Here is a 56,771-nt window from a genome sequence, read left to right as displayed (position 1 = left end):
TGGGCGTGGTTGAGCGCCTCGACCGTCTGCGGCATGACGCCGTCGTCGGCGGCCACGACCAGGACGACGATGTCGGTGACCTTCGCGCCACGGGCACGCATCGCGGTGAACGACTCGTGACCCGGGGTGTCGATGAAGGTGACCGGGCGCTCGTTGCCCTCGAGCTCGGTGACGATCTGGTAGGCGCCGATGTGCTGGGTGATGCCACCGGCCTCCTTGCCCGCCACGTTGGCGTGCCGGAGCGCGTCCAGGAGCTTGGTCTTCCCGTGGTCGACGTGACCCATGACGGTCACGACCGGCGGACGGATGCCCCAGTCGTCCTCGTCGTCGCTCTCCTCGTCACCGAAGGTGAGGTCGAAGGTGTCGAGGAGCTCGCGGTCCTCGTCCTCCGGGCTGACGACCTGGATGACCCAGCCGATCTCGGCACCCAGCAGCTGCAGGGTGTCGTCGTTGACCGACTGCGTCGCGGTGATCATCTCGCCCAGGTGGAACAGGGCGGTGACCAGCGCGGCCGGCTCGGCGTTGATCCGCTCGGCCAGGTCGGTCAGCGAAGCGCCACGCGGCAGCCGGACGGTCTGCCCGTTGCCCCGGGGCAGCGAGACGCCGCCCATGCTCGGCGCCGCCATGGAGTCGAACTCCTGACGCCGCTGCTTCTTGCTCTTGCGCCCACGGACCGGACCGCGACCACCCGGACGCCCGAAGGCACCTGCGGTACCGGCACCCGAGCCGCCACGGCCACGACCACGGCCACCGCCGCCACCACCGGGACGGAAACCGCCACCGGCCGGTGCACCACCGGGACCACCGGGGCCGCCGCCACCGGGACGGAAGCCACCGCCACCGCCACCGCCGGGACCACCCGGACGGCCACGACCACCGGCACCGCCGGGGCCACCGGGGCCACCGGCGCGACCGCCACCGGCCGGCCGCGGCGGCATCATGCCGGGGCTCGGACGCTGCGGCATCATGCCGGGGTTGGGACGGGGTCCACCCGGACCGGCGGCAGGACGGGGCCCGCCAGGACCGGACGCGGGACGCGGGCCACCGGCGCCGGCACCCGGACGGGGGCCACCCGGAGCCGGACGCGGTCCACCGGGACCGGTCTGGCCGGGCGCACCGCCACCCGGACGCGGACCGGCGGCTGCCGGACGCGGGGCGCTGCTGAAGGGGTTGTTGCCCGGCCGGGGGGCCGGACGGGGGCCGGGCCGCGGGCCGGGAGCGGCCGGACGCGGGGCACCCGGAGTCGCTCCACCGGCGGCCGGGCCGCCGGTCGGTGCACCACCCGCGGGACGCGGACCCGGGGCAACCGGACGGGCGTCCGGCTGGGCCGGGGCGGCCGGAGCCTGCTGGTCCGGGGCGCTGGCAGCGGGCTGCTGCGCAGCCGGTGCCTCGGCCGCCGGCTGCTGCGGCGCCGGCCGGGGGCCGGGACGCGGGCCGGGGGCAGCCGGACGGGACGGCGACGGAGCCGGCACGTCAGCCCGGGCCGCAGGGACCTGCGGGGCAGGTGCCTGCGGCGCAGCCGGAGCCGGGGTCGGTGCTGCGGGGGCCGGAGCCGCCGGGGCAGCCGCAACGGGCGGGGCCGGTCGAGGGCCGGGTGCGCCGGGACGGGGACCCGGGCGGGCGCCGGAGGCGTTGCCGCCACCGGAGCTCGGGGCGCCGTCGCCGGGGAAGGCCTCACGCAGCCGTCGGGCCACCGGGGCCTCGACGGTGGACGAGGCGGACTTCACGAACTCGCCCTGCTCCTTGAGCTTGGCGAGCACTGTCTTGCTGTCGATACCGAGCTCTTTCGCGAGCTCGTGTACGCGGGCCTTGCCTGGCACGGGTCTCCTCTGGTGAGGCCGGCGGCTGGCCCGCTCGACCTCTGATTCAGTGGTGCATGGTCATCGTGGCGACTTCACGGGTTGCTCATCCGAGGTCGTCCTGCTCTCGACTGTGGACCGGCCGGGTGCCGGTCCGACTGGATCGCGCTCAGTGCTGGGTGCTCACTGCCTGGTGCTCGGTGCTGTCCGCCCGGGACCGGCCCCGTGGCGGGTCAGCTGACCTGCCGGAGGACGTGCGCCTCGAGCGAGCCGGTCTCCAGCGGCGTGCTGCTGCGCAGCGCGCGCGGGAAGGCCCGGCGCCGAACTGCTGCCTGCAGGCACTCCGCGGTGGGGTGCAGTGACGCACCCCGGCCGGGGAGCCGTCGCCGCGGGTCAGGGGTGAGCCCCCCGCCGCGGACGACGACACGCAACAGCTCGGTGACCGGTGCGCGTCGCCGGCACCCCACACAGGTGCGGACCGGCGTCGACGAATCGGCCATCACGGAGTCTAGCGCGCCGTGGACCCGGGATGTTCCGCGCGCCGCACGGGCGGCCGGTGACCACCCTGCGGACCACGGACACCGGGCCGACCGGCCTGTGCTCCCGGACGCAGCGGAGCCCGCCCGACCCCCGGGGAGACCGGGGCACCGCCGTCGGTGGACTCGGCGTCACTGCGGATGTCGATGCGGCACCCGGTGAGCCGGGCGGCCAGCCGGGCGTTCTGCCCCTCCTTGCCGATCGCGAGCGACAGCTGGTAGTCGGGCACGACCACCTGGACGGCCCGGGCGGCCGCGTCGACCACCCGTGCGCTGGTGACCCGCGCGGGCGACAACGCTGAGGCGACGAAGCTCGCCTCGTCGTCGGACCAGTCGACGATGTCGATCTTCTCGCCGTGCAGGTCGCTCATCACGTTGCGGACCCGCTGGCCCATCGGGCCGATGCAGGCGCCCTTGGCGTTGAGCCCGGGGACGCTGGTGCGGACGGCGATCTTCGACCGGTGCCCGGCCTCCCGGGCCACCGCCACGATCTCCACGCTGCCGTCGGCGACCTCGGGCACCTCCAACGCGAAGAGCTTGCGCACCAGGTTGGGGTGGGTGCGGGACAGCGTCACCTGCGGACCGCGGAACGTGCGGGCGACCGAGACGACGTAGGCCTTCAGCCGGCTGCCGTGGCGGTAGTCCTCGCCGGGCACCTGCTCGGGCGCCGGGAGGGTGGCCTCCACCTTGCCGATGTCGACCAGCACCATGCCCTGGGTGTTGCGGCGGTCGTGCGCCTGCACGATGCCGCTGACGATGTCGCCCTCCTTGCCGGCGTACTCACCGAACGTCTGCTCGTGCTCGGCGTCCCGCAGCCGCTGGATGATCACCTGCTTGGCGGTGCTGGCCGCGATCCGGCCGAAGTCGGAGGGGGTGTCGTCCCACTCGTGCACGACCTCACCGTCCGGGCCCAGCTCCTGCGCCAGGACGGCGACCTCACCGCTCTTGCGGTCGATCTGCACGCGCACGTGCTTGGCAGCCCCGTCCGCGTGCCGGTAGGCGGTGACCAGGGCGGTCTCGATCGCCTGCAGCACCGTGTCCGCGGGGATGCCCTTCTCCCGCTCGACCGCCTTGAGTGCCGTCACGTCGATGTTCACTTGTTGCCTCCTCGTCGCGGCCGGGGGTCCCGCGGCGCGCGGCGCGGGGCCGGTCGCCCGGTCCTCCCGCTCGCGTCGGTCGCGTCGTCCCCGGCCGGGTCCTGCTCGTGGTGGTGCTCGGCACCCGCGGGCACCTCGTCGTCGGTCTCGTCGTCGTCCTGGTGCGCCTCGTCGTCCCGGTGCTCGTCGTCGTGCTCGTCCTCGTCGTGCTCGTCCTCGTCGTGCTCGTCGCCGGTGCCGTCGCCGAGGTGGACCAGCGCGGCGTCGCGGTGCCCGGCCGGCCGGGTGAACTCGACCTGCACCCGGGCCTCGCCCAGCTCAGCCCAGCGCACGGTGCGCTCGCCGACCGCCTTGCGGACCTGGCCCTTCTTGGTGCCGCCCTTCTCCACGGCCAGCACGACCCCGTCGTCGTCGACCCGGAGCACCCGCCCGGTCAGCTCCTCCCGGCCGGAGTCGGGGCCGACGGCGACGCTGACCAGCCGGCCGACGTTGCGACGCCAGTGCCGCGGCAGGGTGAGCGGGCGGTCGACGCCGGGGCTGGTGACCTCCAGGACGTACGGCGAGCGCCCCAGCGCCTCGTCCTGCGCGTCGAACACCTCCGACAGCGCGCGGCTGAGCTCGGCGACGTCGTCCAAGCTCACCCCGGCGTCCCGGTCGATCACGACCCGCACCACAGAGCGCTGGCCTGCCGGGCGGACGACGAGCTCCTCCAGGTCGTAGCCGGCGGCGGTGACCACGGGCTCGACCCAGCCGGTCAGCTTGGCGGTCACCACGTCCGCGGTGCCGGCACCTCGGGTGGACACCGACTGCCTCCTGTTGTCTGGGAACCGCGACGTGACCACCGGAGGTGGACCCGGTGCCGACCGGTCGGACCCGACGGGCCACCGGCGTGCTGCGCGTGAACCGTCAGGCTACCGCCCGTACCGCCGGCACCACCGGTCCCGCAGCTGCCGACCGCCGCGCCGGTGCGTACGGCGAGGACCGCTCCCCGGGACTGTCAGGATGGACGACGATGTCCGGACTCCTCCCCGCTCCCCCGGCCGCCGGCACCTTCACCCGCCGCAGCCTGCTGGTCGCCACCCTCGCCGGCACCGCACTGGTCGCCATCGGCTGCACCGGCAGCCCCGGCGACGTGACCGACGCGGTCACGCCGGCTCAGGTCGACCAGCTGGCCGCCCAGGTCCGGGTGCAGGAGGCCGTGGTCACCGCCTACGACCAGGCGGTGAGCAGCGCCCCCGAGCTCGCCGCGTCGCTGACCCCGCTCGCCGCGCAGGCGCTCGCGCAGCTGGACCGGCTCCGGGCGGCCGCCCCAGGGGACCCCGGCACGACCGCCGCGTCGACCAGCGGGGTGGCCGCACCGACCGACCCGACCGAGGCGCGGGCCTGGCTGCGGAACCTCGTCGGCACTGCGGCCGCCACCCACGCCGCGGCCTGCCCGGACTTCACGGGAGGCCGCGCGGCGCTCCTCGGCAGCATCGCGGCGGGCCTCCGGGGGCAGGAGACGGTGCTGGCATGAGCGCTGCACCGGAGCTCACCGCCGGGAGACGGGACGACGATGGCTGACGGCACCCGCTCACCTTCCGCGTCGCCCACCGCGGCGGAGGACGCCGCACTGCAGGAGGCGCTGGCCGCAGCACACGTGGCGATCTGGGGCTACGGGGTCGTCGGTGCGGCACTCCCGCCGGAGTCCCGGGACCTCGTCGTCGCGTGCGAGCTGGCGTACCTGGACCTCCGCGACGAGCTGCTCGCCCTGCTCAGCGGACGGCAGGTCGAGCCGGTCGACGACGAACCGGGGTACACGCTGCCCTTCCCGGTGCTGTCCGCGGTGGACGCCGCCGCGCTGGCGGTGACGCTGGAGGAGGGGTCGTCCGCAGCCTGGACGTGGGTGCTGGACCAGGCGACCGAGCGCAGCACCCGCGAGCTCGGCGTGGCGGCACTGGGCGCCGCCGAGCTCCGGGCGGTCGGCTGGCGTGTCCGGGCCGGCCGCACCCCACCCACCACTGCGTTCCCCGGCCTGCCGGAGGCCTAGCCGCCGAGGGCGGCCAGGAAGGCGTCGGCGACCGGGACGGCGACGCTGCTGGACTGCCCCGCCTCGACCAGGACGGCGAAGGCGATGTCGCCCTGCGGTCCACCGAGCTGGTAGCCCATGAACCACCCGTGTGCGTCCAGCGGGGTGTTCGTGCCGTACTCCGCGGTACCGGTCTTCCCGTACACCTCGCCGCGGTCGGCCAGCTCGGCGGCCGTCCCGCCGACCACCACCTGGCGCATCATCGGCCGCAGCGCGTCGAGGACGGCCGGGGCGGGCCCGACGGGGGCCGCCCCGGCAGGCTCGTCGCCGACGACCTCCACGGGCACGGCGGGGGTGCCGCCGGCGATGCCGGCGGCGACCAGGGCGAGCTGGGCCGGGCTCATCAGCACCTGGCCCTGGCCGATCGCGTCGGCGGCCTCGGTGGTGCCGGTGCTCGCGGCCGGCACCTCCCCGCTGAAGACGTCGACCGGCAGCTGCCAGTCGGTGCCCACCCCGTAGGACGCGGCCGCGTCGGCGAGCGCCCCGTCGGGGAGGGTGAGGGCCTGCTGGATGAAGGTGGTGTTGCAAGACCGGGCGAACGCCTCGGTCATCGGCACCGTCCCGAGGTCGAACTGGTCCTCGTTCTCGAACTCCCGGCCCTCCACCGTGGTCGTGGCCGGGCAGGGCACGAGCGTGTCCGGGGCGACCGTGCCGGCCGCCAGGAGCGCCGTCGCCGTGATCGTCTTCATGGCCGAGCCGGGTGGGAACTGCCCGGCCAGGGCGTTGACCGGGTTGGCCGCCTCGTTGGAGCTGACCGCCAGGAGCTCCCCGGTGCCCGGCCGGACCGCCACCAGGTGGGTGGCGAGCGGCTGGGTGGCCACGGCGGCGTCGGCGGCGTTCTGGACCGCCGGCAGCAGCGGGGTCTGGACGGGGGTGCCGGGCACGGGCTCGACGGTCCCCACCACCCGTCCGGGGTCCTCGAGGGCCTCGTCGGTGCTGACCACCCGGACGGTGAACCCGGGCGTGCCGGCCAGCTGCTCCTGGCGGGCCCGCTGCAGGCCGGAGAGGCCCAGCCGGTCCCCGGCGGCGTAGCGCTGCTCGCCGTCGGCGTCGACGGCGCCCTCCAGCACCTCGGCGGTGGCCTCCCCGACCCGACCCAGCAGCGCGAGCCCGAACCGGGACGTGGGCGCCAGCAGCCGGGTGCTGGTCGGGAACACCGCGCCGGGCAGGTCGTAGACCTGGGCGCGGATCGCCTCGAAGTCCGGCCGGCGCAGGGTGATCACCGGGACGAACTGCCCGGCCGGTGCCGCCTGCACGTCCGCGGTGATCTCCTCCGCCGGGATCCCGGTCGCCGCGGCCAGCCCGGCGGCCAGCGCCGGCAGGTCGGTGACCTGACCGGTGTCCACCCCCACGTCGACCACCTCGGTCTCGGCGAACAGCGGCGCGCCGGTGCCGTCGGTGATCGGAGCGCGGTCCGGCAGCGACCGGGCGAGCTCCAGGTGCTGGCCGTCGGCCAGCTCCGGGTGGACGACGGCCGGCGAGGCGACGACCTCCCAGCGGTCCTCGCCGTCCTGCTCGCCCTCCTGAAGCTCCAGGGTGGCGTCGTAGGTCCAGTCCGGTGCCGCGGCGAGGTCCCAGGTGGCCTGCCAGGCGACGGTCGCCGCGCCGTCCTCGACCTGCACCTCGCCCAGCTCGGTGGTCAGGGTCGCGTCGGGCAGGTCCTCGGCGGTCTGCTCGAGCAGGGCCCCGGTCACCTCGGGGTCGGTGGTGCGGTCGGCGGCCACGTCCGCCCGGCCGGCGGCCCAGTCGTCGAGGAACGCCTGGGCGGCGTCCCGGACGTCGTCGGAGGGGTCCCTGGAGCACCCGGCCAGCAACGGGGCGAGCACCAGCACCGCGGCGCCTCCGGCCATCGCCCCCCGGCGGGTCGCCCTGCGCCTGCTGCTGGACCCGTGTCGGCTGCGCACGGCCCCACCCTGGCAGAAGACCGCGGCCGATCCGGAACTCCGCGCCGCACCAGCCCCAGGGCCCACAGGCCGTCTAGAACAGGACGGACGCGTACGTGCCGACCTGCTGGAAGCCGACCCGCTCGTAGGCGGCACGGGCGGCCCGGTTGTAGTCGTTGACGTAGAGGCTCACCACCGGGGCGATCGCGGTGCGGGCCTGCTCGACCACGGCCGCGGTGCCCCGCTGACCGATGCCCTGCCCGCGGTGCTGCGGGGAGACCCACACCCCCTGCACCTGGCACGCGTCCCGGGAGACGGCGCCGATGTCGGCCTTGAAGAGCACCTCACCGCGCTCGATCCACGCGAACGAGTGGCCCGCGCGGACCATCTCCGCCACCCGGGCGCGGTAGCCGGCACCGCCGTCGACGCGGGTGGGGCTGACCCCCACCTCCTCGGTGAACATGGCGACCGCGGCCGGCAGCAGGGTGTCCAGCTCCTCGGGACGTACCGGGCGCACCTGCGGCTCGGCCGCGACCTCCGGGGGGCCGGAGATGGCCAGCAGCGGCTGGCGGGCGCGCACCTCCCGCGCCGGGCCCCAGTAGGGCGCCAGCAGCTCCCACAGCGGCAGCACGGCCGCCGCTGGGCCGACCACGGTCGAGCACCGTCGCCCGGCCCGCCGGGCCCGGTCGGCGAACGCGGCCGCCGCCGCCTGTTCGGCACCGGGCCGGGCCAACGGGATCAGGTTCGCGCCGGCCAGGCAGACCGCGTCGAGCCGGCGCCCGGCGTACAGGCCCCACAGCGGCGCGCCCAGGGACGCCGTCGCGGTGCCGTGGGTCTCGATCCGCCCGGCGAGCATGCAGGCGCCGACCGGGTCGGTGGCCAGCAGCTCCCGGACGGCGCCCTCGTCACCTGCGTCCAGGACACGTGCGGGGGACGACGAGCGCAGCACGCGGACCACTGTCCTCGGTCGACCGGTGCGGGCCGGGTCAGGAGACGGAGACGACCGGCGGACCGGACGGGGTGCCGTCGGCCGTCTGCGCCTCGGCGATGCGCATGGCCTCCTCGATCAGGGTCTCCACGATCATCGACTCGGGCACGGTCTTGACGACCTCGCCCTTGACGAAGATCTGCCCCTTGCCGTTGCCGGAGGCGACGCCCAGGTCGGCCTCGCGGGCCTCCCCCGGGCCGTTCACCACGCAGCCCATGACGGCGACCCGCAGCGGCACCTCCATGCCCTCCAGGCCTGCGGTGACCTCGTCGGCGAGCTTGTAGACGTCGACCTGGGCCCGGCCGCACGAGGGGCAGCTGACGATCTCCAGGCCGCGCTGGCGCAGGTTCAGCGACTCCAGGATCTGGTTGCCGACCTTGACCTCCTCCGCCGGCGGGGCGGAGAGGGAGACCCGGATCGTGTCGCCGATGCCCTGGGACAGCAGCGCACCGAAGGCGACCGCGGACTTGATGGTCCCCTGGAAGGCGGGGCCGGCCTCGGTCACGCCGAGGTGCAGCGGGTAGTCACACTGGGCGGCCAGCAGCTCGTAGGCGCGGACCATGATCACCGGGTCGTTGTGCTTGACCGAGATCTTGATGTCGCGGAAGTCGTGCTCCTCGAACAGCGAGCACTCCCACAGCGCCGACTCGACGAGCGCCTCCGGGGTGGCCTTGCCGTACTTGGCCAGCAGCCGCTTGTCCAGCGAGCCGGCGTTCACCCCGATCCGGATCGGGGTGCCGGCGTCCTTGGCCGCCCGGGCGATCTCGCCGACCTTGTCGTCGAACTTCTTGATGTTGCCGGGGTTCACCCGCACGGCGGCGCACCCGGCGTCGATCGCCGCGAACACGTACCGCGGCTGGAAGTGGATGTCGGCGATCACCGGGATCTGCGACTTCCGCGCGATGATCGACAGCGCCTCGGCGTCGTCGGTGTCGGGCACCGCCACGCGCACGATCTGGCAGCCCGACGCCGTCAGCTCGGCGATCTGCTGCAGGGTCGCGTTGATGTCGGCGGTCTTGGTGGTGCACATCGACTGGACGCTGACCGGGGAGTCACTGCCCACCCCGACGCCGCCGACGTCCAGCTGTCGGGTCCTGCGTCGGGGGGCGAGGACGGGAGGGGGCGCAGCCGGCATGCCGAGACTGACGGGGATCGCCATGACCTCAGTATCTACCGCCGGCGACGGCACCGCCGGTGACCCCGCTGTGACGTCGGTGCGACCGCTCAGCTCAGCGTGATCGGGTTGACCAGGTCGGCGATGACGAGCAGCCCGGACAGCAGGATGAACAGCCCCGCCACGACATAGGCGACCGGCATCAGCCGGGCGATGTCGAACGGGCCGGGATCGGGCCGTCCGCGCAGCCGCGCCACGGTCGAGCGGGCCTTCTCGTACAGCGCGCCGGCGACGTGACCGCCGTCCAGGGGGTACAGCGGCACCAGGTTGAACAGGAAGAGCACCAGGTTGACGCTGGCCAGCAGCGAGACGAAGAAGCTGAGCTTGTCCACGTTGCTGAACTCCGGCAGGGCGAAGGCCTCCCCGGAGAGCCGGCTCACCCCGACCAGGCCGATCGGCCCCTCGCGGTCGCGCTCCTCCCCCATGAAGGTGGCCCGGAACAGCTGCGGGATCCGCTCGGGGATCTGCACGAGCCGCTGGACCGACTCGGTGACGACGGTGGCGAAGTAGCCCGGCAGCGAGCTCAGCGGCTGGCTGACGTACTCCGTCGCAGACTGCACGCCGAGGTACCCGACCGCCTCCGTGCCGTCGGGTTCGCCGTCCTCGTCCGGGTCGGTGTAGACGGTGTTCTCGATCGGGGTGACCGTGAGGTCGAACTGCTCGGTGGCCCCCTCGCGGGCGACGGTCAGCGTGAGCGGCGTGCCGGCGCTGGCCTGCACCGTGTCGACCAGCGCCTCCCAGCCGTCGCCCGGCTCCTGGGTGACCGGTTCGCCGTCGATGGCCAGGACGGTGTCCCCGGGCTGCAGCCCGGCCTGGGCTGCCGGACCGGCCGGCGGCAGGGCGCAGTCGGCCGCCCCTGCGGCGCACAGCTCGCCGGCCGGGGTGATCGGCACCTCGCAGGGGTCGGCCGCGCCGGCACTGGCCGCCCCGGCCGGCAGCACGCAGTCGGGCACGTCGGCGATCGTGGTGGTCGTCGTCGGCAGCCCGATGCCCAGCAGCAGGACCAGGAAGAGGAGCACCGCCAGCACCAGGTTGTGGAACGGGCCGGCGAACATCACGATCACCCGCTGCCACCAGGGCTTGGCGTAGAACACCCGCCCGCGGTCGGTGGGCAGGACGTCGTTGAGGGCGGCCCCGCGGACCTCGGCGATGAAGCTGCGCATCCGGGTGGCGCGCTTGCTCTCGCCCTCCTCGGCCGGCGGGATCATGCCGACGATGCGGATGTAGCCGCCCAGCGGGACCGCCTTGATCCCGAACTCGGTCTCGCCGCGGCGGAAGGACCACACCGTCGTCCCGAAGCCGACGAAGAACTGCGGCACGCGCATGCCGAACTTCCGGGCCCACCAGTAGTGCCCGAACTCGTGGAAGCCGATGCTGAACAGCAGCCCGACGGCGAAGGCGACGATCCCGAGGACCGTCAGGAGGAACCCGCTCAGCTCAAGCTCCGTCTCAGGTCGTCCGCGCCGATGGCGCCGCGAGCGTGCTCCCGGGCCCACTTCTCAGCGGCCAGCACGTCGTCGACGCAGGTGGGTGCGCCGAGGTCCGGCGCGGCGTCGAGCGTACGCGCGATCACCTGCACGATCCCTGGGAACGAGAGGTGTCCGGCTGTGAATGCCGCGACCGCCTCCTCGTTGGCCGCGTTGTACAGCGCCGGGACGACGCCGCCGGCCTCCCCCGCCTGCCGGGCCAGCCGGACCGCCGGGAACACCTCGCCGTCCAGGGGCAGGAACTCCCAGGTGCTCGCGGTCGACCAGTCCAGGGCCGGCTGGACGTCCGGCAGCCGGTCCGGCCAGGCCAGCGCCAGGGCGATCGGCAGCCGCATGTCCGGCGGGCTGGCCTGGGCGATGGTGGCGCCGTCGGCGAACGTGACCATGGAGTGGACGATCGACTGCGGGTGCACCACCACGTCGATGTCGGCGTACGGGACGCCGAAGAGCAGGTGCGCCTCGATCAGCTCCAGCCCCTTGTTCACCAGGGTCGCGGAGTTGATGGTCACCACCGGGCCCATGTCCCAGGTGGGGTGGGCCAGCGCCTGCTCCCGGGTGACGCCGGCGAGCTCCGCGGCGCTGCGGCCCCGGAACGGCCCACCGCTGGCGGTGAGCACCAACCGGGCGACCTCACCGCGCGCGCCACCACGCAGGCACTGGGCCAGCGCGGAGTGCTCGGAGTCGACCGGCACCAGCTGGCCGGGGGCGGCCGCCGCCGTCACCAGCGCGCCCCCGGCGACCAGCGACTCCTTGTTGGCCAGGGCGACGGTGCGCCCGGCGGCGAGCGCCGAGAGCGTCGGCCGCAGCCCGATCGAGCCGCTGATGCCGTTGAGGACGACGTCGGCCGGGCGGGCGGCCAGCTCCTCGGCGGCGCGCGGGCCGGCCAGGATCTCCGGGAGCGCGTAGTGCCCCTGCGCCCAGCCGCGCTGCTGCGCCGCGGCGTAGAAGGCGAGCTGCAGGTCCTGGGCGGCGGTGGCCCGGGCGATCGCCACGGTGCGCACGCCCAGGGAGAGGGCCTGCTCGGCCAGCAGGGCGACGTCCCCCCCGCCGGCAGCGAGGCCGGTGACCCGCAACCGGTCCGGGTTCTGCCGGGCGACCGCGATCGCCTGGCGGCCGATCGACCCGGTGGACCCCAGCACGGTGACCGTCCGGGGTTCGGTGCTGCGCGGCTCACTCATGCTGCTGATCCTGCCAAGCCCAGCAGGCCTCCGGCCGACCGACCGGCAGGACGCCAGCCCCTCGTCGTGATCTGTTCAGGATCGCGGTGTTCATCACGAGCTCTGCCAGTCCAGATCTGGACGATTCCGCCCGCTTCTGGCAGACGTTGTCCAAGAAATCGGCGCGTCGTCCGGCGTACGGGTCAAGCTCGGCCGTTCCTGTACCGATACCCCGCGTGACGGCTCGGACACCGGGCCACCGACCAACCGGAGAGACCTCATGTCCCGCGTGTCCACCCGCCGCGCCACCGTCGCCACCGGCCTCGCCCTCGGCACCGCCACCCTGAGCCTCACCTTCGCCCCGGGCGCCCTGGCCGCCCCCGCCGATCTCCCCGCCCTGCAGGGCCCGTCCACCGCGGTGATCGGTCAGACCTACGAGCTGTCCGGCACCGAGTGTGCGGCGACGTACCCGGACAAGCCGGCCACCGTCTACGTGGACGTCTTCGCTGCGGCAGACGCCACCGACCCCGCAGCCGAGCCGCTGCTCAGCCTGACGGGCCCGGTGGAGGCGGGCGACTGGACCGCGACGCTGGCATTCCTGCCGGGTGCGACGCCGGGCGGCTACGTGGCCTTCGCCCTCTGCGAGCCCTACGACGGCGGGGAGACCGACACCGGTGCGGACTGGCTCGCCTACCCCGAGTTCTCGTTCACCCTGGCGGCAGCGCCGGTCACCCCGGGCCCGGTCACCCCCGACCCGGTCACCCCGGCGCCGGTGGACTCGACCCCGACCACCGTCGCCCCGACCGGCGAGCTGCGCGGCGAGTCCGCGAACAGCGCCGGCGTCGCCAGCACCAAGACCAGCTCCACCACCGGCGCCCAGGCCGCCCAGGGCACGAAGATCGTGAAGGTCCTGACCGGCTTCCAGCCCCGGGAGAAGGTCACCGTCACCCTGCACTCGGAGCCACAGACGGTGGGCACCTACACCGCCGACGCCGACGGCACCGTGACCGTCAGCTTCACGCTGCCGGCCGGCACCCCGGCCGGTGAGCACGACCTGGTCTTCGAGGGCGACCAGGGCACCTACTTCCAGGAGTCCCTGACCGTCACCGCCGCCAGCTCCTCGGACTCCGACAACCTGGCCTACACCGGCGCGAGCCTCGCCCTGCCGCTGTCGCTGGGTGGCGGGCTGCTCGTCGCCGGCGCCGGCGCACTGTTCGCCCTGCGCCGCCGTCCGGCAGGTGCCCAGGACGTCTGAGCATGACCGTTCCGCTCGAATCGGACGCCGGCCAGGTACCTCCTGGCCGGCGTCCGCCGCGTTCCGGGAAGACGGTTCGCCGCTGGCGCATCGCCCTGGCCCTGCTCGCCGTCCTCCTGGTCGCGCTGGGCGCGGACGCAGCCGTACTGGCCGGCCGCGTGGGCCAGATCGACATCGACCTGTCCGGAGGACCCGGTGACACCGACGGGCGGACCTGGGTGCTGGTGGGACTGGACTCACGTGACCGGCTGCCCGCGGGCGCCGACGCCACCGCCTTCGGCACTCCCGACCAGGTGCCCGGGGCCCGCACGGACGTCATCGTGGTCGTCCACCAGACCGACGCCGCCACCACCGTGTTCTCCGTCCCGCGCGATGTGGTCGTGCGGACCGACCGACGTCCTGGCCGGCTCGCGCTCACCTGGCTGAGCGGACCCCGGGCGACCGTCGACGGGCTGTGCCAGCTCGGCATCCCGACCGACCACGTCGTCTCCGTCGACCTCGCCGGCTTCGCCGCGGTGGTCGACGCCGCCGGCGGTCTGGACGTCGACGTCCCCGAGCCGGTCCGCGACCCGTCCGCCGGGCTGCAACTGACCCGGACCGGCCACCAGCAGGTGGACGGCGCGACCGCGCTGGCCCTCGTCCGTTCCCGACACCCGGAGCACCTGGTCGACGGCCAGTGGGTGCCGGCGCCGGTCGACCCCGACGGCCGGGCCACCGCCGCCGGCACCGTGCTCTCCGCCCTGATGACCCAGGTGCGATCGGCATCGCTGCGCCCGTGGCGGCTGCAGTCGGTCGCCTGGGCGGCCTCCGGCGCCCTCGCCACCGACCCCGACACCTCGACCGGGGACCTCGCCTCCCTGGCTCGGGCGGAGCTGGACGGCCTGCGGGTCCTGCCGGTCGGCGACCCGCTGGGAGGCACGATCGCCCGGTTGCCGACGGCGGACACCAGGGCCGCGGTCGCGGCGGCCGGCCTCTCCTGCGACCCATGAGCGGACGCCACCCTGCGCCACGACCGCTCCCAGCGGGTGCAGAGCGCCGGGGTTTGGCAAGATGGACGCCGTGAGTGAGCACAGCGGCCGGGGACAGGGCCACCAGACGAACGCCGGCGTGGTCGAGCAGTCCAGACGCGAGGAGGGCATCGTCCGTCCGGGCGAGGCGCCCGTCCACGACGAGCACCCTGCGGACTGGGGCTGGCACGCCGAGTCCGGCCGTTTCGGCCGGATCGTCGGCTGGCTGATGGTGCTGTCGCTGCTCGCCCTGCTGTTCGGCAACCACGAGGGCCAGGTCGAGAACCTCTGGATCCTCGGCTTCGTCCTGACGCTCGTGGGCATGCTGCTGTGGGACATCCGCCGGCGGAAGAACGCCTGGCGCTCCCGCTGACCCACCCCGCCGCTGCCAGCGGCTCGCGACTCGACGACAGAGGCCGCCTCCCTCAGGGGAGGCGGCCTCTGTCGTTTCGGCAGCCCATCTGAGCCACACCCACCATTGGACGAACATGACGGCGGATGACTCCGCCGCGGGCAACAATCCGTTCACCGCAGTGGACGCTGTGAGGCGCGACTGTGCACATGTGTCCGACTCTTCTGCGTGTCGCACAGAAATGTGCCATCCGAGGGGTCCGGGCGGACTAGACATGCGGCAACGGACCCGCACTCGGGGCCGACACACACACGGAGGAACCCCGATGAGCCGCCTGTCCCGATCCCGCGTCGCCGTCGTCACCGGTCTCACCTTGGGCGCGGCCTCCGCGACCCTGCTGATCGCGCCGGCCGCGCTCGCCGCGCCCGCCGCACCGGTCGTCGCGCCGTCGAGCACGGTGGCCCCCAGCACCACCTTCACCATCTCCGGCGCCGGCTGCACGCAGGCCTCGGACACCTCCACGAAGCCCGTCGCCAGCATCTCCCCCGACAGCGACGACGCCGGCTGGGGCGATGGCGTCACGGCGAACGCCGACGGCACCTGGAGCTTCGAGCTGACTTCGCCCACGGAGCTCGGCACCTACTCCTACCGGCTGACCTGCGACCAGTACACGAGCAAGTTCCAGTACGCGAACGCCACCATCACCGTCACCGCCGACGGCAAGCCGGCCCCGGCCCCCGCACCCGCCGCCTTCGTGCCGGGCGCGAAGGCGAACACCCCGGGCATCGCTGCCACGGCCAGCACCGCCACCAGCAACGTCGCCGCCCCCGGCCAGGAGGTGACCAAGACCTACAAGGGCTTCAAGGCCTTCGAGAAGGTCACCCTGGTCCTGCACTCGACCCCGGTCGTCCTGGGCACCTACACCGCCGACGCCAACGGCGTCATCACCGCCACCTTCACGCTCCCCGCCGGCACGACGCTGGGCACCCACACCCTCGCGCTCGACGGCGACGCCGGCAGCCACTTCGAGGAGACCATCACGCTGACCGCCGACGGCAAGGCGCTGGCCTACACCGGTGCCAGCGTCGCCCTGCCGCTGGTCGCGGGCACCGTGCTCGTGGGCGCCGGCGCCGGCGCCCTGGTGCTGAGCCGCCGCCGCACCGCGGGAGCGACGCAGGCCTGAGCATGACCCGCAGCACCACGGCGAACGCCGGCCAGGCTCCCCCTGGCCGGCGTTCGCCGCGTTCCCGGGCCGTCCGGTGGGCACTGCTGGTCACGGCCGTCCTGGTGCTGGCGGTGACCGTCGACGCCGCGGTCCTGACCGGTCGGATCGATCGAGCGGCCGTCACGCCCACCACCGGCCCCGGCACCACCTGGGTCCTGGTCGGTGTCGACTCCCGCGCCGAGCTGCCGGCCGGCGCATCGGCCGAGCAGTTCGGCACCACCGACCAGGTCCCCGGCGCCCGGGCGGACGTCGTCCTGGTCGTGCACTCCGACGGCGATTCCTCCACCGTCTTCTCCGTGCCGCGAGACCTGGTGCTGAACACGGGTGAGACGACGGGCCGGCTGGCGCTCAGCTGGCTCGACGGGCCGCAGGCGACCGTCGACGCGCTGTGCCACCTCGGGGTCGCCACCGACCACCTGGTGAGCGTCGACCTGGCCGGCTTCGCCGCAGTCGTCGACGCAGCCGGTGGGCTGTCGGTCGACGTCCCGATCCCCGTGCGCGACCCCGTCGCCGGGCTGGAGCTGACCGAGGCCGGCCGACAGCAGCTCGACGGCCGGACCGCACTGGCGATGGTGCGCTCCCGCCAGCCCGAACACCGGGTGGACGGCGAGTGGGTGCCCGCGCCGATCGACCCGGACGGTCGGGCGTCGGCTGCCGGGCAGGTGGTCGACGCCTTGGCCGACCGGGTCCAGGAGTCCCTCGTCCGGCCCTGGCGGCTCCAGCGGGTGGCCTGGGCGGCCACGGATGCGCTGACCGTGGACCACGGCACGTCGCTCCCGGACCTGGCCTGGCTGGCAAGGGCAGACCTCGCACCGGTGTCCGTACTGCCGGTGGGTGACCCGGTGAACGACACGCTCCTCCGCTTCCCCTCGCCGGCGACGGCCACGGCGCTGTCCTCCGCCGGGATGTCCTGCGACGGCTGAACCGGCGGATCAGGCGACAGCGACGCCGATCGCGCTGCCGATCAGGTAGGTCGCGCCGGCGGCCAGCGCCCCGAACAGCAGCTGGCGCAGCGCGGACCACCACCAGCTCCGCGGCGTGAAGCGCGAGGACAGCGCACCGGCCACCACCAGGCCCACACCACCGCAGACCAAGGCCACCCACAGCGTGCTCAGGCCGAAGAGGTAGGGCAGCAGCGGCACGGCGGCGCCGATCGAGAAGGTCACGAACGAGGAGACCGCAGCGACCCTCGGCGACGGGGTGTCCTCCGGGCTCAGCCCGATCTCTGCGACGACGTGCAGCCGCAGCGCCGTCTCCGGGTCCCGGGACAGCTGCACCGACACCCGCTCGGCGAGGTCGTCGTCCACCCCACCGGCGCGCAGCAGGGCGACCAGTTCGTGCCGCTCCCCCTCGGGGTTGCGTGCCAGCTCCCCGCGCTCCTTGGCGACCTCGAGCTCGAGCTGCTCGTTCTGGGTGGTCACCGACGTGTACTCGCCCAGCGCCATCGAGATGGCCCCGGCGACGAGGCTGGCGACCCCGGCCAGGACCACCGTCTGCGCCGCAGCACCCCCGGCACCGACGCCGGCCACGAGGGCGGTGTTGGTCACCAGGCCGTCCATCGCGCCGAACACGGCCGCCCGCAGCCAGCCACCCGAGACGTCGGCGTGGCTGTGCTCGTGCGCCTCCGCGTCGGGCAGCACGGTCAGCCCTGGTCCGACTCGGCCCCGAGGGGCACGCCCTCCTCGATGCCCGGCACCGGGACGGCGATGCTCGGCACCCCGTCGACCTGGTCGGCGGCGGCCAGCTGACCGCAGGCGCCGTCGATGTCCGAGCCGCGGGTGTCGCGGACCGTGGTCGGCACCCCCGCGGCACGCAGCCGGGCGACGAACTCCCGTTGGGCGGGCAACGGACTGGCGTCCCACTTGCTGCCCGGTGTCGGGTTGAGCGGGATCAGGTTCACGTGCGCCAGCCGCTTCGCCAGCAGCTTCCCGAGCAGGTCGGCCCGGAACGGCTGGTCGTTGATGTCCCGGATCAGCGCGTACTCGATCGAGTACCGGCGACCGGTACGGCGGGCGAAGTCGTCAGCGGCGCCCAGCACCTCGTCGACCTTCCAGCGGGTGTTGATCGGCACCAGCTCGTCACGCAGCTCGTCGTCGGGGGCGTGCAGGCTGACCGCCAGGGTCACGTTGAGCCCCTCGTCGGTCAGCTTCCGGATGGCCGGGACGACGCCGACCGTCGACACGGTCACCGCGCGCTGGGACAGCCCCAGCCCGTGCGGTGCCGGGGTCAGCAGCGCGTCGAGCGTCTTGCGCACCCGGGCGTAGTTGGCCAGCGGCTCGCCCATGCCCATGAAGACGACGTTGGACAGCCGGCCGGGGCCGCCGGGGATCTCACCGTTGGCCATGGCAGCGGCTGCGGCGACCGCCTGGCCGATGATCTCGGCCGCGGACAGGTTGCGGGTCAGGCCGCTCTGGCCGGTCGCGCAGAACGGGCAGGCCATCCCGCAGCCGGCCTGGCTGGAGATGCAGACGGTGGCGCGGTCGGGGTAGCGCATGAGGACGCTCTCGACCAGCGCCCCGTCGTGCAGGCGCCACAGCGTCTTGCGGGTGCGGCCGCCGTCGGCGGACTGGTGCCGCACCGGGGTCAGCAGCCCGGGCAGCAGCGCCCCGGCCAGCTCCGCACGCGAGGCGGCCGGCAGGTCGGTCATCTGCTCCGGGTCGGTCACCCCGGCGTAGAAGTGCCGGGCCAGCTGGTCGGCGCGGAACGCCGGCTGACCCAGCTCGACGATCGCCGCACGGGCCTCCGCACGGGTCAGGTCGGCGAGGTGCCGAGGCGGCTTGGTGCGGCGGGGGGCCTCGAAGACCAGGGGCAAGACAGTCATGACGACGTCCATGCTCCCACCACCAGGCCGCCGGAGGTGGCTCGGTGGAGGGTGACATCGCTCCCCGGGAGGATCAGCGCACGCCGCTCCGGCCGTCAGCTCCGGCCGCGTGCCTCGGCCAGCGTCGCCGACGGGTCAGGTGCTCCGGACGTCGGGGCGGTCGTCGCAGTCGGCGGCGACGGCGACGGCAGCGGCGGCGGCGGCGGCGGCGGCGAGGTCACGGTCGGCGTCGCTGTCGGTGTGGTGGTCGGAGCGGGGGCGGCGGTCGGCGGCACGGCCCCGCCCCCGCCGGACGACCCGTCCCCGGGTCCGCCGGGCACCTGCGGACCACCGGGGTCGGTCACCACCGGATCCGGGGCCGGCGGGTCGGTGCCCACCGGGCCGGGCTCCTGCGGGTCGGTGGCGTCCGGACCGGGGACCTGCTCGTCGGGGTCCACCGGCGCGCACGTCGCGGCCAGGACGTCGACGACCACGTCGACGGCCGGGTCGTCCGTGCCCTCGTCGGTGCTCTCGTCCGGGGTCTCGCTGTCCTCGGGCACGGGCACGGGCACGGGCACGGCGCAGTCGTCGTCCGGCAGCGTCGGTCCGCCGACCGGGCCGGTCGCGGGCGGGCCGAGGGGGGCAGGGTCGGTGACGACCGGAGCGGGGTCGTCCGGCGCCGGCACGTTCGGGGCAGGCCGCATCGGCGGTGCTGGCCGCTGCACGACAGAGCCCGCGGGAACGCGGGGCTGCACGCGGGACCGAGGCGCCGCCATCACCTGCCGCACGCGGTTCCGGACCGCCGAGGTCGACTGGGTCGATGCGGTCCGCGGGCGGGGTGCCGCCGCGGTGCTCGGCGACCCGGTCGGAGCCGTGGTGACGGGCGGGGCCACGAGGCCGTCGCCGGCGTCGGGTGCAGACACCCCACCCGGCCGCGCCGCCGGTGGTCGGCTCGACGTCGTCGGCGCGGCTCGCTGGTCGGTGTCCCGCTGCACGGCAGCGACCGAGGGTCCCGCACCGTCCGGCCCGCCGGGCAGGGTGAAGCCGGCCACGACCCCGGCCAGGACGAGCACTGCCGCCGGGAGCAGCACGCGGTACCGCCGCCGCCGAACAGGGGCCGGCGGGGTCCGGACGGCTGGCGGAGCGTCGGCTGCGGTCGTGACGCGGGTGCCGGCAGCTGCGGCGGCCAGCGCCTCCGCAGCCGCGATGTCGGCGGCCCAGGCAGCGAGCTGCGCCTGGTCGTCCTCGACGGTGCGATCGGCCTCCGACAGGTCCGTGACCAGTGCGGTGGACGCCCCCGGGGTCAGGTCCCCCCGGTCGACCGGCTCGGGGAGGACGTCGGAGTCCTCGGGCGACAACACGCCGTTCGTCAGCGGCCCGGCGTGGACCCACTGCGGCAGCCACGCCTCGTCCCAGGGAGCCTCCTCCCACGGGAACTCGCCGGCCGTCACCTGATCGGTCGGCGCATGGCCGGTGGCCGGGGGTTCCGCGGACTCGTGGGCGGCCGGGCGGGCCAGCTCTAACACCTCGAGCTCTGCTGCTTCGATCTCGGGCGCTCGGATCTCGGGCGCCTCGATCGTCGGGGTCTCGACGTCCGTCACCTCGACGTCCGTCACCTCGACGTCCGTCACCTCGACGTCCGTCACCTCGACGTCGGGGACCACGGCCTCGGGCACCACGGTCTCCGGGACCTCGGTCACCGCATCACCGGTCCCCGCATCACCGGCCGCAGACCCGTCCGGTCCCGGGCCCACCGAGGCGCGCTGGTCCTGACCGTCCACCGGCGACGCCGTCTGGTCCTGAGGCGACTCGTCACCCCGCGGTCGGCCCGACACCACGGCCACTCCTCCCCGGCCGGTCGCCGTCTCGGCCACCGGTCGTGGCCGAGCCCGGACACCAGACCCGACCGGCCATGCTGCCGGAGCGCAGCCTGCCCATCCGGTAGGCGCGGCGTGATCGACCGGTCACACTGCGCTCGGCCTCGCCGGTCGACCAGTCGATCAGCCGGGCTGGGCCACAGCACTGAGGTCGGCGTGCTCCCGGATCCAGGCGTGCATCGCGATGCCCGCGGCGACCCCGGCGTTCAACGACCGCGTCGAGCCGAACTGGGCGATCGACACGGTGAGCGTGGCGCCGTCCCGGGCCGCCGGCGTGAGACCGGGCCCCTCCTGGCCGAACAGCAGGACGCAGTGGCGCGGCAACGAGACCGTCTCCAGCGGAACGGCACCGGGGCCGTTGTCCACCGCCACCACCGTCAGCTCCTCTGCCGCCGCGTGCTCGAGCAGCCCGCTCACGTCCGGGTGGTGACGCAGGTGCTGGTAGCGGTCGGTGACCATGGCCCCCCGCCGGTTCCACCGCCGGCGGCCGACCACGTGCACCTCCGCCGCCAGGAAGGCGTTGGCCGTGCGCACCACCGTGCCGATGTTCAGGTCGTGCTCGAAGTTCTCGATGGCGACGTGGAACGGATGCCGTCGCGCGTCCAGGTCGGCGACCACCGCCTCCAGGCGCCAGTACCGGTAGCGGTCCACCACGTTCCGGCGATCGCCCTCGGCGAGCAGTTCGCGGTCGTACCGCGGATCGGTCGGCCAGGGACCGGTCCAGGGGCCGACGCCGATCGACCCACCCCACTCGGTCGGACCGGGCACCTGCCCGTCCGCCCCCTGCCCGTCCGTCCCCTCGGTCACCGCCCGGATGCTGCCATGACGTCCCGAACGGCCGTCCCGGCGCCTGACCCGGACCGCCCCCGGGTCAGACCGGCGCGACCACCGACAGGATCAGCCAGGCCACCGCGGCCGACGGGAGCAGGGAGTCCATCCGGTCCATCAGACCGCCATGGCCGGGCAGCAGCGTGCCCATGTCCTTGATGCCCAGGTCCCGCTTGATCAGGGACTCCCCCAGGTCGCCCAGGGTGGCGGTGACGGCGATGGCGACGCCGTAGAGCACGCCACCCCACCACGGCCCGCCGAACACCAGGGCGATCAGCAGCGTGCCCGCGAGCACACACGCCCCGACCGACCCGGCCAGCCCCTCCCAGGACTTCTTCGGACTGACCGTGCGGGCCAGCGGGTGCTTCCCGAAGCGCACCCCCGCAGCAAAGCCGCCCACGTCACTGCAGACCACCGTGACGATGAAGGTCAGCACCCGGGCCGCGCCGTCGTCGGGCACCAGCAGCAGGACGGCGAAGCCGGCCAGCAACGGCACGTAGAGGGCGACGAAGACCGCCGCCGATGCGTCGCGCAGATAACCGACCGGGCCGTCGCCCAGCCGCCAGAGCAGCACGGCGAAGACGGTGAGCAGGAAGGCGATGACCAGGCCCGAGGGGCCACGCGTCCAGGCCAGGGCGACCATCACGACCGCCCCCACCAGCACGGGGGTGCGCGGCGGCCGGTGTCCGCCCTTCGTCATGGCCCCGCTCAGCTCGACCACGCTGATCAGGACGGCGGCGGTGACGACGACGAGGAACGACGGCCGCCAGAGCAGCAGCGTCGCTATGACGACCGCGCCCAGCCCCAGCCCGACCCCGACCGCCGCGGCCATGTCCCGGCCGGCCCGCCCGACGGCCCGGGGTGCGCCGCTGGGGGTGCCCTGTGGTGCCTCTCCGGTGACCTCGGTGCCCAGGGCGTCGGGCACCGCGGTGAGGGGGGCGTCCGCGGGCTCGCCACTGGGCTCGGCCGCCGGCCCGCCCGACGCCAGGGGACGGGCCTCGGTGGGCTCGCCGGCCCGGCGCAGGTCCTCGGTCTCCGGTCCCGGGACCGGCCCGGGGGGCCGGCCTCCAGGACGTGGCGGCACCGGCGGCTGGTCGATCCGGACCAGCGGCCCGGTGTCCGGGTCCGGCCGACGGCCCGGGCTGCCCCCCGTACCGCCGGGCCCGTCAGCGGTCCCGGTCCGGGCGCGGGCAGGCTGGCGCCCCGAGCCGAGGGGCTCGGGGCGGTGCGGGTCGCGGGTCACGGCGGCGTCGGGCGGTCGACTCAGACGTCCAGGAGCTCGGTCTCCTTGTTCTTCATCGCCTCGTCGATGCTGGCGACGTGCGCGGCGGTGAGGTCGTCGAGCTCCTTCTCCGCGCGGCGCACGTCGTCCTCGCCGGCCTCGCCGTCCTTGTTGATCCGGTCCAGCTCCTCCTTGGCCCGACGGCGCACGTTGCGGATCGAGACCTTGGCGTCCTCGCCCTTGGACCGGGCCATCTTCACCAGGTCGCGGCGGCGCTCCTCGGTCAGCTGGGGGAAGACCACCCGGATCAGCGACCCGTCGTTGGTCGGGTTCACGCCCAGGTCGGAGTTGCGGATCGCCTTCTCGATGGCCTGCAGCTGCGTGGCGTCGTAGGGCTTGATGACCGCCATCCGCGCCTCGGGCACGGTGATCGAGGCCATCTGCGGCACCGGTGTCATCGCGCCGTAGTAGTCGACGAAGATCTTGTTGAACATGGACGGCGCGGCGCGGCCGGTGCGAACGGAACCGAGGTCCTCGCGAGCGACCGACAGGGCCTTGTCCATCCGCTCTTCGGCATCGAGCAGGGTGTCGTCGATCACGGGTCTTCTCCTCCTGCGGCAGCTGCCGGGTTCTGTGCGGTGTGCGGATGGGGCGGCACCCGGCGTGCGCCGCCCCGAACGACGTCCGGCCGGTCAGGCCTGGGCGCTGATCAGCGTGCCGATCCTCTCACCTGCCACTGCACGGGCGATGTTGCCGTCGCGCAACAGGTTGAACACGACGATCGGCATCTGGTTGTCCATGCAGAGGCTGATGGCCGTGGCGTCGGCGACCTTGAGCTGCTTGGCCAGCACCGTGCCGTAGTCCAGGTCGGTGTACATCGTGGCCGCGGAGTTCGTGCGCGGGTCGTCGTCGTAGACCCCGTCCACGCCGTTCTTGGCCATCAACAGCACCTGGCACTCGATCTCCAGGGCGCGTTGCGCGGCCACCGTGTCGGTCGAGAAGTACGGCATGCCGGCGCCCGCTCCGAAGATGACCAGACGGCCCTTCTCCATGTGCCGGATCGCCTTGCGCGGGATGTAGGGCTCGGCGACCTGGCCCATGGTGATCGCGGTCTGCACCCGGGTCTCGAGCCCGGCCTTCTCGCAGAAGTCCTGCAGGGCCAGGCAGTTCATCACCGTGCCGAGCATGCCCATGTAGTCCGCGTGGCCGCGGTCCATGCCGGCCTGCGAGAGCTCGGCACCGCGGAAGAAGTTGCCCCCGCCGACGACGACGGCGACCTGGGTCCCCGCATTGACGACGGCGGCCAGCTGCTCGGCGATCGCCCGGATGATGACCGGGTCGACCCCGACCTTGCCGCCCCCGAAGGCCTCACCGGAGAGCTTCAGGAGCACCCGGTCGTAGCCGGAGCCGTCCAGCGGGGCGAAGGCGGTGGGCGCGGACTTCAGCACGGTCACGGGCGTTCCTCGGTTCGGTGTCAGGTGTGTCGATCCTGCCGCATCCGGTGCGCGCAGGTGTCCCGGCGGCGGGTCCGGACAGGCCACCGGCCCCGTCCTGGAGAGAACGGGGCCGGTGGGTGTTCCGTGGCTGAGAGCTCTCAGGCCTCGGAGGTCGGGCTCAGGCCTGGCCGACCTCGAACCGGGCGAACCGGTCGACGGTCAGGCCGGCGTCGGCGATGACCTGCTTGACGGTGCGCTTCGGCTCGGTGATCGAGGGCTGCTCGAGCAGGACGAAGTCCTTGAAGTAGGCGTTGACCCGCCCTTCGACGATCTTGGTGATCGCCTGCTCGGGCTTGCCCTCCTCCTTCGCGGTCTGCTCGGCGACCCGGCGCTCGGTCTCCACGGCCTCCGCGGGGACCTCCTCGCGGGTCAGGTAGCGCGGACGCGCGGCGGCGATGTGCATCGCCAGCGAACGTGCCGCGTCGGCGTCGCCGCCGGAGTACTGCACGGCAACGCCGATGGCCGGGGGCAGGTCGGTGGCCCGCTTGTGCAGGTAGACCGCCGTGGTGCCCTCGAAGACGGCGAACCGGGACAGCACCAGCTTCTCGCCGATGCGGGCCGACTCGGACTCGATGAGCTGGGCGACCGACTGGCCGTCGACCTGGGTGGCCATCAGCGCGTCGACGTCGGCCGGCTTCTCGGCCACGACGAGGTCGAGCAGGCGCTCGGCGAGCTTGACGAAGTCGGCGTTCTTGGCGACGAAGTCGGTCTCGCAGTCGAGCTCGAGCAGGGCGCCGTCCCGGCTGACGACCACGCCGTTGGTGGTCGAGCGCTCCAGGCGCTTGCCGACGTCCTTGGCGCCCTTGACGCGCAGGAACTCGATGGCCTTGTCGTAGTCGCCATCGGCCTCGGTCAGGGCCTTCTTGGAGTCCATCATGCCGGCGCCGGTGGCGTCACGGAGACGCTTCACGTCGGCTGCGGTGAAAGCAGGCATGTCACTTCCTCTGATCGGTGGTGGTGCGGGGCGCGGACCCCGCGAGTGGAGGTGCCGGCCGGAGGCCGGGCAGACGGCGGCGCCGCCCTCCCCGCGTTCAGCCGGGGAGGAGCGGCGCCGACCGGTCAGCCGTTCTGCGCGCCCTGGGTGCCCGTGGTCTGGTCACCGGTGGCGGGGACGCCCTCGACCGGGGCGACCTCGTCGGCCGTCACGGCCGGCGGCGCGGCCGGGGTCTCGGGCAGCTCGGTGGCGGCAGCCGGGGCGGCCTCGGCAGCCACGGCCTCGGTGGTCGCGGCCTCGGTCGCCACGGCCGGGACGGCCTCGGCAGCCGGGGCAGCGGCGTCAGCGGTGCCACCGGTCAGCAGCTCGCGCTCCCAGTCGGCCAGCGGCTCGCCGCCGCCGACGGCGGGGGCCTCGGCGCCGTCCTCGCCACGGCCGGCGTTGGCCTGCGCGGCCGAGCGGGCCATCAGGCCCTCGGCGACCGCGTCGGCGATGACGCGGGTCAGCAGCGCGGTGCTGCGGATGGCGTCGTCGTTGCCCGGGATCTTGTAGTCGACCTCGTCGGGGTCGCAGTTGGTGTCGAGGATCGCGACGACGGGGATGCCCAGCTTCCGGGCCTCACCGACGGCGATGTGCTCCTTCTTGGTGTCCACGATCCAGACGGCGCTGGGCACCTTCTGCATGTCGCGGATGCCGCCGAGGGAGCGCTCGAGCTTGGCCTTCTCGCGGGAGAGGACCAGCTGCTCCTTCTTCGAGAGGCTGACCAGCGCGCCGGTCTGCTCGAGGTCCTCGAGCTCCTTCAGGCGGGCCAGACGCTTGTAGACCGTCTGGAAGTTGGTGAGCATGCCGCCCAGCCAGCGCTGGTTCACGTAGGGCATGCCGACGCGGGTCGCCTGCTCGGCGATGACCTCCTGCGCCTGGCGCTTGGTCCCGATGAACATGATCGAACCGCCGTGGGCGACGGTCTGCTTCACGAACTCGTAGGCCTGGTCGATGTAACCCAGCGTCTGCTGGATGTCGATGATGTAGATGCCGTTGCGCTCGGTGAAGATGAAGCGCTTCATCTTCGGGTTCCAGCGACGGGTCTGGTGCCCGAAGTGGACGCCGCTGTCGAGCAGGTTCTTCATGCTGACGACTGCCACGTGGCGCCGCCTTCCTTCTCGTGCGCGGGCGGCCAGGGGCCACGCCGCGCTGCTCGGTTGTCGCGGACGCACCGGGAGGTGCGCCGCCCTGGTGTCCAGCCGCGCCACCGAACCCGCCGGGGGAGGCGGGACCGAGGTGGCGACTGCCCCGCTGAGCTCGCCAGGTGCACGAGCAGCAGGAAGAGGACACGCGAAGTCGATCCGCCGGAGGCGGACCGCACCGATCAGCATACGCCCTGGGCAACCGCCGTCCGACCGGGTCGTCCCCAGCGGCCCTCGGCTTCCACAGGCGCCGGCTCGCACCGCTCGGGGACCCGCTCCAGCGGCACCCTCCTGTGGGTGCCCGCCCCCCGCGCCGTCCTCGCCGCACTGGTCGTCGCCGCACTGGTCGTCGCCGGCCTGCTGACCGGCCTCCCCACCGCGGCAGCTGCTCCGAGGCCCTCCCCCACAGGGGCGGGGTCACCGGCCGCGCTCTGGGCCTGGCCGTTGCCCGGCGCACCCACGGTCAGCCGGCCCTTCGACGCCCCGGCGACGCCGTACGCGGCCGGACACCGGGGTGTGGACCTGGCGAGCGCGGTGGACGGGCAGGTGCTCGCCGCCGGCGACGGGGTGGTGGCCTTCGCCGGGATGGTCGCCGGCCGGCCGGTGGTCAGCGTCGACCACACCGGCGGGCTGCGGACGACGTACGAGCCGGTGACCCCGGGGGTCGCCGCCGGTCAGCCCGTGGCCCGTGGCTCACCGCTGGGCGTGCTGGTGGCCGGGCACGCGGGCTGCCCGGCGGACGCCTGCCTGCACTGGGGTCTGCGTCACGGGGACACGTACCTGGACCCGCTCCTGCTCCTGCGCCCGCCGCGGGTGCGGCTGCTCCCGTGGCACTGACCCCGCACCCACCGGGACGGCGCTACCGTCCGGGCGTGCGTTGGCGACGGAAGAAGTCCCCCGAACAGCCCATCGAGCAGCCGGCCCCGGACCAGCAGGCAGCGGGACAGGACGCCGGCCAGGTGCTGGCGGACCTGCAGCGGGTGGTCGACCGGTTCGGCTGGGCGGTGCTGCACGGCGGTGGGGGCAGCCCCGGTGACCCGCGCTGGTCGCACACCGTGGGGCTGACCGCGCTGGGCCACCCGGAGGTGATCGTCGTGGGCCTGCCGTTCCCGGCCGGGGAGAAGTACCTCAACCTGGTGGGCGAGGCGGTGCGCGGCGGTGCCCGCTTCGGTCCCGGCGCGGCCACGACCGGGCTGACCGACGCCGACTCCCCGGTGGTCTTCCTCGCGGTCGAGGACACCGCACGGTTCGCGGTCGCCGAGCAGTTCTACGGCTCCATCGAGGCGCTCCAGCTGGTCTGGCCGGACTCCACCGGCCGGCTGCCCTGGCAGGAGGGCCACCGGAACCCGCCGGAGGCCCAGCCGCTGCTGGGCCCGCTGCCCGGTGCGGAGCCGGCCGGCGACTGAGTCACCGGCCCGTCGAGGGTCCTCCAGTGAGCCGGCCCCTCGCCGCCCCGGACGGGATCGACGATCCCGGACCGGGGGCGGGACCCGAGCTGGTCAGGCGATGTCGGCGAGCTTGGTGCGCAGGTGGAGCACGGCCTTGGTGTGCAGCTGGCAGATCCGGCTCTCGGTCACCCCGAGGACCCGGCCGATGTCGGCGAGTGTCAGGCCCTCGAAGTAGTACAGGCTGACGACGACCTTCTCCCGCTCGGGGAGCTGCTCGACAGCCCGGGCCAGCAGCTGCCGGGCCTCGCCGTGCTCGGCCATCGCCTGCGGGTCCAGTGCGCTGGTGTCCCTGAGCGTGTCACCCAGGCGCGGCGCGGAGCCGTCGTCGTCCACGAGCAGCTCGTCGAGGGCGACGACGTTGACCAGGGACAGCTGGCCGAGGAACTTGCGGATCTCCTCGACGTCCATGTCCATCTCGTCGGCGACCTCTTCGTCGGTCGGGCTCCGCTGGAGCTTCGCCTCCAGCGCCGCGACCGTGCGCTCGTACTGCCGGGCCTTCATCCGGACCGAGCGGGGGATCCAGTCGGTGGACCGGAGCTCGTCGATGATCGCGCCGCGGATCCGGGCCATCGCGTAGCTCTCGAACTTGATCTCGCGTTCGGGCTCGAACCGGGTGATCGCGTCGATCAGCCCGAACGTCCCGTAGGAGACGAGGTCGGCCTGCTCGACGTGCGCCGGCAGCCCGCTGCCCACCCGGCCGGCCACGTACTTGACCAGTGGCGCGTAGTGCAGGATCAGCCGGTCGCGCAGCCCGGTGTCCCGGTCCTGCACGTACCGCGACCACAGTTCGGTCACGTGGGCGTCGGGGTCCCCACTCGCACCGACCTGCCGGACCGTCGCCTCAGACACCTGCACTCCCCCGCTCGAACTCTGTTGTCCCTGCACCGACGCCGCCCTCATGCCCGGGGATGGGCGCGGGCGTGGACCGCCCGGAGCCGCTCGACGGTCACGTGCGTGTAGACCTGCGTCGTCGCGAGGCTAGCGTGGCCCAGCAGCTCCTGGACGCTCCGCAGGTCGGCGCCGCCCTCAAGGACGTGCGTGGCCGCCGAGTGACGCAGCCCGTGCGGGCCGATGTCCGGGGTCCCCGGCGCGGCGGCGACGGCCGCGTGCACCACCCGGCGCGCCTCCCGCGGGTCCAGCCGGCCGCCGCGCACGCCCAGGAGGAGCGCGGGGCCACTGCTGCTCGTCGCCAGCACCGGGCGACCCCCGGTCAGCCACACCTCCAGGGCGTCGGACGCCGGGGCGCCGAAGGGCACGCTGCGTTCCTTGCGGCCCTTCCCCAGGACCCGCAGCAGGCGGCGGCCACGGTCCACGTCGTCGACGTCGAGCCCGACGAGCTCACCGACCCGCACCCCGGTGGCGTAGAGCAGCTCGACGACGAGGACGTTGCGCAGCCGCAGCGCCGCCTCGGCCGGGGTCTCCTCCTCGCTCGACGGACGCGCCGCCTCCTCGAGCACCGCACGGGCCTGTTCGGCGCCCAGCACCCCGGGCAACGTGCGGTGGGCGCGCGGGCTGGCCAGGCGCAGCCCGACGTCCTCGGCGATCTGACCGCTGCGGCGCAGGTGAGCGGTGAAGGACCGCGCCGACGCAGCCCGGCGAGCCGTGGTGGACCGACTGTCCCCGCGGGTCCGCCCGTGGGCCAGCCAGCTGCGCAGGGTGGCGAGGTCCAGGTCGGCGACCGTCCGCCCGCTGCGCCGGACCAGGTGGTCCAGCAGCGCGACGACGTCACCGACGTAGGCGCGGACGGTGTGCTCGGACAGGTCCCGCTGGAGGCGCAGGTGCTCCTCCCAGCCCGCCAGGGGCTCCTCGAGCGCCGGCGGCAGGGCAGCGCGCAGCTCTGCGGTCCCGGTGGCCATGGGCGCAGGGTCCGTCGGCGGAGCGGGCCGGTCAACCGGGCGCGCCGCAGACCGGCGACCGCGATCCCGCGGCGGACGACGTCACCCGGCCGGCTCACCCTTCCTCGGCTGCCGGCGCACCCGCCAGCCGCTGCCGGTCCACTCGACGAGGTCGGCCAGCTCCAGGGCGGGCAGGACGCGCAGGACGTCGACCACCGAGCAGCCGGCGACCGCGGCCAGCCGCTCGGGAGGCACGCCGAGGCGGACCGGGCAGGCGTCCAGCACCCGCCGGGCGACGTCGGACAGCGAGTCGCCGGGTGCGGCCACCCGCTCCACCGGCGGCGCCAGGTCCTCCCCCACCCGGCCCACCGTCTCCAGCACCTCGGCCGCCGAGGTCACCAGCGCGACGCGACGCTCGGCCTCCCGCAGCAGCTGGTGGCACCCCACCGACATCGCGCTGGTCACCGGACCGGGGACGGCCATCACCGCCTTGCCGAGCTCGCGAGCCCGGTTGGCGGTGGCCTGGGCGCCGGAGCGGGCGGCTGCCTCGACCACCACCGTGCCCCGGGTGAGGGCGGCGATCAGCCGGTTGCGCACCAGGAAGCGGTGCCGCAGTGGGGCACAGCCCGGCGGCCACTCGCTGACCAGCAGCCCCTCGTCGAGGACCCGGGCGAACAACGCCGAGTGCGCACCGGGGTACACCCGGTCGACCCCACAGGCCAGGACGGCGATGGTCGGCGCATCAGCGGCCAACGCTCCTCGGTGGGCCGCGGCGTCGATGCCGAACGCGCCACCGGAGACGGTCGTCCAGCCCCGCTCCCCCAGCCCGTGCGCCAGTTCACCGGCCACGTGTTCCCCGTAGGCCGTCGAGGCTCGCGACCCCACCAGCGCGACCGACCGGTCGACCAACCCGGTCAGGTTCGCCGCGCCGCGCACCCACAACGCCAGCGGCGGCACCAGCGTGAGCGTGCGGTTCGGCTGTCGGCCGTCCACCAGCCCGCGCCCGTCCTGGGTGGCCAGCGTCAGGCAGTGCAGCGGCAGCGCCGGCCACTCCGGGTCCTCCGGAACGACCAGCCGGCCCCCGCACCGGTCCGCCCGGCGCAGGTCCTCGAGGCTGGTGTCCTCTCCCGCCCGGGCCCCGGCCACCGCCTGGACCTCGGCCGGGGCTGCACCGGCCCTCAGTGCGGCGGCGGCCGCGACCGGGCCCGACTGCTCGACGAACCGCCACGCCGCCACCGAGCCCGGCTCCACGGCCCGGGACAGCCACGCACGCGCCCTGAGGACCTCCGGGTCGACGTCCCCGCTCATGCCGCAGCCCGCTGCAGCCGCATGCCCAGCGCCTCGGCCACCTGGTCGGTGCCGGGCACCGCCAGGCCGGCGAGGTCGGCCAACGTCCACGCGACGCGCACGACCCGGTCGAAGCCGCGCACCGAGATGGCCCCGCGCTCCAGAGCCCGCTCCGCCAGCGCGAGCGCCGCGCGCGGCACCGGCCAGCGCTCCCGGAGCAGCCGCCCCGGGACCTGGCTGTTGAGCGCCAGGCCGCTGCCGGCCAGCCGCTCGGCCGCCACCGCCCGTGCGCCCTGCACCCGTGCGGCGACGGCGGCGGTCGACTCGGGGGTGCCCAGACCGTCCAGCCAGGCCGCCCGGGTCACCGGCGGCAAGGTGACGCGCAGGTCGATCCGGTCCAACAACGGCCCGGACAGCCGGGACTGGTAGCGCCGCCGCTCCAGGGCACTGCAGGTGCAGGCCGTGTCGCCGGCCGCGCTGGCACAGGGGCAGGGGTTGGCGGCCAGGACCAGCTGCGCACGGCACGGGAACGTCGCCGAGCCGTTGGCCCGGTGGATGGTCACCGCCCCGCGTTCCAGCGGCTGGCGCAGCGTGTCGAGCACCGACCGGGGGAACTCCGGCGCCTCGTCCAGGAACAGCACGCCCCGATGGGCGCGGCACAGGGCCCCCGGGCGGATCTGGCCCGAGCCGCCACCGACCAGCGCGGCCATCGTCGCCGAGTGGTGCGGCGCCTCGAACGTCGGCCGGGTCACCAGCGGGGCACCGGGCGGGAGGGTGCCGGCGATGGAGGCGATGGCGGTCACCTCGAGGGCGGCCTGCTCGTCCAGCGGGGGCAGCAGCCCCGGCAGCCGTTCGGCGAGCATGGTCTTGCCGGCGCCCGGCGGGCCACTGAGGAACAGGTGGTGCCCACCGGCAGCAGCCACCTCGACCGCCCGCCGTCCGGCTGCCTGCCCCACCACGTCGGCCAGGTCGGGCCCCGGTGGCGCCGGGGAGTCCACTGCGCGGACGTGCGGCAGGAGGGGCGCCTTCCCGGCGAGGTGGGCGACCACCTGGCGCAGGCTGCCGGCCGCCAGGACGGCGATGCCCTCGACCAGGCCCGCCTCGTCGGCGTTCTCCTGCGGGACCACCACCTCGCGATGGCCGGCGCGCGCGGCGGCCAGCACGGCCGGCAGCACCCCACGGGCCGCGCGCAGCGACCCGTCCAGCCCGAGCTCCCCCAGCAGCACCAGCTCCCGGACGGCGGCCGCGGGCACCACCCGCGCACCGGCGAGGACGGCGACGGCCAGGGCGAGGTCGAACCCGCTGCCCTGCTTGGGCATCGCCGCCGGCGACAGCCCGATGGTCACCCGGCGCAGCGGGAACTCGTGCCCGCTGTTGAGCAGCGCGGCCCGCACCCGGTCCACCGACTGGCGCACGACGGCGTCGGGCAGCCCGACGAGCGCCACGGTCGGCACCCCCGGCGCCAGGTCGACCTCCACCTCGACCATCGCACCCTGCACGCCGGCCAACCCCACCGACCAGGTCTGCGCGAGCGCCATCAGAACGCGTTCCGCAGGTGCGTCACCCGGGCCGGCCCGGACGACGGGACGTGCACCCCGACGACGTCGAAGCGCAGGTCGGGGGCGTGCTGGTCGTGGGCCGCCAGCCAGGCCCGGGCGAGCACCCGCAGCCGCCGGCGCTTGCCGGCGGTCACCGCCTCGGCCGGGTGCCCGAAGCCGGTGCCGGTGCGGGTCTTCACCTCGCAGAAGACCAGCGCCTGACCGTCCCGGGCGACGACGTCGAGCTCACCGTCGCGGCAGCGCCAGTTGCGGTCGAGGACCTGGAGGCCGGCGTCGGTGAGCGCCCGGACGGCGACCCGTTCGCCGTAGGCGCCGAGGGCGGCGCGGTGGCCGGGCGGGGACTTCTGCGGATTCGGCACCCCTCGACCGTCGCCGTCCCGGGCCGGCCGGACCAGGGATCACCGCCGACTGTGGACGGAGCGCGCCACTGTGGACGGCGGCAGCCCTCAGGGCCGGCCGGTGTGCCCGGGGACGGGGAGGTGGATCAGGGCAGGCGCGGGTTGTCCGGGAGCTCGAGGTCGGGCTTGTCCAGCTCCTCCACGTTGACGTCCTTGAACGTCACCACCCGGACGTTCTTCACGAACCGGGCCGGGCGGTACATGTCCCACACCCAGGCGTCGGAGAGGGTGAGCTCGAAGAACACCTCTCCCCCGGCGTCACGCACCTGCAGGTCGACGCTGTTGGCCAGGTAGAAGCGCCGCTCGGTCTCCACGACGTAGGAGAACTGGCGGACGATGTCCTTGTACTCGCGATAGAGCTGCAGCTCCATCTCGGTCTCGTACTTCTCGAGGTCCTCGGTGCTCATCGCGCGTGCTCCATAGGTGCCGGGGACATCAGTGCCGCGGCCGGGGCTCCGGGCGGCACCGGTCCATCATCGTGCATGCCCCCCGCCACCGGCAGGGGCGGCGTCCGGGCGGCGTGTGCGGCCCGGGCCCGCGCGACGTTGACGAAGCGCATCCGGTGCTCCGGGCAGGGCCCGTGGTCGTCGAGGGCGGCGCTGTGCGCGTCGGTGATGTAGCCCTTGTGCTCGGCGAAGCCGTACTGCGGGAAGCGCCCGTCCAGCTCCAGCATCATCCGGTCCCGGGTGACCTTGGCCAGCACGGAGGCGGCGGCCACGCAGGCCGCCACCCGGTCCCCCTTCCACACGGCGAGCGACGGCTGGGACAGGCCACTGACCGGGAAGCCGTCGGTGAGCACGTAGTCGGGGCACGGCTCCAGCACCCGGACCGCGCGGCGCAACGCCTCGATGTTGGTCACGTGCATGCCGCGGGCGTCGAGCTCACCGACCGGGATGGCGACCACCGACCAGCAGACGGCCCGGTCGACGACCTCGGCGTAGACCTCGTCCCGGGTGGCGGCGCTGAGGAGCTTGGAGTCGGCCAGCCCGGGCACCCGCCCGCGGCGACCGGCGGGGAGCACGCACGCGGCGGCCACGAGCGGACCGGCGCAGGCGCCACGGCCGGCCTCGTCCGCCCCGGCGATGGCGGCGAACCCCCGGCGGCGGAGCGATCGCTCCATCGCCCAGAGGTCGTCGGTGGGGTCTGCAGCACCAGGTCGAGCGGCCATCGCCTGCCGACCCTACGTCGCTGCGCCGTCCCGGGAGGACACCCGGCGAGTCGGCGCCGGTCGGACCCGGAGAACGCACCACGAGCCGGTCCCTGGGGGAACAGGGACCGGCTCGGGGCGGCTGGTCGGCGGCGCGGACGCCGGTCCGACCGGTCCATCGCGGCCCGCGCCCCTGAGGCGCGGACCGTGGCAGTACCTGCGGGTCAGACGTCGGCCGGGGCCTCGGTGAGCCGGTGGGCCCCGCAGGAGCAGCCGGGGTTGCGCGCCGACAGCACCAGGGAGACCGCGTGCGCCCGGTCGCGGGCACCCAGCTTGCGCAGGATCGCCTTCACGTGGGACTTCACCGTGTCCTCGGAGATGAACAGGTTCTTCCCGATCGCCCGGTTCGACTGCCCCTGGATCAGCTCGTCGAGCACGTCGGACTCCCGCCGGGTCAACGGCACCTCCGGGGTCAGCTCCCGCGACACCGGCACCTCGGCCCCCTCACCACGACGGATCTGCGGGTCCACCACGGTGCGCCCGGCCCGGGCAGCGAGCACCGCCCAGCCCAGCAGGGTCGGGGAGGTGTTCATCAGCAGGTAGCTGCGCACCCCGGCGGCCAGCGCCTCGTTCACCACGCCCGGGTCCTCCGACGTGGCCAGGGCGACGACGGCCAGCTGCGGGAACCGGCGACGCAGGTCCCGCACCGCGTTCAGGGTGGCCGCCCGGCCGGTGCCCAGCTCCACCACCACGGCATCGGGGCGGGCGGACTCCGCCAGGGTCAGCGCACGACGCGGCTCCCCCGGGGTGCCCACCGCCTGCATGCCGGCGGTCTCGTTGATCATGCCGACCAGCCCACGGCGCAGGACCGGGGCGTCGGCGAGGATCAGGACGCGGGTGACGCCGCGGGGCGTGCTCGCCATGGGGGTAGACACGGGTGACTCTCCGTTCGAAGTCTGGTGACTCTCTGCTCGTCCATCGGACGAGTGAACGGAGAGCTTGAGCAACTTCTCGAGAAGAGTGCCGAAACACGCACAGATCATGCCGAACCCAGCGGGACAGCTGGGCGGTGCACCCACGGCGCGGCGGCTCGACGACCGCCACCCGTGAGCCCATCAGTCGGTGTGCGACTCCCGGCCGGGCCGGGTCTGGGCCGGCCGCCGGACCCGGCGCCAGCCGGTGCGCGGCGGACGACGGGACGGCCCGGTCAGCCGGGCGCCGCGGGAGCGGTACCGCCGGCGCCAGGCGGTGAGCGGCAGAGCGCCCCCCAGCCCCAGCACGTAGGGGGCCGCCAGGGCGGCGGTGTCCTGGACCGGTGCCGGCTCCGGCCCGACGGCGCCCGCCGCCTCGACCTGGCCCTGCTGGATGTCCGGGCTGTCCAGCAGGGTGAAGCGGTCCAGCGGCCAGACGACCAGGGCGGCCTTGCCGATGACGTCGTCGACGGCGACGGTTCCGGCGTACTGGTCGTCCATGTGCTGCTTGGAGTCGGCCGAGGCGGAGCGGTGGTCGCCCATCACCCAGAGCCGGCCCTCAGGCACGGTGACCGGCCGGAACTCCCGCCCACCGGAGCCACCGGTGTTCAGCGGGGAGTCCTGGTAGATGTAGGGCTCGTCGAGCGGCTCACCGTCGACCAGGACCCGGCCCTGCGGGTCGCAGCACTCGACCGTCTGGCCCTCGGTGGCGATGACCCGCTTGACGTAGTCGTCCTCGCTGGGCGGGGCGACGCCGATCGCCCGGCCCAGGGTCAGGGCGGCACCGGTGAACCAGTTGGTGGGCTCCTCCACGAGGATCTCGGGCGACCAGCTGTCCGGGCCCTGGAACACCACGATGTCGCCGGGCTCGGGCTCCCCGAACCAGTAGGGCACCTTGTTGACCAGCACCCGGTCGCCGGTGCAGCCGGTGCAGCCGTGCAGCGTCTGCTCCATCGAGCCCGACGGGATGAAGAACGCCTGCACGAGGAACGTCTTCACCAGCAGGGCGAGCACGAACGCGATGACCAACAGCACCGGCAGCTCACGCAGCAGGGACCCCTTCTTGGCCGGCTCGCGCCGGCGGCCACGGCCGGCGACCGCAGACCCGGTGGGGGCCGTGGCATCGGCGGCGGTGTCCTGGTCGGCAGGGGGACGCCCGGCAGCGTCGTCATCGGCGGCGTCAGCGGGCCCGTGCGTGCTCATCGGACACCAGCGTACGGTCCGCCGCCCGGCGCGTCCGGCGCCCCGCTCCGCGGCCGGCGCGGTGGGAACTGCCCCACGAACGCGACCGGGCCGGCTGCGAGTGCAGCCGGCCCGGTCGTGGAATCGCTGGAGGTCAGCGGTTGACGACCTCGCGCTTCTCCTTGATCTTGGCGGCCTTGCCGCGCAGCTCGCGGAGGTAGTACAGCTTCGCCCGGCGCACGTCACCGCGGGTCAGCACCTCGATCTTCTCGACGACCGGGGTGTGCACCGGGAAGGTGCGCTCCACGCCGACGCCGAAGCTGACCTTGCGGACGGTGAAGGTCTCGCGGATGCCACCACCCTGGCGACGGATGATGACGCCCTGGAAGACCTGGACACGCGCACGGGTGCCCTCGATGACACGCACGTGCACCTTCACGGTGTCCCCGGGCCGGAAGGTGGGGATGTCGTCGCGCAGCGACGCGGCGTCGAGGGCGTCCAGGGTGTTCATCGCAGCAGTCCTCAGTCCTAGCGGGAAATTCGTCGTGGTACGGGCAGCGGTGTCCCGGTGCATCCGTACCGGGTGGCTGCGCTCCACCGCCCGGTGCGGGTGCGGAGCCACCGTCGGGGTGAGCCGACGGCCTGCAGCAGCTCACTACTGTGCCACACCTTCAGTCGATGATGCGTGGCGGCCCTGTCCACGGGCCGCTGAGCACTCCCGGCAGTGCCGCCGCGAGGTCCCGTGGGGCGAACGTCTCCGTGCTGTCGGCGATCTCGTGCAACGACCACCACCGGTGCGGCTCGTCCAGGCTGCCGTTCGAGCTCGGTGCGCCCGCTCACGTCGACGTCGTGCACCACGTCGCGCAGCACGAAGAAGGTCTCCCGGGAGTCCAGCAGGGTGTCGCCCCACCGGCCCTGCCAGCGCCGGAGCCACACCGGGCCCTCCAGCACGGCCGGCTCGACCAGCAGGGCGGTCTCCTCGGCGAGCTCCCGCACGGCCGCCGCGCGCAGGTCCTCGCCGTCCTCGACGCCACCGCCGGGGGTGAACCAGTACTCCACGTCGCCGGGTCCGCTGCGCGGCTGCAGCCCGCGCCCACCGAACAGCAGCACCCGCTGCCGACGGTCGAGCACCAGCACCCGGGCCGACGGGCGGACCCAGACGGCCGGGGTCACGCCTGAGCGTCCGCGTCCAGCGCCGCCCGGTCCGCGGCGGTCAGCGCGCCGTCCGGCAGCCGGGCGAGCAGGTCGGGACGGCGGTCGGCGGTGCGGCGCAGCGACTCGGCCCGCCGCCACCGGGCGATCGCCGCGTGGTCACCGGAGAGCAGCACCGGCGGCACCTCGTGCCCGCGCCAGCTGGCCGGGCGGGTGTAGGACGGCCCCTCCAGCAGCCCGTCGGCGTGCGAGTCGAACTCGACCGACTCGGCGTTGCCCACGACCCCCGGGAGCAGCCGGGTGACCGCCTCGACCATCACCAGCACCGCGGACTCCCCACCGGCGAGCACGTAGTCGCCGATCGAGACCTCGGAGACCGGGCCGCCCTCGGCGGCCCAGTCGGCGACCCGCTGGTCGATGCCCTCGTAGCGGCCGCAGGCGAACATCAGCCCGGGCTCGGCGGCCCACTGGGCAGCGACCGCCTGGGTGAACGGCCGGCCGGCCGGCGTCGGGACGACCAGGCGGGTGCCGGCGGGACGCACCGCCTCCAGCGCCCTCCCCCACGGCTCCGGGCGCAGGACCATGCCCGGGCCGCCGCCGTACGGGGAGTCGTCGACCGTGCGGTGGACGTCGTCGGTCCACTCCCGAAGGTCGTGCACGCCGACGGAGACCAGCCCCCTGGCCGCCGCCTTGCCCAGCAGTGACTGCCCCAGCGGGGCGAGGTACTCGGGGAAGATCGTCAGGACGTCGATCCGGAACGTCACAGGTCGAGCAGCCCCTCGGGCGGGTCGACGACCAGCCGACCGGCGGCGAGGTCGACGGTGGGGACGATCGCGGCCACGAACGGCACCAGCAGCTCGCCGCCCTCGGGACGGCGCAGGACGAGCAGCTCGGTGCCCTCGTGCCGCACGCCGGTCACCTCACCCACCGGGGAGCCGTCGGGCAGCACGGCGGCCAGCCCGACCAGCTGGTGGTCGTAAAAGGAGTCGGGGTCCTCCAGCTCGGGCAGCTCCGCGACGCGGACCAGCAGCTGGGTGTTGCGCAGCGCGTCGGCCGCCTCACGGTCGGCGACCACGGTGCCGTCGGGCAGGACCAGGGTGAGCAGCAGCGTGCCGCTGTGCCAGCGGGCTGCCTCGATGGTCAGCGGCCCGCGCGCGGTGGGCTCCGTGAGCAGCGTGGCGCCCGGGGCGAACCGCAGGTCGGGGTCGTCGGTGCGCACCTCGACGGTCACCTGACCACGGACACCGTGGGGTCGGCCGATGCGGCCGACCACCACGGTGTCGGTGTTCTGCGGGGTGGCGCCGGAGGCGCCGGGAGTGCTCAGCGCCCGTCGGTGTCGACGACGTCGACCCGCAGGCCGCGTCCACCGACACCGGTCATCACCTGACGCAGCGCCTTGGCGGTGCGTCCGCCGCGGCCGATGACCTTGCCGAGGTCGTCGGGGTGCACCCGGACCTCGAGGGTCTTGCCGCGCCGGCCGTTGACCAGGTCGACCACGACGTCGTCGGGGTTGTCGACGATGCCCTTGACCAGGTGCTCGAGCGCCTCTTCGAGCACGTCTTACTCGGCGGGCTTCTCGGCCGCAGCGGGCTCCGCCGCAGCCGGCTCGGCTGCCGGGGCCTCGGCGGCGGGCGCCGCCTCGTCCGCGGCAGCGGCCTTGGGGGCAGCCTTCTTCTTCGGCGTGGTCGCCTCGGCGGACGGCTCGTTCATGGCGGCCCGCGCGGCCTCCTCGTAGATGGCCTTCTTGTCGGCCTTGGGGGCCGCGACCTTCATCGGGGCCGGAGCCGGCTCGCCCTTGAACTTCTGCCAGTCACCGGTCACCCGGAGGATGGCGGCGACGGCCTCGGTCGGCTGCGCGCCGACACCGAGCCAGTAGGCGGCGCGCTCGGCGTCGACCTCGATGAAGGAGGGGTCCTCCTTCGGGTGGTACTTGCCGATCGTCTCGATCGACCGGCCGTCCCGCTTGGTGCGGGCGTCGGCGACGACGATGCGGTAGTAGGGCGCGCGCATCTTGCCCAGGCGCATGAGCTTGATCTTGGTGGCCACGGTGTGTGGTGTGCTCCTCGAACGTGTGTGGTTGCTCGCCGGAGACGACGCGTGGGGGTACGCCGGGGCGGAGCGATGGACACGGGCGGGGATGGTGAGAGGGCCGCCCACCGCCGTGTTCGACAGACCATGATGCCAGACGCCAGGAGGAGCGCGATGCCCAGCACCGGACCGCTGCACCACGTGGAGCTGTGGGTGCCGGACCTGGTCCGCGCCGAGGCCTCCTGGGGCTGGCTGCTCACCGCCCTCGGCGCCGTCCCGTTCCAGAGGTGGGAGCACGGCCGCTCGTGGCGCTGGGGCGAGGACGGCGCCTACGTGGTGGTGGAGCAGTCACCGGCGCTCACCGCTGACCGGCACGAGCGACGGGCGCCGGGGCTCAACCACCTGGCCTTCTGGGTCCCCGAACGGCCCCGTCCCGAGGCTCGCGGCGAGCGCGCGAGTCGTGAGGAGGACGGGGTCCTCCCACTGGAGGCACTGGTCGCCGAGGCGACCGGACACGGCTGGCGGCTCCTGTTCCCCGACCGCCACCCCTTCGCCGGCGGGCCGGACCACCGGGCCGCCTACCTGGAGGACGCCGACGGCTACGAGGTGGAGCTGGTGTCCGGCTCCCCCGAGCCGTCGGGGGGCACCAGGAAGCCGCCCCAGCCGTCGTAGCGGCCACCGTGGCGGTCGACGATGCCCACGATCTCCCGGGTGAAGGCGTCCGCCGTCCCGTGGTCCACCGCCGTCATCGCACTGAACTCCAGCCAGACCGTGCGGAGCCGGCGGTACAGCCCGTCGACCCGGTAGCCGGCGGCGGTGAGCTCCTCCCCCGCCGCGGTGGCCGCCGACCGGGACCGGAAGCCGGCCAGGTGGTCGATCGGCCGGGGCGCGTGCACCTGGTCGCCGTGGCCCAGGTTGGCCTCGACCGTCTCGGTCGTGCGCCGGAGCTGGGAGCCCAGGTCGCTGCGCACGACCGGGCTCAGCCGCGGACGGCGGCGAGGACGGCGCCGGCGGCCTCGGCGACCGGCACCTCGGTGCGCTCACCGGTGGCCCGGTCCCGCACCTCGATGACGCCCTCGGCCAGACCGCGCCCGACCGTCACGATCGTCGGCATCCCCAGCAGCTCGGCGTCCTTGAACTTCACGCCGGGCGAGACCTTCGGCCGGTCGTCGTAGAGCACGGTGAGCCCGGCAGCGACCAGCTCCTCGGCCAGCGACTGCGCCGCCTCGAACACCGCAGCGTCCTTGCCGGTGGCGACCAGGTGCACGTCGGCCGGGGCGATCTCCCGGGGCCACACCAGGCCGAGCTCGTCGTGCATGGACTCGGCGATCGCGGCCACGGCCCGGGAGACACCGATGCCGTAGGAGCCCATGGTAACGGTGACCAGCTTGCCGTTCTCGTCGAGCACCTTGAGGTCGAGCGCCTCGGCGTACTTGCGGCCCAGCTGGAAGATGTGGCCCATCTCCACGCCCCGGGCCAGTTCCAGCGGGCCGGAGCCGTCGGGGGCGGGGTCGCCGGGGAGCACCTCGGCGGCCTCGATCACGCCGTCCCAGCTGAAGTCCCGGCCGGCGACGAGGTCGAACACGTGCTTGCCGGGCTCGTTGGCCCCGGTGATCCACCGGGAGCCGGGGACGACGCGGGGGTCGACCAGGAACCGGATGCCGGACTTCCCCTCGGCACCGAGCACCTGTGGCCCGATGTAGCCCTTGACCAGGTCGGGGTGGGCGGCGAAGTCGGTGAACGGCTCGACCTCGGCCGGGGCGAGCTGCGCCTCCAGCCGCTTGGTGTCGACCTCGCGGTCACCCGGCAGGCCGATGACCAGCGGCTCGCGGGTGCCGTCGGGGTGCACCAGGGTGACGACGACGTTCTTCAGCGTCGAGGCGCCGGTGTACCCGGCCTCGGGGAACAGCTGGTTCGCCGCCGCGACCAGCGTCTCGATGGTCGGGGTGTCGGGGGTGTCCTCGACGTGTGCGTCGGGCAGCCCGTCCAACGGGATCGACTCGGGCACGACGGTGGAGACGGCCTCGACGTTCGCCGCGTACCCGCCGGGTGAGCGGACGAAGGTGTCCTCACCGATCGACGTCGGGTGCAGGAACTCCTCGCTCTTCGAGCCGCCCATCGCCCCGGACGTGGCCGCGACGATGACGTACTCCAGTCCGAGCCGGTCGAAGACGCGGATGTAGGCGGCGCGGTGCGCGGCGTAGGAGGCGTCCAACCCGGCGTCGTCCACGTCGAAGGAGTAGCTGTCCTTCATGGTGAACTCGCGGCCGCGGAACAGCCCGGCCCGAGGTCGCGCCTCGTCCCGGTACTTCGTCTGGATCTGGTAGAGGGAGACCGGCAGGTCCTTGTAGGACCCGTAGAGGTCCTTCACCAGGAGCGTGAACATCTCCTCGTGGGTGGGGCCGAGCAGGAAGTCGTTGCCCCGCCGGTCCTTCAGCCGGAAGAGGTTGGGCCCGTACTCGGTCCAGCGGCCGGTCGCCTCGTAGGGCTCCCGCGGCAGCAGCGCCGGGAAGTGCACCTCCTGGGCGCCCATCGCGTCCATCTCCTCGCGGACGACGCGCTCGACGTTCCGGAACACCCGCCAGCCCAGCGGCAGCCAGGTGAACCCGCCCGGCGCCGCGCGCCGGATGTAGCCGCCGCGGGCGAGCAGCCGGTGGCTGGGGACCTCGGCGTCGGCAGGGTCGTCACGCAGGGTGCGCAGGAACAGGGAGGACATCCGAAGGAGCACGGGAGGAGTGTCCCAGGCGTCCGCGGGACGCCGTCCATCGGTTTGGCTCAGGCGACGACGACGCCCCGGAGGACCATCCGCTGCGGTCGCTGCAACGTGTCGAGGTCGGCCCGGGGGTCGGTCTCGTAGACCACCAGGTCGGCCGGCGCCCCCTCGGTGATGCCCGGCAGGCCCAGCCACTCGCGCGCACCCCAGGAACCGGCGGCCAGCGCGGTCTCGGCGGGCAGCCCGGCCGCGTGCAGCGCCCGGATCTCGTCGGCGATGACGCCGTGGTCGATGCCCCCACCGGCGTCCGTGCCGGCGAACACCGGTACGCCGGCCTCGAACGCCGCGCGCACCACGGCCCCGGAGTTCGCGTACAGCCGCCGCATCGTGGAGGCGTAGGAGGGGAACTTCGCCTCCCCCGAGGCGGCGAAACCGGGGAAGTTCTCCACGTTGACCAGCGTGGGGACGACGGCCGTGCCCCGGCGGGCCATCTCCCCCACCAGCTCCTCGGTCAGCCCGGTGCCGTGCTCGATGCAGTCGATCCCCGCGCCGATCAGCCCGGGCAGGGCGTCGGTGCCGAAGGTGTGCGCGGTGACCCGGGCGCCCTCCTCGTGTGCGGCGGCGATGGCCGCAGCCAGCACGTCGTCCGGCCACTCCGGCGCCAGGTCGCCGACGCCACGGTCGATCCAGTCACCCACCAGCTTCACCCAGCCGTCGCCGCGCCGGGCCTGCACCCGCACCTCGGCCACCAGGTCGGCCGGCTCCAGCTCGATCGCCAGCCCGGGGATGTAGCGGCGGGGGGCGGCGATGTGCCGGCCGGCGCGGATGACGCGGGGCAGGTCCAGGTGGTCGTCGAGCACCCGGGTGTCGACCGGGGACCCGCAGTCGCGCAGCGCCAGGACCCCGGCGGCCCGGTCCTGGAGCGCCTGCTCGCGCAGGTCCTCGACCCCGGTCGCGTGCACCCCATCGCTGCCGATGCCGACGTGGCAGTGCGCGTCGACGAGGCCGGGCAGCAGGAAGCCACCGCGGCTGACCGTCTCTGCGCCGGGGACCGGGTCGAAGGTGATCCGCCCCTCGCGGACCCAGAGCTCCCGGTGCTCGCCGGCGGGGAGGACGACCCCGGACAGGTGCAGGGCCGGGACAGCTGCGGTGGTCACCGGCTCAGCGGCCCTGCCCGTCCTTGAACTGGCTGAAGTCCAGCTTGCTCAGGTCGGGCAGCGCCTGACCGGGCGGCAGACCAGGCACCCCGCCGGGCATGCCACCGGGCAGCTGGCCGGGGGCGCCGCCCATCCCGCCGGGGGCGCCGATCGGACGGCGGGCCGGGCCGCCCTTCTTGCCACCCTTGCCCTTCTTGCCCTTGCCGCGGGCCTGCACCTGGTTCTGCCGGCCGCGCTGCTTCTTCGACATCGGACCCATGCCCGGCAGGCCCATGCTGCCGGCCATCTGGCCCATCATCTTCTGGGCCTGGGCGAAGCGCTCCAGCAGGTGGTTGACGTCGGTGACGCTCATCCCCGAGCCGTTGGCGATCCGCACCCGGCGCGAGGCGTTGATGATCTTCGGGGTGGCCCGCTCGGCCGGGGTCATCGAGCGGATGATCGCCGCGGTGCGGTCCAGGTCCCGCTCGTCGACCTGCGCGAGCTGCTCCTTCATCTGCCCGGCGCCGGGCAGCATGCCGAGCAGGTTCGCGATCGGGCCCATCTTGCGGATGGCCATCATCTGCTCGAGGAAGTCCTCGAGGGTGAAGCCCTCCCGGCTGGCCAGCTTGCCGGCCATCTTCTCGGCCTGGTCGGCGTCGAAGGCCTGCTCGGCCTGCTCGATCAGGGTCAGCACGTCGCCCATGCCGAGGATGCGCGAGGCCATCCGCTCGGGGTGGAAGACGTCGAAGTCGGCCAGCTTCTCGCCGGTGGAGGCGAACATGATCGGCTGCCCGGTCACGTGCCGGACCGACAGCGCGGCACCACCGCGGGCGTCACCGTCGAGCTTGGTGAGGACGACGCCGGAGAAGCCCACGCCCTCCTGGAACGCCGTCGCCGTGGTGACGGCGTCCTGCCCGATCATCGCGTCGACGACGAACAGCGTCTCGTCGGGCTGCACGGCGTCCCGGATGCCGGCGGCCTGGGCCATCAGCTCGGCGTCGATGCCCAGCCGGCCGGCGGTGTCGACGACGACGACGTCGTGCTGGGTGCGGCGGGCGTGGTCGATGGAGCCCCGCGCGACGGCGATCGGGTCGCCCACGCCGTTGCCGGGCTCGGGGGCGTAGACGTCGACGCCCGCCTGCCCGGCCACCACGGACAGCTGCTGCACCGCGTTGGGCCGCTGCAGGTCACAGGCGACCAGCAGCGGCGTGTGCCCCTGGGCCTTGAGCCAGCGACCGAGCTTGCCGGCCAGCGTCGTCTTCCCGGCACCCTGCAGGCCCGCCAGCATGATCACCGTGGGCGACTGCTTGGCGTAGCGGATCCGGCGGGTCTCCCCGCCGAGGATGCCGACCAGCTCCTCGTTGACGATCTTGATGATCTGCTGCGCCGGGTTCAGCGCGGAGGAGACCTCCGAGCCTCGGGCACGCTCCTTGACCGCGGCGATGAACGAGCGGACGACGGGCAGCGCGACGTCGGCCTCGAGCAACGCGATGCGGATCTCCCGCGCGGTCGCGTCGATGTCCTCGTCGGAGAGCCGGCCCTTGCCGCGCAGACCGGTGAAGACCTTGTCCAGGCGGTCGGAGAGGGTCTCGAACACAACACGTCCTCAGGCAGTCTGGCGTGCAGCCACCGACCGGCCCACCGGGTGCTCCAGCGGGCCGAGCGGCACGGCTCGGGCTCCCGGGGCCACCCCGGGGCCGTCACGCCACTGCTCCCAGCGTAATGGCCCCTCGGCGGTGGTCCGCCAGGAAGTCGTGCACGGTGCGGCGGGGAGACCTCGCTCAGGCCGCCCGGTGCCAGGTCGCGGCCACCGGACGGTGCGCGTCGCCGCTGACCAGGGCGGTGCCGCAGGCGGTGCAGGCCCACTCCGGACACGCCCCGCCGTCCTGGGTGTGGCCGTCGACGCACTCCGGCTGCTCGAAGTCGGTCACGTGCCCACACGTGGGGCAGGGCCACTGCTGGAGATCGGTCACGGTCGCATCCCCTCTCGTCTCGGCGCCGGTCGTGGGGAGCGGGCTCCCGTCCGGCACGTCGAACGTCTCACGGGGGTACGACAGATCTGCGCACCTCAGCCCGACGGCGTGTCCCGCTTGACGGCCGGCCCGCCGACCGTCGGGACCGGACCCGTCTCCTCCGGCGCGAGGCCGCGGGCGGCGGACACCAGCGCCTCCTCGACCTGCCGGCGCCGGTCGGCGTCCATCGTGGCGCCGCCGGGGTCGCAGACGTAGAAGGAGTCGAGGGCGTCGGCACCGAGGGTCTCGATCCGCGCGGAGGTCACGTCCAGCCCCTGCTCGGCCAGCGCGGACGTCAGCCGGTAGAGCAGGCCGGCCCGGTCACCGGCGCGGACCTCCACGATGCTCGAGGCAGCGCCGTCCACCTCGTTGTCGTACCAGGAGATCCGCGGCCCCGCGGCGCGGTCGCCGTGCTGGCGGTAGTCGATCTCGCGCTGGCGCAGGCGGTCGTCCAGCGGCAGCGTCCCCTCCAGGGCGGCGCGGACGCCGTCGGCCAGGATCTCCGGCACCGGCGCCCGGCCGAACCGCGGCCGCACGGCGAACACCGACGTCGCCCGGCCACCCTCGACCGAGATGCTGGCCGCCCGGACGTCGAGCTGGTTCAGCGCCAACACCCCGGCGCACCGGCTGAACACGCCGGGTCGGTCCGGCGCCAGGAACGTCACCTGCTGGCCGTCGGCCACGTCCTGCACGCCCACCGAGATGCGCTCGCCCTCCCCTGCCGACCCCGTGCCCGAGGAGCTCACCTGCGGGACGGTCGGCACCAGCACCGGCCCGGGGGCCGGGGCGGCCACCAGGTGCGCCCGGACGCGGGCCACCAGCGCGGCGACCAGGTGCGCCTTCCACGGCGACCACGCCGAGCTGCTGGTCGCCGCGCCGTCGGCCTGCGCCAGCGCGTGCAGCAGCTCCAGGAGGGCGGTGTCCCGGCCGATCGTCTCGGCGACCCGGTCGATGGTGGCGTGGTCGTCGATGTCCCGCCGGGTGGCGGTCGCCGGCAGCAGCAGGTGGTGGCGCACCATCGCGGCCAGCGTGGCGACGTCCGGCGGCGAGAAGCCCATCCGGGTGGCCACCGCCGCGGCGATGGGCTCGCCGACGACGCTGTGGTCACCGGGCCAGCCCTTGCCGATGTCGTGAAGCAGGGCACCGACGAGCAGCAGGTCCGGCCGGTCGACGTCCCGGGTCAGCTCGGAGGCCGCGGCGGCTGCCTCGACCAGGTGCCGGTCGACGGTGAACCGGTGCCACGGGTGGCGCTGCGGCAGCGACCGCACCCGGTCCCATTCCGGCAGCATCCGGACCAGCAGGCCCTCCTGGTCCAGCTGCTCGACGACCGGGACGGCGCTGCGACCACTGGCCAGCAGCCGGAGGAAGGACCAGCGCACCTCCGCGGGCCAGGGCTCCGGCAGCGCCGGCGCGTGCACGGCCAGCACCTTGAGCGTGTACGGCGACAGCAGCAGGTCCGCACGCGCGGCCGCGGCGGCACCGCGCAGCACCAGCCCCGGGTCCACGGCCGGCCGGGCGTCCCGGGCCAGCACCACCTCGTCGCCCTGCCTGACCAGCCCCTCGGCCAGCGGCTCGCGCCGGACCCGCCGGTATCGGGCGCGCGGACGCCGCACCAGGGAGGCGTCGACCCGCCGCCAGGTCTCGTCCGCGACGAAGGCGAGCCGGCGCCCGGCCAGGCTGACCCGGCGCAGCAGCACGTCGTCGTCGGCCAGTCCGAGCGCCTCGGCCACCGCGGCCTGCTCCTGGCGGACCAGGACATCGCCGGCTCGCCCGGTGCCGCGGCGCAGGGCGTCTCGCACGTCGAGCAGGAAGTCGTAGGCCTCGCCGGCGTCGGCCGGGGGCTCGTCGGCGAGTTGGGCAGCGGCCAGGGCCCGCAGCACCTGCCCCTCGCGCAGCCCGCCGTAGGCCTCCTTCAGGTCGGGCTCCAGGAGGAACCCCAGCTCGCCGACCAGCCGGGCCCGCTCCCGGCGCAGGTCACGCAGCTGGGGCAGCAGCCGGCCGGCGTGCTGACGCCACGAGCCGAGCGTCGCCGTCCGCAGGCCCGCGGTGACCTCCGGATCGCCGGCGACGTGCCGTGCGTCGAGCAGGCCGAGGCCGGCCTTGACGTCGTCGGCGGCCACGGAGACGGCCTCGGAGACCGTCCGCACGGAGTGGTCCAGCCGCACTCCGGCGTCCCAGACCGGGTACCAGAGGGCATCGGCGAGCGCCGCGATCTCGGCCCGGCCGTCGTGCACGAGCACCAGGTCCAGGTCGCCGTGCGGTGGCAGCTCCCGGCGGCCGAGGCTGCCCACGGCCACCAGGGCCACGCCGGTCTCCGCCGGCTCGCCCGGCGGGCCGCCCCGGCGACGGGTCGCACGCGGCGTCCCGGCGAGCGCGTCGGCCAGCAGGCCGGCCAGCCAGTCGTCGAACGCCTGCACCCGCTCGGCGCGGGGCAGTGCGGTCAGGGTGGCGAGGTCGAGCACGGGCACCTCTCGGTCGTCCTGCGGGAGAGACGGCGTCGGCCGGGGCAGCGGGTCTCCCCGCCACCCCGGCCGACGTCCGAGCTCAGTGCCGGCCCCGTCGCGAGGCTCGCCGGAGCGAGCCAGGGACGGGGTCCCTGCTCAGAGCGCGTCGGCCCCGCGCTCACCGGTGCGGACCCGGACGATCTCGTCGATCGTGGTCACCCACACCTTGCCGTCACCGATCTGGCCGGTGGAGGCGGACTCGACGACCGCATCGACGACCCGGGCCGCGTCGTGCTCGCTGACGACGACCTCGATCCGCACCTTCGGCACGAAGTCCACCTGGTACTCCGCGCCGCGGTAGACCTCGGTGTGGCCGCGCTGGCGGCCGAACCCCTGCACCTCGCTGACGGTCAGACCGGCGATGCCGATCAGCTCCAGGGCGTTCTTGACGTCGTCGAGCTTGAACGGCTTGACGATGGCGGTGACGAGCTTCATGCCTGGCTCCCTTCCGTGTTGCGCGCCTCGGCGCGTGCCTGGCCACCCAGGGGCGCAGTGCTGCCACCGCCGCCCAGGGAGGCGAAGTCGTACCCGGACTCAGCGTGCACCACGGTGTCGATGCCGGTGACCTCGTCCTCCTCGGTGAGGCGGAAGCCGATCGTCTTCTGGATGAGGAAGCCGATGACCAGGGTGAGCACGAAGGAGTAGGCGAGGACCGCCAGCGCACCGACGACCTGGCGCCAGAGCTGGTCGACGCCGCCACCGTAGAAGAGGCCGTCCACGCCGGCCGGAGCGGCCGCCGTGCCGAGGAAGCCGATCAGGATGGTGCCGACCAGACCACCGACGAGGTGGACGCCGACGACGTCGAGCGAGTCGTCGTAGCCGAACCGGAACTTCAGCCCGACGGCCAGGGCACAGAGCGCACCGGCGACGGCGCCGACGGCGATCGCGCCCAGCGGCGAGACCGCCGAGCAGGCCGGGGTGATCGCGACCAGCCCGGCCACGACACCGGAGGCGCCGCCCAGCGAGGTCGAGTGCCCGTCGCGGATCTTCTCCACCAGCAGCCAGGCGAGCGTCGCGGCGCCGGTGGCGACCAGGGTGTTCACCCAGGCGACGGCGGCGGTGTTGTCCGCGGCGAGGGCGGAGCCGGCGTTGAAGCCGAACCAGCCGAACCACAGCAGCCCGGCGCCGATCATCACCAGCGGCAGGTTGTGCGGCCGCATCGCGTCCCGGCCGAAGCCACGGCGCTTGCCCAGCACCAGGGCCAGCGCCAGGCCGGCTGCACCGGCGTTGATGTGCACCGCGGTGCCGCCGGCGAAGTCGATCGCGGCCAGGTCGTTGGCGATCCAGCCGCCCACCACGTCGTCGCCGTCGAAGGCGAAGACCCAGTGCGCCACCGGGAAGTAGACGACGGTCGCCCAGATGCCGGCGAAGACCATCCAGGAACCGAACTTGGCCCGGTCGGCGATCGCACCGGAGATCAGCGCGACCGTGATGATCGCGAAGACGGCCTGGAAACCGACGAAGGCCATGGTCGGGAGCGCGGCGTCGGTGTCCTCCATCAGGCCTTCCAGCCCGAAGAACTCGAAGGGGCTGCCGAGCAGGCCGAACCCGATGTCGTCGCCGAAGGCGATCGAGTAGCCCCAGAGCACCCACAGCACGCTGATCAGCGCCAGTGCACCGAAGCTCATCATCATCATGTTGAGGACGCTCTTCGCGCGGACCATGCCGCCGTAGAACAAGGCGAGGCCTGGGGTCATCAGCAGCACGAGCGCGGCGCTGGTGAGGATCCAGGCGGTATTGCCGGTGTCGAGCACGGCAACCTCCTGAGGGGGTCGTCGGCCATCGGCCGCGGTGGGGTTCCCGAGGGGCCTCGGGCGAGTCACCGCCCGGGGAGGCGGTGCGGGGAAGACGGTGCCGACACCGTGTTTCCGTGGACGGCGTGGACGTGTTTCGCCGCGGTGAACTCCCCGGCGCGTGTCGCTCGGTTGTGTTCCGGGCGTGTTGCCGACGCCCCGTCCGCCCCGCAGATGTGTCGGCAGGAGTGCGCTCCGTCACGTCACCGGCCGTTCACGTGTGCTTCTTGCGAGCGGTGTGCAGGTGCCAACGAGGTGCAATAAGCTCGCTGAACGCTCGCGCCGTCGTCGGCCGCGCCGCTCAGCAACCCGAGGTCCCGGAGGTCCGTGTGCACGTCCCCGATGGCTTTCTCGACGCCACGACCAGCACCGGTACCGCCGCGGTCGCCGCCGCCGGCGTCGCGCTGGCGCTCCGTGGCTCGCGCCACGAGCTCGACGAGCGCACCGCCCCGATGGCCGGGCTCACCGCGGTCTTCGTCTTCGCGGTGCAGATGATGAACTTCCCGGTCGCCTTCGGCACCAGCGGCCACCTCATGGGCGGTGCGCTGGCCGCGGTCCTGGTCGGCCCGTGGACGGCGGTGCTGTGCCTGACCGTCGTCCTCATGGTGCAGGCCCTGGTCTTCGCCGACGGCGGCCTCACCGCCCTCGGCACGAACGTCACCCTGCTCGGCCTGGTGGCGATCGGCGTCGGGTACGGCGTCTTCCGCGGGCTGCGAGCCGTGCTGCCGGCCACCCGCACCGGACTGCTGACCTCCGCCGGGGTGGGCGCCTTCCTCTCCGTGCCGACGGCTGCCCTGGTGTTCGTCGGCCTGTTCGGCCTGGGCGGCGTCGCTGACGTCGCGCTCGGGCCGGTCACCGCGGCCATGGTCGGGGTGCACCTGCTGATCGGTCTGGGTGAGGCGGTCATCACCGTCGCCGTCCTCGGCGCGGTGTTCACCGTCCGCCCGGACCTGGTCCGCGGCGGCCGCCACCTGCTGCGGGCCAGGGAACTGGCCCCCCGCCCGGGCCTGGCCGGCGCGACCGCGGTGGACGCCCGATGACCCGCACCCGCACGTTCGTGCTGATCGGAGTGGTCGTCGCGCTGGTCATCGCCGGGGTGGGCAGCTGGTACGCCAGCTCTGCACCCGACGGGCTGGAGGCCACCGCCGAGGAGCAGGGCTTCGGTTCCACCGCCCGGGACAGCGCGGCCGCCGACTCGCCGCTGGCCGACTACACGGCTTCCTGGATCGGCGACGACCGGCTCTCCGGCGGCCTGGCCGGGGTGATCGGCGTCCTCCTGGTGCTGGCGCTGACCAGCGTCCTGGTCCTGCTGGTGCGCCGGCGCACCAGCAGGGACGACTCGGCCCCGCGGGCCGACGCCCGCCAGCACTGAGGTGGGCGCGGGACACGGTGGGGGGCTGGCCGCGGCCTACGTGCCCGGCGACAGCCCGGTGCACCGGCTGGAGCCGCACACCAAGCTGGTCGCCGTCCTCACCTTCGCCCTGGTGGTCGTGGCGACCCCGGTGCACGCCGGGTGGGCCCCGCTGGCCTACGCCGGCTTCCTGCTCCTGCTCCTGACCGTGGCGGGGGTGGCCCGGGTCCGGCCGGGCCGGCTGCTGCGGGGCCTGGTCGTCGAGGTGCCGTTCGTCCTGTTCGCCGTGCTCCTGCCGTTCGTCTCCCGTGGCCCGCGCACCGACGTGCTGGGCCTGTCGCTGTCGGAGAGCGGGCTGGCCGCCGGCGGCAGCATCCTGGCCAAGGCGACCCTGTCGGTGCTGGCCGCGACGCTGCTGGCCGCGACGACCGACGCCCGGGGCCTGCTGCGCGGGCTGGAGCGGCTGCGGCTGCCCACCGTGCTGGTGCAGATCCTCAGCTTCATGATCCGGTACACCGACGTCGTCGGCGGTGAGCTGCGCCGGATGCAGGTGGCCCGGGAGTCCCGGGGGTTCCGCGGCCGGCACCTCGGTGCGCTCAAGGTGCTCGGTCCGGCGGCCGGCTCGCTGTTCATCCGCTCCTACGAGCGCGGTGAGCGGGTGCACCTGGCGATGCTGTCCCGGGGGTACACCGGGCGGCTGCCCAGCGGACCGGTCGCGGTGGCCGGCGGGCGCGCGTGGGCGACCGCCCTCAGCCTGCCCCTGGCCGCGGTCGCCGTGCTGGCCGGGGGTTCACTGCTCGGGTGAGCACCCCCACCCCCTCGCTGCTCGTCGACGACCTGGCGTTCGCCTACCCCGACGGGCACCAGGCCCTCTACGGCGTCGACCTGCGGCTGGAGCCCGGCGAGCGGGTCGCGCTGCTCGGGCCCAACGGGGCGGGCAAGACCACGCTGGTGCTGCACCTCAACGGCATCCTCCGCGGAGGCCGCGGCCGGGTGGAGGTCGCCGGGCTGCCGGTCGAGGACCGGAACCTGCCGGAGGTGCGGCGCCGGGTGGGGATCGTCTTCCAGGACCCCGACGACCAGCTGTTCATGCCCACGGTCGGCGAGGACGTCGCCTTCGGCCCCCGCAACCTCGGCCTGCCCGAGGCCGAGGTCGCCCGACGGGTGGCCGACGCCCTGGCCGCGGTCGACATGGCCGACGCCGCCGACCGCCCGCCGCACCACCTCTCCTTCGGCCAGCGCCGGCGGGTCGCCGTCGCCACCGTGCTGTCGATGCAGCCGGAGGTCCTGGTGCTCGACGAGCCCAGCAGCAACCTCGACCCGGCCGGCCGACGGGAGCTGGCCGAGGTGCTCCAGGCGCTTCCGATCACGCTGCTGATGGTCACCCACGACCTGCCCTACGCCCTGCAGCTGTGCCCACGGTCGGTCGTGCTGGACGGCGGGGTCGTGGTCGCCGACGGCACGACCCGGGAGCTGCTGGCCGACCCGGAGCTGCTGGCCGCGCACCGCCTGGAGCTGCCCTTCGGCTTCGACCCCCGCGCGGTGAGCTGACCCCCGTCAGGCGTTCCCGACGACCACCTGGGTCGGGCCTGACGCCGCGGTCCGCTCCTCGGTCGCTGGCGCTCCCTGCGATGCTCCCGCGACGTCAGGCGTTCCCGACGACCACCTGGGTCGGGCCTGACGCCGCGGTCCGCTCCTCGGTCGCTGGCGCTCCCTGCGATGCTCCCGCGACGTCAGGCGTTCCCGACGAGGGCCTCGGCGAAGGCCTCGGGCTCGAACGGCGCCAGGTCGTCGGGCCCCTCCCCCAGTCCGATCAGCTTCACCGGGATGCCCAGCTCGCGCTGGACGGCGACGACGATGCCGCCCTTGGCGGTTCCGTCGAGCTTGGTGAGGACGACGCCCGTGACCTCGACGGCCTCGGTGAACACCCGGGCCTGCACCACCCCGTTCTGACCGGTGGTGGCGTCGAGCACGAGCAGCACCTCGTCGACCGGTCCGTGCTTCTCCACGACCCGCTTGACCTTGCCGAGCTCGTCCATCAGGCCGGACTTGGTGTGCAGCCGCCCCGCGGTGTCGACCAGGACGGCGTCCACCTCGGCCTCGGTGCCCGTGCGGACCGCCTCGAAGGCCACCGACGCCGGGTCGCCGCCCTCGCGACCGCGGACGGTGAGCACCCCGACCCGCTCGCCCCAGGTCTCCAGCTGGTCGGCGGCGGCGGCGCGGAAGGTGTCGGCGGCACCGAGGACGACGCTCTTGCCGTCGCCGACCAGCACCCGGGCGATCTTGCCGACCGTCGTCGTCTTCCCGGCGCCGTTCACGCCGACGACCAGGACCACGGCGGGGCGCCCCTCGTGCCGGGAGGTCCGCAGGGTGCGGTCCATGTCCGGGCGCAGGACGGTGGTGAGCTCCTGCACGACCAGGTCGCGCAGCTGGGTGCCCGAGGCGGTGGCCAGCACGAGGCTCTGGGTGCGCAGCCGGGACACGATCTCGGTGGTGGCGGCGACGCCCACGTCGGCCGCCAGGAGCGTCTCCTCGACCTCCTCCCAGTCGTCCTCGGTGAGCTTCTCCCGGGACAGCACGGTGAGCAGACCCCGGCCCAGCGAGGACTGGGAGCGGGCCAGCCGTGAGCGCAACCGGACCAGCCGACCGGCCGAGGGCGGTGGGGTCTCGAAGACCAGGCCGGGCTCCGGCTCCGCCGGCGGCAGGTCGACGAGCGACGGCTCGGCCTCGATCGGCGCGGGGGCGGCCGGTGGCCCGGTGTACTGGTCCGCTGCGGTGGCGCCCGACGTCGGGTCCGGGGCGATCGGCGGGCGGGTGAGCGTGGTGCCCCGCGCGGCGTCGGAGTCGAGCCGAGTGGTGCGCCGGCCACGGCCGACGAGCAGACCGATCCCGGCGATCAGGGCGACGACGAGGATCGCGATCGCGATCAGCACGAACTCCATGCCGACAGTCTCCCAGGATCATGGGGCAGGCTGTGCCGCATGCCCGAGACCGCCGGCACCCGACCGCTCCTGCTGCTCGGGCCGCTCCTGCGCCACGTCGACCCGGTGTCGGCCACCATCTGGGTGGAGACCGACCGCCCCTGTGACGTGACGGTGCTGGACCAGCGGGCCCGCACGTTCTGCGTCAACGGGCACCACTACGCCCTCGTCGTCGTCGAGGGCCTGGAGCCGGGCAGCACCATCCCCTACGAGGTGCACCTGGACGGCCAGCAGGTCTGGCCACCGGCGCACGCCAGCACCCCGCCGAGCCGGATCCGGACGGCCGGGCGCCCGGGGCCCTTCCGGCTGGCCTTCGGCTCGTGCCGCTACGCCACCCCCACCGCCGTCGACGTCCGTGACGCCATCCCGCCGGACGCGCTGGACAGCTACGCCCGCCGGCTGCTGGACCTGCCCGAGGACCAGTGGCCCGACGCCCTGGTCCTGCTGGGCGACCAGGTCTACGCCGACGAGGTGACCCCGGCGACGAAGGAGTGGATGGCCTCCCGCCGGGACCTGTCCCAGCCGCCGGGTGCCCAGGCCGCGGACTTCGAGGAGTACAGCCGGCTCTACGCCGAGTCCTGGGGCGACCCGGAGGTCCGGTGGCTGCTGTCGACGATCCCGTCCTCGATGGTCTTCGACGACCACGAGATGATCGACGACTGGAACACCTCGGCGGCCTGGCGTGCCGAGGTCACCCCGAGCGACTGGTGGCGGAAGCGGATCTGCGGCGGGCTGGTCAGCTACTGGGTCTACCAGCACCTGGGCAACCTCTCGCCGCAGGAGCTGGCGGAGAACGAGACCTGGCAGGCGATCCAGAAGAACGCCGACGAGTCCGACGACGCCGGCCCGATGCTGGACGAGATGGCCCGGGCCGCCGACACGGAGCCGGAGACGGTCCGCTGGAGCTACGTGCGGCACTGGGGGTCGACCCGGCTGATCATGGTCGACACCCGCGCGGGCCGCGGGCTGGCGGAGCACGACCGCAAGATCGTCGACGACTTCGAGTTCGACTGGGTCGATGCCGCGGTGCGCCGGTCGGTCGAGGACGGCGTCGAGCACCTGCTCATCGGCACCTCGCTGCCGTGGCTGCTGCCGCACTCGGTGCACGACATCGAGCGGTGGAACGAGACGCTGTCGGTCCGTCACCACGGCAACCCGCTGGGCCGGTTGATGGAGAAGCTCCGGCAGGCCGCGGACCTGGAGCACTGGGCGGCGTTCGGGCAGTCCTTCGAGCGGCTGGGCCGGACCCTGGTGGCCACGGCGCGCGGCGAGCTGGGTCACCCGCCGGCCACCGCACTGGTGCTGTCCGGCGACGTCCACCACGCCTACGCGGCCGAGCTGGTCAACCCCGGCGGCCTGGACACCCGGGTGCACCAGCTGACCGTGTCGCCGCTGCACAACCAGGCGCCGCACGCCATCGAGATCGGCTTCAAGGTGGGCTGGAGCCGATGGGCCCGGGTGCTGACCGGTGGGCTGCGCGCGCTGGCCCGGGTGGAGTCCAGCCCGCTGCAGTGGCGGAAGCAGGCCGGGCCCTTCTTCGGCAACGAGCTGGGCGAGCTGGTGCTGGAGGGCCGGGACGCCCGGTTCCTGCTCTGGGCGACCAGCCGCGACGAGGACGGCACCGAGCACTTCACCCAGGTGCTGGACACCCGGCTGTCGTAGACGCTGAGCGCCCCCCGCAGGTGCTCACCTTCCAGCGCCAGCGGGCCTCGGGCGATACCCGGGGCGTCAGATGATAGGCACGCCGGGGTCGGGCCTTTCCATGAGCTTCGAGAGCACGGGCCTGGCCTTGGCCGCCTCTTCTAAGAACACGGCATTGTGCGAAACCCGTGTACCTAGATCGAGAAGGCTCTGAATCTGCACTACCCGGTCAAGGCGCTCACCATCGTCCATCACCCGACTGGTAGTCACCCAATGAGTACCGTCTCGCGCCACTATCGCAAAAGTGTGCGGGGAGTTTTTCCCGTGTCGCTTCGCCACCTGCTCAAGTGTTGCCAGCCCTAGAACGGCGGCTTCGTGCAAACGGGCGTTCATCGACTGAGCGGCGGCAAGCTGGAGCTGGAGCGAACCCCACTCAGTGAGGACCTTGTAGTCGTCGTCGCCGCCGACGCACCCGCGCGCCTGACTGAGGTATCCCGCGGCTCGCTGAAAGTCACCGATCTCAACCTCATAGGACCCACGCTGGAGCCAGTAGTGGAGGTCCTCCTCCAGCCACTCACGTACCGAGTCGTACAGATTTCGTACGTCTGCTGCCGGAAGGCCGAGTTTCCGCATGAGATTGTGATTAAGCAGGGCAATCATCTGCCGACGATCCGGTTCCCCGGGGTCGCGGATCTCATGTGCCTGCTCCGCATAGAAGAACAGGAGGGCCCCCATTGCGGAGACCAGACCATCACCGCCGCGACCCATTGTCTCCACGACGCGATCGGCGATCGCCCGGTGCCGGCACTTCACAGCGCCCGCTACGTCCTCGTCGATGAGACGTTGGTCGATCAGCGCATCGATAGCTGTCTGCGCCTCGCGGTAGGGAGGGGCAGAGGCGAGCATCTGAACGAGATGCTCGCCTGGGATCGTCGGCGCCTTATTCACGTGACTCACGACACTGACGATGCCGTACGCATCCCTCTCCAGGCCTTGCAGCTGCTGATACTCGGACGCAACGCGCTCGTCGAAGGGCTGACCCTCGACGACCTGAATGAGGCCGGCCATCAAGTCACGCCTCGACAGCTCGTGAAAGCGCTGGACTCGCGCGGCCGCGGGGCGCACGCCTCGCAAGCTATTGAGCAAGCTATACCTAGTTAGTGCGGCGATGACCTTCCGGATGTCGTCGTCGGTCAACGGTTCGTCCTGATCGACGGTGGTGAAACTGCGGACGCCCTCGAGCGCGTACAGGGCGGTCCTCCGC

Annotated in this window: 58 protein-coding genes and 1 pseudogene (2 of these 59 only partly in view); 15 read left to right on the top strand and 44 right to left on the bottom strand. The window is 74.0% G+C overall.

The window, feature by feature from the left end:
• From infB to rimP, 5 genes and pseudogenes are all read right to left on the bottom strand, one after another.
• Positions 1-626 carry the 5' end (the start) of a translation initiation factor IF-2 gene (gene infB, locus O2V61_RS16055; protein ID WP_269171013.1) on the bottom strand. It extends 1,213 nt beyond the left edge of the window, so only the first 626 of its 1,839 coding nucleotides appear in the window; it begins with the start codon at positions 624-626; the stop codon falls past the left edge of the window.
• 1,053 nt (positions 627-1,679) lie between these two features.
• A pseudogene (locus O2V61_RS16050) lies at positions 1,680-1,820 on the bottom strand (translation initiation factor IF-2 N-terminal domain-containing protein); the annotation flags it as partial.
• Positions 1,821-2,032: 212 nt separating this feature from the next.
• A complete protein-coding gene (locus tag O2V61_RS16045) occupies positions 2,033-2,299 on the bottom strand; it encodes a YlxR family protein (RefSeq protein ID WP_269170978.1) in 267 nt (88 codons plus the stop codon).
• 8 nt (positions 2,300-2,307) lie between these two features.
• Positions 2,308-3,432: a transcription termination factor NusA gene (gene nusA, locus O2V61_RS16040; RefSeq protein WP_269184253.1), complete on the bottom strand. Its 1,125-nt coding sequence runs from the start codon at positions 3,430-3,432 to the stop codon at positions 2,308-2,310.
• Positions 3,429-4,235, bottom strand: coding sequence for a ribosome maturation factor RimP (gene rimP, locus O2V61_RS16035; protein WP_269184252.1), 807 nt, complete (start codon positions 4,233-4,235; stop codon positions 3,429-3,431). Before rimP ends, nusA begins: the two co-directional genes overlap by 4 nt.
• A gap of 209 nt (positions 4,236-4,444) precedes the next feature.
• On the opposite strand from rimP, the gene O2V61_RS16030 reads away from it, so the two are divergent.
• Positions 4,445-4,948: a hypothetical protein gene (locus tag O2V61_RS16030; protein WP_269184251.1), complete on the top strand. Its 504-nt coding sequence runs from the start codon at positions 4,445-4,447 to the stop codon at positions 4,946-4,948.
• Positions 4,949-4,987: 39 nt separating this feature from the next.
• The gene (locus O2V61_RS16025) at positions 4,988-5,461 is read left to right on the top strand and encodes a ferritin-like domain-containing protein (protein WP_269184250.1); all 474 of its coding nucleotides are present in this window, start codon (positions 4,988-4,990) and stop codon (positions 5,459-5,461) included.
• Here O2V61_RS16025 and O2V61_RS16020 read toward each other — a convergent pair.
• The 5 genes from O2V61_RS16020 to dxr all read right to left on the bottom strand — a co-directional run bounded on the left by O2V61_RS16020 (position 5,458) and on the right by dxr (position 12,210).
• Positions 5,458-7,404 (bottom strand): penicillin-binding transpeptidase domain-containing protein, encoded by a 1,947-nt coding sequence (locus O2V61_RS16020; protein WP_269184249.1) that lies wholly within the window; start codon positions 7,402-7,404, stop codon positions 5,458-5,460. The genes O2V61_RS16025 and O2V61_RS16020 overlap by 4 nt on opposite strands.
• A gap of 73 nt (positions 7,405-7,477) precedes the next feature.
• Positions 7,478-8,332, bottom strand: coding sequence for a GNAT family N-acetyltransferase (locus O2V61_RS16015; protein WP_269184248.1), 855 nt, complete (start codon positions 8,330-8,332; stop codon positions 7,478-7,480).
• Between the two features lie 37 nt (positions 8,333-8,369).
• Positions 8,370-9,530: a flavodoxin-dependent (E)-4-hydroxy-3-methylbut-2-enyl-diphosphate synthase gene (gene ispG, locus O2V61_RS16010; protein ID WP_442929179.1), complete on the bottom strand. Its 1,161-nt coding sequence runs from the start codon at positions 9,528-9,530 to the stop codon at positions 8,370-8,372.
• Between the two features lie 65 nt (positions 9,531-9,595).
• Positions 9,596-11,041 carry a M50 family metallopeptidase gene (locus O2V61_RS16005; RefSeq protein WP_269184247.1) on the bottom strand — a complete coding sequence of 482 codons (1,446 nt, stop codon included), beginning with the start codon at positions 11,039-11,041 and terminating at the stop codon, positions 9,596-9,598.
• Entirely contained in the window at positions 10,978-12,210 is a 1,233-nt protein-coding gene (gene dxr, locus O2V61_RS16000) for a 1-deoxy-D-xylulose-5-phosphate reductoisomerase (protein ID WP_269184246.1), read from the bottom strand. Before dxr ends, O2V61_RS16005 begins: the two co-directional genes overlap by 64 nt.
• 259 nt (positions 12,211-12,469) lie before the next feature.
• Here dxr and O2V61_RS15995 point away from each other — a divergent pair, with 259 nt between their 5' ends.
• The 5 genes from O2V61_RS15995 to O2V61_RS15975 all read left to right on the top strand — a co-directional run bounded on the left by O2V61_RS15995 (position 12,470) and on the right by O2V61_RS15975 (position 16,951).
• Positions 12,470-13,444: a hypothetical protein gene (locus tag O2V61_RS15995; protein WP_269184245.1), complete on the top strand. Its 975-nt coding sequence runs from the start codon at positions 12,470-12,472 to the stop codon at positions 13,442-13,444.
• 2 nt (positions 13,445-13,446) lie between these two features.
• Positions 13,447-14,433: an LCP family protein gene (locus O2V61_RS15990; protein WP_269184244.1), complete on the top strand. Its 987-nt coding sequence runs from the start codon at positions 13,447-13,449 to the stop codon at positions 14,431-14,433.
• 70 nt (positions 14,434-14,503) lie between these two features.
• On the top strand, positions 14,504-14,824 hold the full coding sequence (locus O2V61_RS15985; protein WP_269184243.1) for a DUF2631 domain-containing protein: 321 nt from the start codon (positions 14,504-14,506) through the stop codon (positions 14,822-14,824).
• A gap of 304 nt (positions 14,825-15,128) precedes the next feature.
• The gene (locus O2V61_RS15980) at positions 15,129-15,986 is read left to right on the top strand and encodes a hypothetical protein (RefSeq protein ID WP_269184242.1); all 858 of its coding nucleotides are present in this window, start codon (positions 15,129-15,131) and stop codon (positions 15,984-15,986) included.
• Between the two features lie 2 nt (positions 15,987-15,988).
• Positions 15,989-16,951 carry an LCP family protein gene (locus tag O2V61_RS15975; RefSeq protein WP_269184241.1) on the top strand — a complete coding sequence of 321 codons (963 nt, stop codon included), beginning with the start codon at positions 15,989-15,991 and terminating at the stop codon, positions 16,949-16,951.
• A gap of 9 nt (positions 16,952-16,960) precedes the next feature.
• Here the strand turns inward: O2V61_RS15975 and O2V61_RS15970 are convergent, their stop codons facing one another.
• From O2V61_RS15970 to rpsB, 9 genes are all read right to left on the bottom strand, one after another.
• A complete protein-coding gene (locus O2V61_RS15970; RefSeq protein ID WP_269184240.1) occupies positions 16,961-17,668 on the bottom strand; it encodes a VIT1/CCC1 transporter family protein in 708 nt (235 codons plus the stop codon).
• A 2-nt stretch (positions 17,669-17,670) separates the two neighbouring features.
• Positions 17,671-18,849, bottom strand: coding sequence for a 23S rRNA (adenine(2503)-C(2))-methyltransferase RlmN (rlmN, locus tag O2V61_RS15965; RefSeq protein WP_269184239.1), 1,179 nt, complete (start codon positions 18,847-18,849; stop codon positions 17,671-17,673).
• 95 nt (positions 18,850-18,944) lie between these two features.
• On the bottom strand, positions 18,945-20,528 hold the full coding sequence (locus tag O2V61_RS15960; protein ID WP_269184238.1) for a hypothetical protein: 1,584 nt from the start codon (positions 20,526-20,528) through the stop codon (positions 18,945-18,947).
• Positions 20,529-20,828: 300 nt separating this feature from the next.
• Positions 20,829-21,512 carry a TrmH family RNA methyltransferase gene (locus O2V61_RS15955; RefSeq protein ID WP_269184237.1) on the bottom strand — a complete coding sequence of 228 codons (684 nt, stop codon included), beginning with the start codon at positions 21,510-21,512 and terminating at the stop codon, positions 20,829-20,831.
• 64 nt (positions 21,513-21,576) lie between these two features.
• Positions 21,577-22,458, bottom strand: a complete 882-nt coding sequence (locus O2V61_RS15950) for a phosphatidate cytidylyltransferase (protein WP_269184236.1) — start codon at positions 22,456-22,458, stop codon at positions 21,577-21,579.
• A gap of 338 nt (positions 22,459-22,796) precedes the next feature.
• On the bottom strand, positions 22,797-23,354 hold the full coding sequence (gene frr / locus O2V61_RS15945; RefSeq protein WP_269158941.1) for a ribosome recycling factor: 558 nt from the start codon (positions 23,352-23,354) through the stop codon (positions 22,797-22,799).
• A gap of 93 nt (positions 23,355-23,447) precedes the next feature.
• Positions 23,448-24,209 carry a UMP kinase gene (gene pyrH, locus O2V61_RS15940; protein ID WP_269184235.1) on the bottom strand — a complete coding sequence of 254 codons (762 nt, stop codon included), beginning with the start codon at positions 24,207-24,209 and terminating at the stop codon, positions 23,448-23,450.
• A 160-nt stretch (positions 24,210-24,369) separates the two neighbouring features.
• Entirely contained in the window at positions 24,370-25,185 is an 816-nt protein-coding gene (gene tsf / locus O2V61_RS15935) for a translation elongation factor Ts (RefSeq protein WP_269184234.1), read from the bottom strand.
• 125 nt (positions 25,186-25,310) lie between these two features.
• A complete protein-coding gene (gene rpsB, locus O2V61_RS15930; RefSeq protein WP_269184233.1) occupies positions 25,311-26,327 on the bottom strand; it encodes a 30S ribosomal protein S2 in 1,017 nt (338 codons plus the stop codon).
• Positions 26,328-26,666: 339 nt separating this feature from the next.
• On the opposite strand from rpsB, the gene O2V61_RS15925 reads away from it, so the two are divergent.
• Positions 26,667-27,206: a murein hydrolase activator EnvC family protein gene (locus O2V61_RS15925; protein ID WP_269184232.1), complete on the top strand. Its 540-nt coding sequence runs from the start codon at positions 26,667-26,669 to the stop codon at positions 27,204-27,206.
• 35 nt (positions 27,207-27,241) lie between these two features.
• The gene (locus tag O2V61_RS15920) at positions 27,242-27,775 is read left to right on the top strand and encodes a DUF4262 domain-containing protein (protein ID WP_269184231.1); all 534 of its coding nucleotides are present in this window, start codon (positions 27,242-27,244) and stop codon (positions 27,773-27,775) included.
• 93 nt (positions 27,776-27,868) lie between these two features.
• Here the strand turns inward: O2V61_RS15920 and whiG are convergent, their stop codons facing one another.
• The 15 genes from whiG to rpsP form a co-directional block, all read right to left on the bottom strand.
• Positions 27,869-28,666: an RNA polymerase sigma factor WhiG gene (gene whiG / locus O2V61_RS15915; protein ID WP_269184230.1), complete on the bottom strand. Its 798-nt coding sequence runs from the start codon at positions 28,664-28,666 to the stop codon at positions 27,869-27,871.
• 47 nt (positions 28,667-28,713) lie between these two features.
• The gene (locus O2V61_RS15910; protein ID WP_269184229.1) at positions 28,714-29,673 is read right to left on the bottom strand and encodes a tyrosine recombinase XerC; all 960 of its coding nucleotides are present in this window, start codon (positions 29,671-29,673) and stop codon (positions 28,714-28,716) included.
• A gap of 81 nt (positions 29,674-29,754) precedes the next feature.
• The gene (dprA, locus tag O2V61_RS15905) at positions 29,755-30,960 is read right to left on the bottom strand and encodes a DNA-processing protein DprA (protein ID WP_269184228.1); all 1,206 of its coding nucleotides are present in this window, start codon (positions 30,958-30,960) and stop codon (positions 29,755-29,757) included.
• Positions 30,957-32,477, bottom strand: coding sequence for a YifB family Mg chelatase-like AAA ATPase (locus O2V61_RS15900; RefSeq protein ID WP_269184227.1), 1,521 nt, complete (start codon positions 32,475-32,477; stop codon positions 30,957-30,959). Before O2V61_RS15900 ends, dprA begins: the two co-directional genes overlap by 4 nt.
• A complete protein-coding gene (locus O2V61_RS15895) occupies positions 32,477-32,857 on the bottom strand; it encodes a YraN family protein (RefSeq protein WP_269184226.1) in 381 nt (126 codons plus the stop codon). Before O2V61_RS15895 ends, O2V61_RS15900 begins: the two co-directional genes overlap by 1 nt.
• Positions 32,858-32,982: 125 nt before the next feature.
• The gene (locus O2V61_RS15890) at positions 32,983-33,303 is read right to left on the bottom strand and encodes a DUF2469 domain-containing protein (RefSeq protein WP_036339823.1); all 321 of its coding nucleotides are present in this window, start codon (positions 33,301-33,303) and stop codon (positions 32,983-32,985) included.
• The gene (locus tag O2V61_RS15885) at positions 33,300-34,064 is read right to left on the bottom strand and encodes a ribonuclease HII (protein WP_269184225.1); all 765 of its coding nucleotides are present in this window, start codon (positions 34,062-34,064) and stop codon (positions 33,300-33,302) included. Before O2V61_RS15885 ends, O2V61_RS15890 begins: the two co-directional genes overlap by 4 nt.
• Positions 34,065-34,267: 203 nt before the next feature.
• Positions 34,268-34,966 carry a response regulator transcription factor gene (locus O2V61_RS15880; RefSeq protein WP_269184224.1) on the bottom strand — a complete coding sequence of 233 codons (699 nt, stop codon included), beginning with the start codon at positions 34,964-34,966 and terminating at the stop codon, positions 34,268-34,270.
• A 192-nt stretch (positions 34,967-35,158) separates the two neighbouring features.
• Positions 35,159-36,217 (bottom strand): signal peptidase I, encoded by a 1,059-nt coding sequence (gene lepB, locus O2V61_RS15875; protein ID WP_269184223.1) that lies wholly within the window; start codon positions 36,215-36,217, stop codon positions 35,159-35,161.
• Between the two features lie 133 nt (positions 36,218-36,350).
• Positions 36,351-36,707, bottom strand: coding sequence for a 50S ribosomal protein L19 (gene rplS / locus O2V61_RS15870; protein WP_269158927.1), 357 nt, complete (start codon positions 36,705-36,707; stop codon positions 36,351-36,353).
• Between the two features lie 17 nt (positions 36,708-36,724).
• Positions 36,725-37,369 (bottom strand): NUDIX hydrolase, encoded by a 645-nt coding sequence (locus tag O2V61_RS15865; protein ID WP_269184222.1) that lies wholly within the window; start codon positions 37,367-37,369, stop codon positions 36,725-36,727.
• Positions 37,366-38,112 (bottom strand): tRNA (guanosine(37)-N1)-methyltransferase TrmD, encoded by a 747-nt coding sequence (gene trmD / locus O2V61_RS15860; RefSeq protein WP_269184221.1) that lies wholly within the window; start codon positions 38,110-38,112, stop codon positions 37,366-37,368. Before trmD ends, O2V61_RS15865 begins: the two co-directional genes overlap by 4 nt.
• Complete coding sequence (rimM, locus tag O2V61_RS15855; protein WP_269184220.1) at positions 38,109-38,621, bottom strand: ribosome maturation factor RimM; 513 nt, start codon at positions 38,619-38,621, stop codon at positions 38,109-38,111. Before rimM ends, trmD begins: the two co-directional genes overlap by 4 nt.
• Before the next feature lie 47 nt (positions 38,622-38,668).
• Complete coding sequence (locus O2V61_RS15850) at positions 38,669-38,905, bottom strand: RNA-binding protein (RefSeq protein ID WP_014742367.1); 237 nt, start codon at positions 38,903-38,905, stop codon at positions 38,669-38,671.
• A 3-nt stretch (positions 38,906-38,908) separates the two neighbouring features.
• Complete coding sequence (rpsP, locus tag O2V61_RS15845; RefSeq protein WP_269184219.1) at positions 38,909-39,394, bottom strand: 30S ribosomal protein S16; 486 nt, start codon at positions 39,392-39,394, stop codon at positions 38,909-38,911.
• Between the two features lie 156 nt (positions 39,395-39,550).
• On the opposite strand from rpsP, the gene O2V61_RS15840 reads away from it, so the two are divergent.
• Positions 39,551-40,048, top strand: coding sequence for a VOC family protein (locus O2V61_RS15840; RefSeq protein WP_269184218.1), 498 nt, complete (start codon positions 39,551-39,553; stop codon positions 40,046-40,048).
• Here the strand turns inward: O2V61_RS15840 and O2V61_RS15835 are convergent.
• From O2V61_RS15835 to O2V61_RS15800, 8 genes are all read right to left on the bottom strand, one after another.
• Positions 39,976-40,347 carry a ribonuclease E inhibitor RraB gene (locus tag O2V61_RS15835; protein WP_269184217.1) on the bottom strand — a complete coding sequence of 124 codons (372 nt, stop codon included), beginning with the start codon at positions 40,345-40,347 and terminating at the stop codon, positions 39,976-39,978. The genes O2V61_RS15840 and O2V61_RS15835 overlap by 73 nt on opposite strands.
• Positions 40,348-40,355: 8 nt before the next feature.
• Positions 40,356-42,104: a proline--tRNA ligase gene (locus tag O2V61_RS15830; protein ID WP_269184216.1), complete on the bottom strand. Its 1,749-nt coding sequence runs from the start codon at positions 42,102-42,104 to the stop codon at positions 40,356-40,358.
• 47 nt (positions 42,105-42,151) lie between these two features.
• Entirely contained in the window at positions 42,152-43,246 is a 1,095-nt protein-coding gene (locus O2V61_RS15825) for an amidohydrolase family protein (protein WP_269184215.1), read from the bottom strand.
• A gap of 4 nt (positions 43,247-43,250) precedes the next feature.
• Positions 43,251-44,822 (bottom strand): signal recognition particle protein, encoded by a 1,572-nt coding sequence (ffh, locus tag O2V61_RS15820; protein WP_269184214.1) that lies wholly within the window; start codon positions 44,820-44,822, stop codon positions 43,251-43,253.
• Positions 44,823-45,006: 184 nt separating this feature from the next.
• Entirely contained in the window at positions 45,007-45,156 is a 150-nt protein-coding gene (locus O2V61_RS15815) for a hypothetical protein (RefSeq protein ID WP_269184213.1), read from the bottom strand.
• 137 nt (positions 45,157-45,293) lie between these two features.
• Positions 45,294-47,705: a [protein-PII] uridylyltransferase gene (locus tag O2V61_RS15810; RefSeq protein ID WP_269184212.1), complete on the bottom strand. Its 2,412-nt coding sequence runs from the start codon at positions 47,703-47,705 to the stop codon at positions 45,294-45,296.
• 132 nt (positions 47,706-47,837) lie between these two features.
• On the bottom strand, positions 47,838-48,176 hold the full coding sequence (locus O2V61_RS15805) for a P-II family nitrogen regulator (protein WP_091066026.1): 339 nt from the start codon (positions 48,174-48,176) through the stop codon (positions 47,838-47,840).
• Positions 48,173-49,495, bottom strand: a complete 1,323-nt coding sequence (locus O2V61_RS15800; RefSeq protein WP_269184211.1) for an ammonium transporter — start codon at positions 49,493-49,495, stop codon at positions 48,173-48,175. Before O2V61_RS15800 ends, O2V61_RS15805 begins: the two co-directional genes overlap by 4 nt.
• A gap of 368 nt (positions 49,496-49,863) precedes the next feature.
• On the opposite strand from O2V61_RS15800, the gene O2V61_RS15795 reads away from it, so the two are divergent.
• The 4 genes from O2V61_RS15795 to O2V61_RS15780 are packed head-to-tail and all read left to right on the top strand — an operon-like array spanning position 49,864 to position 52,436.
• Complete coding sequence (locus O2V61_RS15795; protein ID WP_269184210.1) at positions 49,864-50,574, top strand: energy-coupling factor ABC transporter permease; 711 nt, start codon at positions 49,864-49,866, stop codon at positions 50,572-50,574.
• Positions 50,571-50,906 carry a PDGLE domain-containing protein gene (locus O2V61_RS15790; RefSeq protein WP_269184209.1) on the top strand — a complete coding sequence of 112 codons (336 nt, stop codon included), beginning with the start codon at positions 50,571-50,573 and terminating at the stop codon, positions 50,904-50,906. The genes O2V61_RS15795 and O2V61_RS15790 overlap by 4 nt, the downstream gene beginning before the upstream one ends.
• A 1-nt stretch (position 50,907) precedes the next feature.
• Positions 50,908-51,690: a cobalt ECF transporter T component CbiQ gene (gene cbiQ, locus O2V61_RS15785; RefSeq protein ID WP_269184208.1), complete on the top strand. Its 783-nt coding sequence runs from the start codon at positions 50,908-50,910 to the stop codon at positions 51,688-51,690.
• Positions 51,687-52,436: an energy-coupling factor ABC transporter ATP-binding protein gene (locus tag O2V61_RS15780; RefSeq protein WP_269184207.1), complete on the top strand. Its 750-nt coding sequence runs from the start codon at positions 51,687-51,689 to the stop codon at positions 52,434-52,436. The genes cbiQ and O2V61_RS15780 overlap by 4 nt, the downstream gene beginning before the upstream one ends.
• Before the next feature lie 182 nt (positions 52,437-52,618).
• Here O2V61_RS15780 and ftsY read toward each other — a convergent pair whose 3' ends face one another.
• A complete protein-coding gene (gene ftsY, locus O2V61_RS15775; RefSeq protein ID WP_269184206.1) occupies positions 52,619-53,827 on the bottom strand; it encodes a signal recognition particle-docking protein FtsY in 1,209 nt (402 codons plus the stop codon).
• A gap of 39 nt (positions 53,828-53,866) precedes the next feature.
• Here ftsY and O2V61_RS15770 point away from each other — a divergent pair, with 39 nt between their 5' ends.
• Complete coding sequence (locus O2V61_RS15770; RefSeq protein ID WP_269184205.1) at positions 53,867-55,528, top strand: alkaline phosphatase D family protein; 1,662 nt, start codon at positions 53,867-53,869, stop codon at positions 55,526-55,528.
• Positions 55,529-55,594: 66 nt separating this feature from the next.
• On the opposite strand, the gene O2V61_RS15765 is transcribed toward O2V61_RS15770, so the two are convergent.
• On the bottom strand, positions 55,595-56,771 hold the final stretch of the coding sequence (locus O2V61_RS15765) for a P-loop NTPase (RefSeq protein WP_269184204.1). Its footprint extends 2,111 nt past the window's final position; only the last 1,177 of its 3,288 coding nucleotides appear in the window; its start codon lies beyond the right edge, outside the window — the gene reads right to left on this strand; it ends in the stop codon at positions 55,595-55,597.

This window comes from Modestobacter sp. VKM Ac-2985, assembly GCF_026967925.1.
Lineage (GTDB): Bacteria > Actinomycetota > Actinomycetes > Mycobacteriales > Geodermatophilaceae > Modestobacter.
Note: the sequence above shows the minus strand (reverse complement) of the source record. Positions and strands in the feature narration are given on the sequence as shown.

What these genes read in the sequence shown, in the direction of transcription:
- O2V61_RS16045 (WP_269170978.1), bottom strand. Translation starts at nt 2,299, where the DNA reads ATGGCCGATTCGTCGACGCCGGTCCGCACCTGTGTGGGGTGCCGGCGA.
- O2V61_RS16030 (WP_269184251.1), top strand. Translation starts at nt 4,445, where the DNA reads ATGTCCGGACTCCTCCCCGCTCCCCCGGCCGCCGGCACCTTCACCCGC.
- O2V61_RS16025 (WP_269184250.1), top strand. Translation starts at nt 4,988, where the DNA reads ATGGCTGACGGCACCCGCTCACCTTCCGCGTCGCCCACCGCGGCGGAG.
- ispG (WP_442929179.1), bottom strand. Translation starts at nt 9,530, where the DNA reads ATGGCGATCCCCGTCAGTCTCGGCATGCCGGCTGCGCCCCCTCCCGTC.
- dxr (WP_269184246.1), bottom strand. Translation starts at nt 12,210, where the DNA reads ATGAGTGAGCCGCGCAGCACCGAACCCCGGACGGTCACCGTGCTGGGG.
- O2V61_RS15995 (WP_269184245.1), top strand. Translation starts at nt 12,470, where the DNA reads ATGTCCCGCGTGTCCACCCGCCGCGCCACCGTCGCCACCGGCCTCGCC.
- O2V61_RS15990 (WP_269184244.1), top strand. Translation starts at nt 13,447, where the DNA reads ATGACCGTTCCGCTCGAATCGGACGCCGGCCAGGTACCTCCTGGCCGG.
- O2V61_RS15980 (WP_269184242.1), top strand. Translation starts at nt 15,129, where the DNA reads ATGAGCCGCCTGTCCCGATCCCGCGTCGCCGTCGTCACCGGTCTCACC.
- O2V61_RS15975 (WP_269184241.1), top strand. Translation starts at nt 15,989, where the DNA reads ATGACCCGCAGCACCACGGCGAACGCCGGCCAGGCTCCCCCTGGCCGG.
- rlmN (WP_269184239.1), bottom strand. Translation starts at nt 18,849, where the DNA reads ATGACTGTCTTGCCCCTGGTCTTCGAGGCCCCCCGCCGCACCAAGCCG.
- tsf (WP_269184234.1), bottom strand. Translation starts at nt 25,185, where the DNA reads ATGCCTGCTTTCACCGCAGCCGACGTGAAGCGTCTCCGTGACGCCACC.
- O2V61_RS15910 (WP_269184229.1), bottom strand. Translation starts at nt 29,673, where the DNA reads ATGGCCACCGGGACCGCAGAGCTGCGCGCTGCCCTGCCGCCGGCGCTC.
- dprA (WP_269184228.1), bottom strand. Translation starts at nt 30,960, where the DNA reads ATGAGCGGGGACGTCGACCCGGAGGTCCTCAGGGCGCGTGCGTGGCTG.
- O2V61_RS15900 (WP_269184227.1), bottom strand. Translation starts at nt 32,477, where the DNA reads ATGGCGCTCGCGCAGACCTGGTCGGTGGGGTTGGCCGGCGTGCAGGGT.
- O2V61_RS15890 (WP_036339823.1), bottom strand. Translation starts at nt 33,303, where the DNA reads ATGAGCACCGAGGACCTCGAGAAGTACGAGACCGAGATGGAGCTGCAG.
- O2V61_RS15885 (WP_269184225.1), bottom strand. Translation starts at nt 34,064, where the DNA reads ATGGCCGCTCGACCTGGTGCTGCAGACCCCACCGACGACCTCTGGGCG.
- O2V61_RS15880 (WP_269184224.1), bottom strand. Translation starts at nt 34,966, where the DNA reads ATGGCGAGCACGCCCCGCGGCGTCACCCGCGTCCTGATCCTCGCCGAC.
- lepB (WP_269184223.1), bottom strand. Translation starts at nt 36,217, where the DNA reads ATGAGCACGCACGGGCCCGCTGACGCCGCCGATGACGACGCTGCCGGG.
- rplS (WP_269158927.1), bottom strand. Translation starts at nt 36,707, where the DNA reads ATGAACACCCTGGACGCCCTCGACGCCGCGTCGCTGCGCGACGACATC.
- O2V61_RS15840 (WP_269184218.1), top strand. Translation starts at nt 39,551, where the DNA reads ATGCCCAGCACCGGACCGCTGCACCACGTGGAGCTGTGGGTGCCGGAC.
- O2V61_RS15805 (WP_091066026.1), bottom strand. Translation starts at nt 48,176, where the DNA reads ATGAAGCTCGTCACCGCCATCGTCAAGCCGTTCAAGCTCGACGACGTC.
- O2V61_RS15790 (WP_269184209.1), top strand. Translation starts at nt 50,571, where the DNA reads ATGACCCGCACCCGCACGTTCGTGCTGATCGGAGTGGTCGTCGCGCTG.
- ftsY (WP_269184206.1), bottom strand. Translation starts at nt 53,827, where the DNA reads ATGGAGTTCGTGCTGATCGCGATCGCGATCCTCGTCGTCGCCCTGATC.
- O2V61_RS15770 (WP_269184205.1), top strand. Translation starts at nt 53,867, where the DNA reads ATGCCCGAGACCGCCGGCACCCGACCGCTCCTGCTGCTCGGGCCGCTC.